We start from the raw sequence: 41547 nt of genomic DNA on the forward strand, positions 1-41547 counted from the left end.
CTAACCATATCCACCAGAGTGAGTTAATTACCTCCAGGTTTCAGCATGAAGATCGGAGGGATATTGGCGTAGGGGCTGTTTGGCTAAACAACAAAATTGAGTGTCCACTATTTCAGGACTTGACAGGTTCCCAGAAAAATATCAGCGGAGAAGAAAAGAAATTCTGACTCCAACAAATAACTTGACTAAATATTGGCCTTCGCCGAAGTGAGCTTAATAACTTCCGTTCAGATACCAGACTTCAAGTATGACAAGGAGCCGACCATGCGCGACCTACTGTTAATTGTACTTTTGTGTCTGTCCCTGCTTTCCCTGTTCGCGGAAAGCGGAACCACCCCCAGCAAAGTTTCATCCCCCCGGATCGAGCCGGCGGAGCCTCTGCCCGCTCCGGTTCCCGTGATCATCGACCGCAACGAGCCCAAGGAAGGCATTCCGGTGGTGATACCGGAACCAACAATCTACCGTCCGGTTCTGATCGACCGCAATGGGCCGAAAGTCGCTGACACTTATACAGCGCCGTTTACGGTGCCTCCGGAACTGATCCCCACCATCAAGGACCGCAACGAGCCGAAGGATAAGATCGCCAAATCCGGCGGCCAGTCTCCACTCTACGATCCTGACTCATATGAGCCGGACAATTCCTCCACCCAATACACCGCCATCAATGTCTACTCGGATATATCAACGCAAGAACATACCATTCACACCGACAGTGACCAAGACTGGTTCCGCTTTCAGGGAGTCGCGGGACGGATCTACACCTTCATGTCGACAGGCACCATAGACGTAAGGATATATCTCTACGCAGATGACGGAGTCACTCTGCTGGGAGAGGATGACGATGACGGGGGCTACCCCAATTTTTATCTGCAATTCGCCCCCGCCACCACGGCGTATTACAAGCTGAAGGTGGATGCCTTGTACATGAATCAGGGCATCTACACCTTTCATTATATCTTCGGTGCTGTGCCTGACAGCTATGAGCCGGACGATACGTCCTCCGAAACCACCACGATCGATGTTTACCCGGTGCTGTCCAGCCAGAACCATACGCTGCACAGCAATGCAGATCAAGACTGGTTCGAGTTTTATGCCTATACCGGCCGGATCTACACCTTTGAATCCACCGGCACCACCGACACCCGGATCTATCTCTATCAGTGGGATGGGACCACCCAACTTGGCTATGATGACGACGGTGGCATAGGAGCCAATTTTCTCCTCCAGTTTTCACCCCCCGCGACAGATTATTACAAGATCAAGATCGTGCCTTATCCCGGTTCGGGAGGCGTGTATGTGTTCAACTACAGCTACGGCGCCAACGCCGACAGCTATGAGCCGGATGACTCCACCACGGATTATACCGACACAAATGTCTACTACTATCATCAAGTGCAGAACCACACTCTGCACAATACCACGGACCAAGATTGGCACCGTTTCTACGCCTATGCCGGAAACATCTACAAGTTCAGTTCCAGCGGCAACACTGATGTCCGGGTTTACCTCTATAACGATGCCGCTACTACAATCCTGGCCGTGGATGATGACGGCGCCGGTTACCCAAACTTTTACCTCTCCTACGCCATTACCACAACCGGCTATTACAAACTGAAAGTTGATGGCTACGGTGGCACTGTGGGAGCCTATGATTTTCATTACTGGTGGGAACTGCCTCCGGACGCTTTCGAGCCGGACAATTCCGCCGGCGATCCCACCCCTCTCACCCCCGCCTATGCCTACCAGTACCAGGCGCACAACCTGCACAATACCACAGACCAGGACTGGTACTACTTCGTGGGCGTCCCCGGCTGCGTTTACACCTTCTACTCCACCGGAGGGATCGATAACCAGATCTACCTCTATCAGGAAGACGGGATCACTTTGATAGATTGGGATGATGACGACGGGGATGGAAACAATTTCAACCTGCAGTTCGCGCCCACAACCTACGAAATCTACATCCTGAAAGTGGTGGGTTATAACGGCGCTGTGGGGCCATACACCTTCTACTTCAACCACGCTGCCCCCCTGGACGCTTACGAGCCGGACAACTCCTCCAGCCAGTACAGCAGCATCTCTTTCTCCTCCACCGCCCAGTTTCAGTCTCACACCCTGCACACAGATACCGATCAGGACTGGTTCCGCTTTTACGCCATCAGCGGCGCGGGAAAGTACTATCAAATTTCGTCCCTGGGCTACACCAACACCCAGGTCTACCTCTATCAGGATAACGGCACAACATTGGTGGCTTGGGATGAAGACGACGGCACCGACAGCAATTTCTATATGCAGTTCGCGCCTGTCTCCACCGGCTGGTACAAACTGAAGATCACCGGCCATACCGGAAGTGTGGGCGCTTATCAATTCCGCTTCATCATGGAAGGGCTCTATGACGATTATGAACCTGACGACTCGGCCACCCAGCCCACCGTCCTGAATCCCACTCTTTCCGACCAATTCCAGTATCACGCCTTCAACAACAGCACCGACGAGGACTGGTATATCTTTGAGGGCAAAGCGGGCAAGACCTACACTTTCTACTCCACCGGATCGGTGGATGCCCAGGCCTGGCTTTACGACAGCGATGGCCCTTCATTCATCTTGTACGATGATGACGGAGCGGGCTATCCTAACTTCCAGCTGGTCTACACTCCAACCGTCACAACCTACTACCTGATCCAGGTCACCGCCCTGGGCGGAGAGGTGGGGAGTTACCAATTCCATTACCAGTACAGTGTTGCCGCGGATGCCTATGAGCCGGACGAATCGGTGGCCGATCCCACCGCCCTGACCGTATTGGCGGACCTGCAGACTCAGGCGCACTCCCTCCACACCACCACCGACCAGGACTGGTACCGCTTCCAGGGCCTGGCGGGACGGACCTACCACTTCTATTCCACCAGCGGGACAGACACTCAGATCTACCTCTACGCCGATAACGGGACCACCCAGCTGGCCTGGAACGATGACAGCGGGACCTTCCCCAATTTCCACCTGGTGTTTGCCCCGACAGCGACCGCGTATTACACCCTGAAAGTGGTTGGCTGCCTGGGCGATGTGGGAGCCTATGGCTTCAACTACTACTACAGCATCGGCCTCACCGTGCCGCAGAATGTGGCCATCAACCGCTCCGGCACCAATTTCACCCTCAACTGGACCGCGGTGCCTGGAGCGGTGTACTATCTGATCGAGTACTCTGTCAATCCCTACACCGGATACGCTCCCATAGCCGGCACAAGCAATACCTCTGTGACCGTGTCGTCAAACGAGCCCTACATATTCTTCCGGGTCAGAGCATCGGATACCCCAACGCCCTGATCCTGGCTTCTTCACTTGGGGGTGGGTGATCCCCGCCCCCTTTCATAGGTGTAGCATAAGCTTCAGCTTGTTGGGTGCCCGGAATTCATTCCGAGGCACAATGAACAGGTTTCAGGAAACCACATAAAGGACTCGAAAAAAGAAGGTAATGGTGGGCCTCGAGATAACTCCCGGCCCCCAACAAGCTGAAGCTAATGTTACATTCTTTTGGGCCTGCTATTCTCCTGCGATGATGAACACCTCCTCCACGCTTTTACTAAAGACGCGGGCGATCTTCACCGCCAAAAGCAGTGAGGGAAGGTATTTGCCGGCTTCAAGGGCGATGATGGTCTGGCGGGTGACGCCCACTTTTTGGGCCAGCTCTTCCTGAGTCATTTCGCCGCTCTCGAAACGCAGCCGGCGGATCTCGTTCGTGAAACCTGGATCATGCCTAAACATTGATCACTCCGCGTTTGTAGAGCACGAGGATGGAGGCGGTCCAGAAGAGATAGAGCGAGATCCAGCTGTAATAGGCCAGGTTCAGCACCTGCTGCAGAGGGACCGCGAGCGTGTTTCGGTGCAGGAGATAGAGCACCACCGCGTAAACGAAAACCACGGTCAGGACACCATGGATGGCGATCATGGCGGACTGGTAGCGGATGGTTTTGTCCATCTCATCGAGGGCCTTGAAGCGGAAATTCAGGAAGATGCGGATCGCCCAGAGCGAGACGTTGAAAAGGGCGAGCAACACCAGGGTGAACTCGAGGTTGAAAGCCCCCAAAGCGGGGAGGGGAATGGCTTTGAGAACGATGAAGACGATGCTGCTGAGCAGGGTGAACAGCGCTTCCTTTTGCTGGATTAGCATGATGATACTCCTGAAACAATACTGAGTCCGGCCTTTGCGGCCATGAGAATGGCGATGTCAACCGGACAGGACACAATGAATGTCAGGCCTTACATATTGTCAAGTATTATTTACATTGTTTCAATCTTGAGGCTCGTCAAAAAACCAGGCAGGTAAGCCCGCAGGGCGACAAAAGATCATCACAAACACATTCTGTCGCCTACAAGGGGCTCAGAGGATTTCTTGATCCGCTGACGAGGGGTTCCGTTCGCTGCGCTCACTGCACGCCCTCGCTATCGTTCTGTCGCCTCTGCGAGGCTGCATTGGCGATCGGTAAAGCGTTTCGAGGGGTTTTGAAACGTCTGAAGCCGTTTCTTCACACCCCCGCCATAGTCTGTCGCCCTCTGGGCTTACCAGTGATGTTCAACAAGCGTAGCGCCTCAGTCCCAGCCCTCGGCTTCGCGCAAACCGTACTGTTTGTCCACCTGGCGGATGATGGCGTCGAGGATGGGCTCGCCGGTGTCGTAGACGTCGAAAGGCTTGAAACCCAGATACTTGTCCCACTGTCCGGCCACGTAATCGTGGGAGACCACGCGGTACACCATATCCGGGATGAGCTGTTCGCCGTTCACCGTATAGCGGTTTTGCCAGGGTAGGTCTTCGTCGGAGGGCAGGCTTTTGATCACCCGCGTATCGAAGCCCAGGCCGGCCACTTCGCAGATGTCGTGCGGTTGTTCCACGGCGTGCCGGGCGTTGAGCTCATCCAGGTAGATGAGGTCGCGGCCCCAGCAGGAAAAGACGGTGACGGTGTTGTTGAAGGGCGCCAGTTCGTGCAGGTCACGCAGGGTGACAGCCCCGGCGGGGATGGTTTTACGCAGGCCGCCGTTGTTGATGATGGCCAGGTCGGGTTTGTAGATGTCCATATACTCGGCTTTCAGGGCGTTCGCGACCCAGCGCGAGAGGGCCGTGGACCGGTATTTGTCCGGCACCCATTCCTCGGGGAGGTAGCCGATGATCCTCTGCATCTGCACTTCCACCAGAGCGATCTTTTGCTTCACGTACTCCGCCAGGGGGCTGATGAACACCCGGGAGCGCGTTTCCAGCGGGACCAGCTGGTTTGAAAGCGAGACCACGCGGTCGTTTTCGACCTCCAGGTCCGCCTGGCCCAGCCAGTTCAGGTGCGAGCCGCTGTAGAGCAGGTATTTGTCGTTGATGCGGAAGGGCTCTTCGGCGCGGATGTGGTCGTGCCCGCCGATGATGAGGTCCACCCGGTCGTCGAGGCTCATGGCCAAAAGGCTGTCGGCCTCAAAACCCTGATGGGTGAGTACCACGATGAGGTCGCTCTTGAGGTCCACCTCGTCCAGATACATGTTGATGGCGTCGGCTGGGGGCAAAATGCGCACGCTGCTCACGTTCTGGGCCTTCACCTTTTCCGGCAGCAGTTCGAGGGTGATGCCCAGGACCCCGATCCGCAGTCCGTCCTTTTCGATGATGACAAAAGGCCGGCCTCCAACTGGTTGGCGGGTGCTTTTGTCCAGCAGGTTGGTGCACACGAAGGGATAGTTGGCCCGCGTGGCCAGGTCGCGGGTGTTGGAATAGGAAAAGTCGAATTCGTGGTTGCCGAAGACGCTGGCGTCGAGCTGGAGCCGGTTAAAGACCTCGATCACCGCGCCGCCGTGGACGTTGTCATCCACCAGCGAGGCGAAGATGGAGCCGGTCTGCTGGTCGCCGCTGTCCAGATAGACAGAGCGGGGATGGGCGGACCTGGCCGCGGTGAGGATCTCTTCCAAAACAAGGTAGCCGCCACGATTGAGGCCGGCAGTTTCATCCCATTTGGCTTCATAAACTCCGTGGCTGTCTCCGGTGTAAAAGATGCTCAGAGGCAGCGCGCCCAAACTGGTGGCCGCGGCCAAAGCCAGCAGCAGTAAGTAGTTTAAATGTTTCATCCCGTGTTCCTTTGCAAAATCCCCTTGGCAGCGTGTGCGGAAAAACGCGCGCAGGTGTTTCTCTATATTACCCACCCAAGCCGGATATCCCTCAGCCTGATTGTGTCAAGCGGAAAATCCGCGAAAAAGCCAAAACCGGCCGTATGGTCCGCGCTTGTACTAAACTGGGTCAAGCCGCTGCCGGTTTTTTGCCTCAAGGAAATCCAGCCACTCCCGGTCCGCGTTTGTATCTTTGATCATGGCAGGTTCCTTATGGTGACAAGATAGGCCCCGGGCGGCGCTCGCGCAAGTCGGCAGAAAACGGCACAGAATCATCGCTGAACCCCAAACCCCTTTGCCTTGAGCGCGGATGGCTGTTTTCGAAGACCGGATGGGAGATGCTGCCGTGGGAGAAACATTGACCGGAATTGGTCTGGATTTTGCATAAACGAGATGCAACAACCGTGGGAGGTTGCGGATGACAACATTTTTCCGGACCGACTCTGATGGGGCCCTGATCTACCCCGTGTTTCTGGGCATGCGGGGCTGTCCCGGCAGATGTGTGTATTGCGACCAGGACAAGCTTTCCGGCAGCGAAGGTTTCGATCCCGAGCGGGCGGTGGCGGAGGTGCGGGAATTTGTGGAGCGCCATCCGGACCGCGCCAAGCAAGTGGCTATCTACGGAGGCACTTTCACCGCTCTGGAACAAGATCTGAGGGAGGAACTGCTGCGTTCGCTGGGGGCGGTTTGTGACGGATCCACCAGTTTCCGGATCTCCACCCATCCCCTTTACGTAAGCAATGAGATCCTGGCCCACTGCAAACATTGGAACATCCGCACCATCGAACTGGGGGTGCAGGATTTCAACGCTGCCGTGCTGGCCGCTTCCTGCCGGGGCTACAGCGGCAAGGATGCCCTGGAAGCCGCTTACCGGGTGAAAGAGCAGGGATTTGAGCTGGGGGTGCAACTGATGCCCGGCCTGCCCGGATGGACGCAAGCCAGCCTGGCAGAGAACAGGAAAGTTCTGGAGGAGCTGAAGCCCGACCTGCTGCGCCTCTATCCCCTCATCGTGATCCGCGGCACCGCGTTGGAAAAACTTTTCAACTCCGGCGATTACCTGCCCCTCAGCTTGGAAGAGGCTGTGGCGCAGTGCGCGGATTATTATCCCGTGGCCGGGCGGGCTGGCACCCGCATCATCAAAGTGGGGATACCCTCGAACCTCGATCCGGCCGAGATTGCCGGCGGGCCCTGGCATCCAGCCTTTGGCGAACTGGTGAAGGCCGAACTGGTGGCCCGGAAAGTGCTGGCCATCGATCCGCAGGAAGATGCCGTCACGGTGAGCCGCGAGGAGATCCGCCTGCTGAAAGCGCACGGCGGGGCGGCCCTGGCCAAAGTTCAGGACTGGTTCGAACTGCACTCCTGACCGGGCTTGCGGACTCTGCCGCGGATCGAACGCGAAAGATTGTGCTTGCAAAAAACCGGAAAGCGGTTAAGGTATTTACAGCCTACAGACCCTACATAGAATGCCCTCCAATGCGTGGGAACACCGCCCGGTGCTTCCCACGTTTTTTTTCTCCCGGCAGCCTGTTTGTCAACGGCGGTGAGAGGATTTGCGTTTACCCGTCGGCTTTGCCGGATCAAGCTGGGATTGCTGGGCAAGCGGTTTTGCCGGGCAAATTTTTCATTGACATCCTGCCCGGCCCGGCCAATCTTGGTGGCACTTGAAGACAGGGAGAAAAAAGTGGAAGAACTGCTGAGGCTTGACATAAAAAGCCTGTTTTACGGAGACAAGACCATCCTGCGTGACCTTGAGCTGAGCGTTTCCAAGGGCGAAAGGATCCTGATCGTGGGTGCCACCGGAGCGGGGAAAAGCTCGCTGCTGAAGACGCTCAACCTGATGAACCAAAGTTACGAGGGCCGCATCCTTTTGCAGGGAGAGGACCTGCGCGGATATGAGCCAGAGGTTTTGCGCAGCCGGATCTGCCTGGTGATGCAGGAACCTTTTCTGGAGCCGGGAACGGTGCAGGAAGCCCTGGACGCTCCACTGCACTACCACGCATTGCGCCACCGCGATCTGACCGGCCGGGACCAGCGGGTGAAAAACCTCTTCAAGAGCTTCCAACTGGGCTCAGAACTGATGGACCAGAGCAGCGAAAAGCTTTCCGGCGGGGAAAAACAGCGGGTGGCCCTGATCCGCGCTTTGCAGTTGAATCCCGAGGTGCTGCTGCTGGATGAGATAAGCTCCGCCCTGGACCAGAAAACCTCCGCCATCATTTCTGACTGCGTTTTCAGCACCTATCCCGGAACGGTGATAGCGATCTCCCACGATCCGCTCTGGCAAGACCGCTGGCAGCGGATCTGGAGTCTGGAAGGCGGAACCCTCAAAGACAGGGTCCGAGGGAGGCAATAATGGATATCAGTTATCTGGGACTCGGCCTGTCGGCGCTGCTACTGGTTTTTCCCCTGCTCATCTTCTGGCATCTGAAGCTGGACCTCAGCAAACAGCTGTTCACCTCCTTCGCCCGCATGATCGTACAGCTGGCTGTGATCGGCCTGGTGCTGCAATTCATCTTTCAGCAAAAGAACCTCTGGCTCACCCTCCTGTGGATGCTGGTGATGATCACCAACGCCATCTTCACCCTGCGGGGCCGGCTCAAATTTCAGCGCCGGTTGCTGCTGCCCGTTCTGATCATGGCTTTGGGCACAGCCAGCCTGGTGGTGATGCCCTGGGTGCTGCTGCTGGTGGTAAGGCCCCAACCCTTTTTTGATCCCACCTACGCCATCCCCATCTACGGCATGGTGCTGGGCAACAGCATGAACAGCTGCGCCCTGGCCCTTGAGCGCTTTGAAAGCGGCTTCAGCGACAATTGGCCAGCCTATTACACGCGGCTGAGCTTGGGCGCCAGCCTCTGGGAAGCGATACTGCCGGCCTTTAAAAAAGCGCTGCACGCCGCGCTGCTGCCGCAATTGCTCACCATTGCCTCGATCGGCGTGGTGAGCCTGCCCGGCATGATGTCGGGCCAGATCCTTGGCGGAGCTTCGCCCTTGGTGGCCATCAAATACCAGATGATGATCATGATCTGCATCTTCAGCGGAGTGACCCTCACGGATTATCTGGCCATCCGGATCTATCTGAAACGCCGCTTCGACAAATACCACCTTCCCGTCGAAGGCTGAGCTTCACTGGCCTTTTTTACTGCCCGGAAACACCGCCAAACTGAAACCGGAAAAAGATTACGGGCATGGGCAACGAAAAACCTTGACAACAGAGCACGCTGCCTGAATGAGTTTTCGCGGTGATAAATTTCCAAGTCCGCTCTGGCGGCAAGGATCAAACAATATGAGAAGATGCCTCTATGCCATGATGGGCCTGATGCTGCTGCTCGGCGCCTGCGACATCAACCTGAAACCGCAGCTGCCGGATTGGGACGTGGACCTTACCCTGCCGCTGCTGAACGAGCGTTTTCTGGTTTCCGAGCTGGTGGACAGCGTGAACGTGGTTATCGGCGAAGACGACGTGCTAACCATCACCGCCACAGGCGAGGCCTCCACTCCCGATTTCGGCGAAGTGAATTTCACTCCCGACATCGTTTTGGAAAACCTGCCGCTGCTTTCCGGGATCGACATCCAGACCACGGTGCCGCTGGTTGACCCCACCGGCACGGTGTTCATTGCCTACGGCCATCTGGAGCAGGGACACCTGGATTTCAACATCAACCTGAACGACCCCGTCAATTCCAGCGTGACCTTGATCCTGCCGGACATCACCACTCCCACGGGCGGGCCCCTCACCATCAACAGCAATGACAACCCGAACTGGCAGTCCGTGAACCTGAAAGGCTGCCAGGTGGGCGTGGAGAATTCGGGCCAGATCCTCGACCTGCTGCAGGTGCATCTCATCATCGAGTCGAATCAGCCGGACGGCACGCCGCTGGGCACCGGGGGCATCCGCATCAACACCCAACTCGGCAGCGACTATTTCCAGGGCTATCTCTACAACTATGTGCGCGCCATCGACGGCACCTACGCCTCCATCGACATCGATTACCCCGAGAATTTTGAGGAGGCGGTGATCCTGCAGGAAGCGAAAGTGAGCCTGCAACTCACCAACGAAGTGGGTTTCGGCGCCACCTTCCACGGCCAGATCCACGCCGTGAACGCCCAGACCGGCCAGGAACGCTGGGTGGACGTTTTGGACGATGCCGGCCAGCCCTTTTTCGTTTATCCCGCGGAAACGAGCGGGCCGGTGATCACCGCGCTCAGCTTCTCCAACGGCATCAGCGAGGTGCTGCAGATCATGCCCAGCCGAGTGGAACTGGTGAACGGATATCTGCTCATCAATGGCGGCCACGACGGCACTCCCGGTTTTGTGAGGGAAACTGAGAGGATACATTGCCTGTATCAGGTTGACCTGCCCTGCCACTTTGTGCTGAACGAATACGTCTTCACCATGCCCACGCCCACCCAGATCTCCGTCTCCGCCGAAACCCAAAGCCAGATCCTGAACCGGTTGCTGGCCGCCAACCTTACCGTGGAGGCCACCAACCACATTCCGGTGGGCGCCACCGCCACCCTCTATGTGGGCAACTCCGAGCTGATCGATCCCGCCGATCCAGCCAGCTACAGCTTTGCCAAGCAGGTAACCCTGCACTCCTCGGAATATGAGGGACCGGAAGTGAACGCGGACGGAGAACAGCTGATCAACCTGGCGCTGAGTTCGGATGAGCTGGAGGTGTTCGGGCATCCCGAGGTTTACGTGCTGGCCTCGCTGAGCCTGGAGCCCAGCGTGGGTTCCGTGGTCATCCACGCCTCGCCGGCCGACTACATACAGATCCGGGGCATGCTCACGGCGAAAGTTCATGTTTCGGAGGACCTGCTGTGAAAAAGCTGATCTTCCTGGCCGCCCTGCTGGCTTGCCTCACGCTGCTTCCCGCCACCACCTTCACCTCCAAATCGCTGCTCTTTTCGGACAGCTACATGCTCCGCGCCCGCGGCTGCGACGCCAACTATTGGAACCCCGCCCTGCTTAACAAGGAAGATGGTGACATCTGGATCCCGGTGCTGAATCTGGGCATCTTTGCCGGCAACAACTCCATCGACGTGAATCTATACAACTTCGTGACCAGCGAGGAATACCTCGACGACGCGGATAAACAGCGGATCCTGGACGCCATCGACGAACGCGTGGCCCTCAGCGTGGGCGGGCAGGTGGCGCTGTTCGGCTTCACCATGGGTAACGTGGCCCTCAGCAGTTCCGTGCATGTGGGCGCCAAGGCCGCTTTCGACGAGAAGTATCTGGAACTGCTGCTCTACGGCAACGGCGATGGCAGCGAGGTCTTCGAGTTTTCCCGCGAGGACAACTACGCGGAAGCGCTGAGCTATCTGGACCTCACCGTGGGGGTGGGCGACATCCGGCTACCCCTGCCGGAATCCATCCCGGACATCGACCTCGGCTTTGCCGTGAGCGCGCTGGGCGGGCTTGGCAACACCACCACCAAAAATTTCGAGGGCCGCCTCTCCGCCAATCTGGACGGCCTCACCGTGCATCAGGACGTAACCCAACTGGCCAGCGCCGGAGGTTATGGCGCCAAGGGACTCATAGGCCTCCACAGCGAGCCGGTGACCAACCTCCACGTGGGCGTAACCTTGGACAACATCCTCGGCTTCATCAAATGGGGGCTGGTGCGCGAGGAATTCAGCTATCACTTTGCCGCAGACAGCCTTTACGCGCTGGATCTGCTGGACGGTACCGAGGGCCTCTACACCTCGTCTTACGAACAGATGAAGGCCGATCCCTTCACCACCAACATCCCCATGGAAATGCGCCTCGCCGCGATGTTCAAAACCAAACAGATATCTCTCTCAGCCGATTACATCCAGGGTTTCGGCGATTCCGCCGAGATCAGCCGCCAGGGCCGTTTCGCCCTCGGCGCTGAACTGAGGCCCATCCCCATCCTCTCTTTCTTCCTGGGTTACGGCTCGCCCAATGATTCATATCCCTGGCGCACCTCCCTCGGCATCGGACTGAACTTCAAAGTGATCGAATTCGGACTGGGGTTTCAGTCCATCGAACAGTTTTATCCCGGATTTTCCACCAAGGGGCTGGCCGTTGCCACCTATTTCAACATAAGGACCTGAACCTGACCTACGCTGTCATCATCCTGGTGGCCCTGCTGCTGGCGGGCTATTACTACTGGCGCACCCGCCCGGAGCTTTCCCGCGGCCGGCGCTGGCTGCTCTTCCTGCTCCGTTTCATCAGCCTGGCTGTGTTGCTGCTGTTGCTGCTCAGCCCCATTCTGTATTACCTCCGCTCCCTGAGCGAAAAACAGCAGGTTCTGGTGCTCACGGATGTCTCCGCCAGCATGGACCTCAGCGGCCCCGCCACGGGGGCCAAAAAGGACTGGCTGAGCGCTCCGGGCAAGGAACTGGCCGACAAATTCGCCGCCGCCGGCTACGAACTGCATCACTACGATTTTGCCACCGGACTGGAGCCTGATCGGGACAACACCCTGCTGGCCCCGGCTTTGGCGAAACTGGCCAAAGAGCACGATTTCAGCCGGGTGAAAGGAGTGGTACTGCTTTCGGACGGCTGGCTGCGCGACGCTTCCCTGCAGCAGGTGAAGCAGCTTGGCAGTCCCTTTTACGCCCTCGCCGACACCATGGCGCCCCAAACGGCGGATTTGAGCGTCACTCGCAGCATCACCAACCGCCAGGCCTACCGTAACGAGCCCACCCTCATTCGCGCCGAAGTCAATTCCGCCAACTACAACGGCCCCGCCACCGTGAAGCTCTGGCAGGGCAATTCCCTGCTCGGCAGCCAAAGCGTGCAGCTGAAAAGCGGCGTCTCCGCGAACGTGGATTTCACCCACCGCTTTGCCCAAACCGGCTTCTTCCCCTTCCGGGTGGAGGTCGTGGCCGCCGGCCTGGGCGAACGCTCCCAAAACAACAACAGCTGGCCGGGCGCCATCGAGGTCCTCAGCGACAAACAGCGCGTGGTGGTGCTCTCCGACAGCCCCGCCTGGGACAACAAGTTCACCCTGGACGCCATCGCCGCCAATCCCCGCTGGTCTGCCTCGCATTACCGGATCCAGGGCGGCCGGGCCTATGCCGGGGAAGCAGCGGCCGGAAACCTGCCCGCGCAGAATCTTGCCGCGTTGGTACTGATCAACAACGGCAGCCTCCAGCTGAGCGGAAACCTGCTCACTTACGTGACTTCCGCCCACAAACGCGGCGTGGGCATCCTCTGGCAGGGCCTGCCGCTGCCGGAACTGGCCTCGGTTTTGCCCCTGCAGAGGTCCAACATCACAGCTTCCTATCAGGGATTTCTCGCCCTCTCTCCGGCCGCGGCCAAATATCCCATGCTCAGTTTCGACGCCGCGGAACTCAGGAACGTTCCACCCCTTGATTATTACTACGTTACGGCCTCCCCGAGGGCGGAAGTGCTGGGCAGCATCGACAACGCCCAAAACTCCCCCGCCATTGCCGTAAGCACCTCAGGCGGCGCCAAAACCCTCGCCCTGGCTTTTCTCAACCTTTGGAAATGGCAGCTCCAAAGCGCCGCCGGCGGCTACCAGAAACTGCTGGCAGACGCCATCACCTGGCTGGCCAACACCTCACCGAGCGGCTACGAGGCCATCCACAACGGCAGCTATTTCCTGGGTGAGGAGATCAACCTTCGCCTCCGCGCCCAGGACGATATCCGCGCCCTGCGCCTGGACCTCAATCCCCAGCTATTGGTCTCTGACGTTTCCGGGAAAGAGGTTTTTCGCGATTACCTTACCCAAAGCGAGGGGGAATACTCCGCCCGCTTCAGCCTGGACAAGGCAGGAGCTTACAGCTTCCAGATCACGGACAAGGTGAGTGGTGAAAAAAGCGATGGACGCTTCAACGTGGCCAATTCCTCCATCGAATCCCGCGATTTCGATTTCAACCTCCCCCTGCTCTCCTGGCTGGCCTCGGACACCGGCGGGAAACTGCTAAGTCCCGCTTCCCTGAAAGAGTTCCAGCCTCTGCCTGCCCAAACCAAAACCCTCGACCAGCGCTCAGACATCCCCCTCTACCGCAAGTGGTGGGTGCTGGCCGCCTTCATCCTCTCCTTCTGCCTGGAACTCTTTTTCCGCCGCAGATGGGGATTGCTCTGACTTCGGGACTGGCGACGGATTCCATCTTTTCCCTACGCGATTTCTTCCTCCTTTTGTAACACAGAGACGGGGAGACACAGAGGCACAGAGGGGAGTGAGGTGGTTGCGGCATGCATGTCCGGCTGCCTCACGGGAGTCACGGACGTCCCGTCCGTGAAGCCCTGCAGGGGGCTTGTTGTTCTTTTCTGAAAGGACTTTCGGGCCTTGGCTTGGGGTTCTCGCGGACGAGCGCGGCTGGTTCGTGGGGTGAATGATGTGGACGTCTGTCACTCGATGTTTTGCGGTTGGCGGGGAGGTCCGCCACCCCTGCTGACTTCTGGAGTCGACGCTCCTGCGTTGCTCGATTCCAGCCGAGGTTTAACCCTTTCTCCCTTTTCCGCTAGAAAACCCTGTTTATCTGTTTATCTGTTTATCTGTAAAGCCCTTTCATCCCCTCCTGATCATCACGACATAGCCCTCGAGGTCGCTGAAGCCGCAGGAGGAGTAGAGATGGCGCGCGGCGGCGTTGGTGGTGTGAACTTCCAGTTTGGCCTGCCAGCCGTGGTCGCGGGCCACGGAAATGGCCTCCTCCAGCAAGGCGCGGCCGATGCCCCGGTTCTGAAACTCGGGCGCCACCGCCATGTGGTGGATGTAGAGCCTGCGAAAATCGTGGCTGAGCCAGGCGGTCCCGGCCAAAAAATCATCCATCCAGGCCAGAAGCATGGTGCCGCCGTGCTCGAGGTTGTGCTGCACGGCCTCGAAGCTGTCAGCCCGGGCGGGATTGCTGATCCCCGTCTCGTGCCAGATGGCGGTGATACGCTCGAACAGCTCGGGCTCAAGCTGGCGGCAGTGGCGGAGGGCAAGGCTCATAAGCCGGGCGGATCGCCCTCCACAGCCCTGAACAGCGCGGCGTTGCGGGTGAAGCGGAACACGGTGTCGAACAGCACCACAAAATAGCTGTCCGGATAGCGGTCGATCTTGAGCAGGTAGTTCCCGTCCTCCCAGGCGTGGAAGCTGATCTTCACCCGGGAATTGTCACTCAGCATCAGCTCTACTTCGCATTCCGGGGCGGGAACGGCAGAGGCCGGGGGCAGGGTGTCGCCGCTGAGCATGGTGTTTGAACCCAAGTGGGAAAGGGCGTTCAGCAGTTTCCCCATCACCAGGTTACCCGGCGGAACGTCGAAATCCTCCAGTTTGTCCTTAAAGTGCCAGATGTTGCCGTCGCGGGTGAGTTCATAGCTGTTTTGCGGGTGTTTCACCCTGATGCTGAGCAGCTGGTCGGAAAACAGGCTGAGGGCGTAGGGCGAGCGCCAGGATTCCAGCTTGGGTCCGTAGAACGAGTTCACCTTGCTTCTGATCTGGAAAACCTCGTTGTCGCCGGCAAAGCAAAAATAATCGAAGGGATTGCCCAGATCGCTGAACCAGACTTCGCGCAGCAGCTTGTTTCGGGCGTCGAACGCCTTTATCCGCAGCGCCTTGTCTTTGGTGAGGCGATATTGCTGAAGGGCCTCTTTGCCCGCGGCGAGTGGCTCGGTGGAATACTGCTTCAGGATCACGTCCCGCATGAACAGCTGGAAATGGCCTTCCTCTATGCCCCAGTTCACGGGCCGGGTGATGCGCCAGCTTCCGTTCTCACGCTTGAAGGCGATGCTGGTGTCCGGGCTGGCGATCTCGATGGCGGCCACGGCCGTGCTGTCGGCACTGAATATGGCCTTGCTGCTCTCCCGGTCGCGGCGGGTGAACAGCAGCGCGGCCACCACTGCGAGCAGCAGCAAAAAGACGGCCAGCAAATAGATCTTGCTCCTTTTCACTGCGTCCTCCGGCTCGAACGCCTGTAAGCCTGCGCGAAGCCCACCAAGGCCAGCAACAGCAGCGGGAGCAGGATGGCGGTGAGCTTGAAGCCCAGGGTGAGGCTGGAAACGGTCCTGGCCGGATCGGCCGGCCGCAGCTGGTGCCTGTCCATGTAAACATCCGCGCCCAGGCGGTTGTAGACTGTCCGGCGGGAACGCAGTTTCACCATTTCAGCTCGTCCCAGGAGGTGGTCGATGGCGTTTTGCACCATATAGGCGCCGGCGCTGAATTCCAGGTTGAACTCGCTGTCGCCAAAGAGAATGATGCGGCCTTTGGCGTTGGAGGGATGGAAGGTGCTGTCCGTGAGAGCTTGGGAGAAGAAGCTCTTGAGGGGTCCGCTGAACTCCGCGGCCACGGTGAGCGGTGGCATGCTCAGCCAGCCGGGTTCCTGGCTGCGGTTCATCGCCTCCTCGATGTTGAAAGTGGGCCCCATCAGCAGGTTCGACTTACCGGAGGTTTGCAGCACCGGCTTAAGCTTCAGCTTCGAGCCCGGCAGGGTGGCCAGTTCCGAGGCGATGTTCATCACGATGGGGTCGAACCCGAGGGCGTAAGGCACTTCAGGATTGGGCTTCAGCCGCGGGAAGAAGGGATAGGGCACCTGGGTTCCGAGGCCGCCGCCCTGGCCCAGCTCACATTCCTCATCCAGCACGATGTTCGGTTTGATCAGGATCCCGTAGTGCTCCAGCAGCGTGAAGATGTTGCTTTCCACCTCCGAGACGCCGGTGCCCTGATTGCCGTAGGTCACCAGGGCCCTGTCCTGCAGCATCACCACCTCTCCGCCCCGCATCAGGTACTGGTCCAGGTGGTAAAGTTGGAGGGTGGAAAGCGAATCCAGCACTCCCATGCAGAGCATCACCGGGGCTTGGGGCAGGCTGTCCAGCTGGGTGAATTCGAGGTTGTAGTTCTCCGTGAGTTCCAGGAAAAAGGTTGACACATTGTCCCGATAGTAAACATACTGATACTGCAAGGCTAGGGAATCCGCGAAGAAGGCCACCTTGGGCAGGGTTTCGGATTGGAGTTTGTTCACCTTTTGGAGCAGCTGGTATTCCAGCATGGTCTCCATGCCTGGGCGCAGATACAGCGAGGATGATTTGCCGCCGCCCTCAAAGCTCACCCCAAAGACGATCTCTTTGCTCACCATCTTGTCTTCTTCATAGATGGTGGCATTCAGGGGCGGGATGTTGTATTGCCGGGCCTCGTCGATCAGTTCGTCCGTGTTTTTGGCCCGCACGTACTCATATTTGAGCTTGCCGCGCGAATTGCGCTGAAATTCCTCCAGCATGTCCTTCAGGTCGCGGTTCAGGCTGCTCAGTTCCTGGGGCAGGTCCTCCGAGGCGAAAACTTTCACAACCACTTTGTCCTGAAGGGCGCGCAGGCTGGTTTTGGTGGCCCGGCTGAGAGTATGGCCGCGGGTGCGGCTGGCGTCCAGGCGCAGGTAGAGGAAGCTGGCCAGGATCAGCACCAGCACGGCGATGAGGATCTTGATGGCGTAGGTTCCGAAGATTTGGCTGCGGGTGTTCATTTAACGCTCCTGCATCAGATTGGCACCCTGGAGGCGGAATTGGGCCAGCAGGATGAAGATGAAGGTCACGGCGGCGAACCAGATGAGGTCTCGGGTGTCGATCACGCCTTTGATGAAGCTGTTCAGATGGTGGTCGAAGCCGAAGAATTCCAGGGCGGCGAACAGCCTGAGGGGGATCAGGTCGCCCAGGCGTCCCAGCAGGAACAGCGCCCCGGAGATGGCCAGGGCGATGATGAAGGCCAGCACTTGGTTGTCCGTGAGGCTGCTGGCGAAGATGCCGATGGCGATGAACGCCGCTCCGGCGCAGAGCAGGCCCAGATAGCCGGTGAAGATCGCGCCACCGTCCACGCCCACGCCAAAGATGGCGATCAGAGCTGGAAAGACGAGGCTGAAGGCCAGCACGGTGGCCAGCTGCCACCAGGCGGCCAGGAATTTTCCCCAGACAATGTGTCCCAGTTTGATGGGCAGGGTGGAGATCAGTTCCAGGGTCCCGCCGCTGCGTTCCTTGGCGATGCTGCCCATGGTGATGGCCGGGATGAAAAAGAGGAAGAAGGAGTGCATCCTGGCCAGCGTGTCGCGCATATCCGCCACGCCCAGTTTGAGCGCGGTGAGGGCGAACCAGCTGCCGGCGGCAAGCAGGAAGACGCCGAAGATGATGTAGGTGCCCAGGGAACGCAAGGCCAGCGAGTATTCCTTTTTGGCGATGGTGAGGGCGGGATTCATGGCTGCTCCTTGTCGTTGCCGTTCTCCGTCAGGTCCTGTTCGGGGCAGATCAGGTCACTGTCGATGGGATCGAGCTTCGCCACCAGCCTGCCCATCTCCTCCGGGGGAAGCTGGGGTTCCGCTGCGGTGGGGCTTTCCTCCTGGGAGGTGAGTTCGTGGAAGATCTTTTCCAGGCTCTGTTGTTCCTGGTAGATGCTCAGCAGTTGCCAACCCCGGGCGGTTACGTGGGCGGAGAGTTCCCTGCGGATGTCGGTTTCCGCCGGCGCCAGGAAATGCAGCAGGCAAATTGGTCCGTTCTGGGTCTGCGAATCCAGCTTCACCTCCGGGTTTTGCTCCAGCCAGGGGGTGAAATCTGGCTCCACCGCTTCCAGCTCCAGGATCACGCGCTGGAAACCGGAGATGTGGGCGCCCAGATTTTCCATCCTGTCGTCCACGATCACGCGGCCTTTGTTGATGATGATCACGCGCGAACACAGGGCCTGCACTTCCTGCATGATGTGGCTGGAGAGCAGCACGGTCTTGGCTTGCCCCAGGTCCCGGATCAATTCACGGATCTCCATGATCTGGTTCGGGTCCAGTCCGCCGGTGGGCTCGTCCAGGATCAGCACCTCGGGATCGTGGAGGATCGCCCCCGCCAGGCCGGTCCGCTGCCGGTAACCCTTGGAAAGCGTGGCGATGCGCTGGGTCCAGACCTCGTCCAGGGCGCAGGCTTCGCGCACGAATTCCAGCCGCTGGGAAAGGACCGGTTCCTTCATCCGGCGCAGGTCGCCGAGGTAGCGCAGAAACTCACCCACGGCCATTTCCGGGTAGAGCGGATTGTGTTCCGGCAGATAGCCGATGCGGGCGCTGGCGGCCAGGGGGTCGTCAAAAACGCTGCGGCCGTCGAGCTCGATTTTTCCGGATTGGGGCTGCAAATAGCCCACCATCATGCGCATCGTGGTGGTCTTGCCGGCGCCGTTGGGGCCCAGAAAGCCCACGATCTCACCACTTTCCACCGCGAAGCTCACCCTGTCCACGGCCTTGATCCGGCCGAAACTTCTGGATAGCTCTTTGATCTCTATCATCTGCTTACCTCATCATCATTTGCATGGAGTTTTGCTGCCCGGCGGGCTCCGTGAGCAGGATTTCGTCGCCTTCCTTCAGCCCGGAGATCAGCTCCACGTTCTGGAGGTCGTTCGCGCCCAGGGTTACCGGCGTGGGCAGGGGCTGCCTCTGCGCGGCGGGTTTTTGGGTTTTGGCGTTTTTGTCCTCCTTGGGCAGCAGGTAAACGATATCCTGGTTCTTGTCGTCGGTGAACACGGCCCGGATGGGGATCACCAAAACGTTCTGGCGCGATTCGCCGATGATCTTCACCGCCGCGGTCAAGCCGGGCCGCGCGGTTTCCCCGTTGGCGTTGATGCTGATCTCCACAGGGAAGACCTTGGCATTGTTTTCCTTGATGGCGGCGGGGGAGATCTTCACGATCGAGCCGGCAAAATCCTCGTAAGGCATCGCGTCCAGCTTGATCTTCGCCTCCTGCCCCAAGTGGAATTTGCCGATGTCCACCTCGTTGATGTTGCTCTTCACCACCATGTGAGAGAGGTCCGCGATCTTCATCACCACCGTCCCCTCGCCAAAGCTGGTGAGGCTGGACTGCACCATCTCGCCCTCGTTCACCGTGCGCTCGATCACCGTGCCGGAGGCCGGGGCGATCACGTGGACCACCTTGCCGGGCACGTCCATGTCCTGGATCGCCTCATACTGGCTCTGCGCCTGGCGATACTCGATCTCCGCCGTGCTCAGCTCGTCCCGTGCCGCGTCGTAGCTCTCCCGCGAAATGTAGCCCTTGTCCAGTAAAACCTGCTTGTCCGCCAGGCCGTCCCGCGCGTTCTTCAGGCGCAGTTCCGCCCGGCTGAGCTGGGCCTTCGTGCTGAACAGCGTGTTCGCCTGATTGTAGTCCGGCTCTATGTCCGCGATCACAGCCCCGCTCTTCACGTAATCGTTCTCATCCGCGTAGAGCTTCACGATCCGCCCAGAAACCTTGGATTTGATCGACACCACGGTTTTGGGCTGCAGTTCGCCCGTGATTTCCACCTGGGATACGATCTCGCCCCGGGCCACCTTGTGGCTGGGGGCCTTGCCCAGATCCGCGGCCTTGCTCATGGCCGCCTTGCCGCACTGACGCAGCCCCAGAAAGAGCAGCAGCAATGCCGCCACAACGATGATGACGATCTTCCATTTTTTGCGCATCGGTGTTTTTCCGTCAATAGATTTAAACATGTTCGAACATCTCATTTGGCGCCTGCCTTCGTGTCAATGAAAAAGCTTGCGGCCCTGGCCGGAAACCCCGGAATCAGAGCCGGTTATATCATTCCGGTTACGGTGATTCCCCTTGCTTAGGCCTTTCCGGTCAGCCTCCTGCCCGCCTCCCGCACACTTCCCGCTGTTCAGGCGGGAAGTGTGCGGGAGGCGAATGGGAAGTGAATGGGAGAGGGCTCAGAGCGAGGCCTGCCGGTTCCGCCAAGTTTTTCTTTATGGTCTGCAGCAAGGCCTCCGTATATAGTGGGTAACAAAAACCCCAAGTCGAAGTTGGTAGATGAACTTTGATAAATGGATGAGTTTATGGGCAGCATATTCCTCTGTTTTGAAATATAAACTCCCTTGCTGGGGCGAGTCTAAGAAACGGCCGTTTGCTTGACATCTATATTCAGCAACATGCATGCTTATGCAGAGCTATTTGGTAAAAGATTGTGTCGGGACTTCGAGCACAACCGACCAGCCTCAATAAATCATTCAACGCAATGCAATATGACAATAAACAGACACGTGTAGTGCCCATGATGATTTTAACTCAATGAAAATAGGCATGTACATATTGGAAATGGTAAAGTTGGGTTAACGGCAGCCGAAGTCCCGCTTGCGCTGTACCAGCTCGGGCTAACAGCCTCAGTGAAGTATGGGTCAAAATCCTCCTGCCACCACTCTACTCAGTGAGCAGGTATCTGGCTATCACACCTCCCTCCCGCTGCGGGAACAGGGAGTGAGCGAGAGATATGCGTAGGGACGGCGGGCCAGCTACCAGCATTGAAAGTGGAACTTGGCATTGCCAATCCTCAAACTGACTGCGGGATGGCTAGGCAGATTTCCGCCAGGCGCGGTGCTTCTTATTTATACAACGGTAAGTCGCGATAACGGTTTTTGATCTCTCTTTGCGAGTATGAAGAGCCCGTGGTGCCGATGTAGAAAGTGGCCGAGCTGACCTTTTCCAAGGGCATACTCCCGGAAACGTTATAAACCGCAGCCAAAATCCCCCTGCGGATGTCGATGACATAGACATTAGCGATCTGTTGGATGGCTGGTCCCCCGGCTGGAGTGTAGTACCCTACCTTTTTATCTGTGTGTGTGATGTAGACCATCGAAGGGATATTGTGAGTGTAGTCGGCAATCTCGGCTAAGGTCAGGCCGTCAAAGATTGCGACGCACTGCTCAAAATCCGGCCCGATCTGGTGGAATTCCTCTTCCAGCCGGTAATCGACTTTGTAGCGCCGGCCTTGATCCACGGTTTTCTTGGCCAGCTCCAGGAGCCGCTTGTGGGTTTCCACAAAGATGGGGTGTTTATCTTCCAGAAGGTATTTGGCCACAGCCAGTTCGTAGTACCGCGTTTGCGTAGCCGGCGGCTGGAAAACAGAGATTTCATTGCTACGGTCATAGGCTAGGCAATGCTCCCACAGGAGTTGATCGACCTCGGTAACATAGCGCTGCGTAAGAGCTTCACGAAAGGGCCCACCTATGAGCACGCCGGCTCCGGCGGAGATAAGGCAGGAGAGCAGCCAGAGCAGCAGAAAGCCCTTGGTGGAATCCAAGTATTCTTTAAATTTGCGTCTGTGACTCAGGTAGGCGATCAGGCTAGCGACGAGGGCGATGATTGACCCTGCAATTAGAGAGGGTATCATGAACACGGATTTAAAGCCCTCCAACTCCTCGATCGAATGCTGCAGTTCGGGGAGCATTAACGAACTGACCAGAAACGCGCAGAAGCCGGCCATAAAGGATAAGCAGAAGATCATTAAACTGACCAAGAGACCCAGCGGGGTAGAATCGCATTTCGGGCACTTATCCGTATTCGGCGGCAGAGGGGAATGACATCTAGGACAGCTACGGGACGCTTGGTCCATATTTCTTTCTCATTCCAGGGTGTGTTCTGATACTTGAAGTTAAGCGCTTTGCCTGGCAAGTTGAGTCCCAAATGTTGGCGTAAAATCCAACTCTTTGATTCACCGATTGTATGAGGGCATTTGCCATCCCTCGTTACCCACTATCTATTTAAGGCCAAGCGACCAAATCGCATTTTTTTCAGCTATCTTTTCCAAGTCAAGTTTTTTTCCTCCATACTGATGTCAGAACCCTTGTTGATATGGTTAAAGCTTTTACTGATCAACACCAGACCAGAGACACACCCTGTCTACATAACGAAGGTTTTTTGGACACATGCGGAGGGATATGTCCAGCTATGCTCTGTTTACTCGGCAGGGGGGATTTGGCAAACCCAAAACAAAGCTTTACAGGAAACGGGGTTGGCGGAAATAGGCTCCGGAATATGGGGGCAAGCTGTGGCAGAGGTTGAAGATCGAGACCAGAAAGGAGCCGGGGATTTGCCTGTGAGCGAGAGGACCAGCAAAGAGCGCAAGGCGCAGCAGAAAAGTTTCACTGTGGCCCGGGCTTACCGGATCTCGGTGATCGAGGGCATTTTTGCGCAAATTTACGGCAATCTGGCCAACATCGGCAGCAACTTCATCACCAAGTTCATGGTGCTGTTGGGCGCCACACCTCTGCAATTCAGCATCCTGAGCGCTCTGGGGCAGGTGGCGGCGGTGTTCCAGCCACTGGGCGTGGCGCTGATGCAGCGCTTGAAGCGGCGCAAGCGGGTCTGCGTGGCGGTTACGGCCGCGGGACGGTTCCTGAGTTTCTTCATCGGGGCGGCGCTGCTCTTTTCCTCGCCGCAAGCCGGGATCATTTTCGTGCTGGCCCTGCTGTTCGTGAGCGCCGGATTGCAGGCCGTGGGGAGCAACATCTGGATCGCCTGGGTTAGCGACCTCATCCCGATCGGCATCCGGGGCCGCTTTTTCGCGCGGCGCAACCAGATCCTGGTGTTTTCAGGACTGGTGGCGGGTTACATCCTGAGCTATGGCACGGACCTGTTTGAAAAGGGCGGCGGGGCATTGCGGGGCTGCTTTGGCCGCTGGCTCGATCCGGACGTGTTTTTCAACCCGCGCAACCAGGCTTGGTGGCTGGCCGGGATCTTCGTGCTGGCCGGCATCCTGGGCTTTATCGGACTGGCTATCCTGGCGCGGCAGCCGGACCGGAAGCGTTCGCTGCAGGAGCGGATGAGCCTGAAACGCAAATTCAGCGAGCCGCTGCGGGACCGCAATTTCCGCCTGCTGCTGGTGTTTGGGGTCTGGTGGATGCTGGCGATCGGCGTGGGCAGCGCCTTCTGGGGGCCCTTCATGCTGAAAAAGCTGAACATGAGCCTCTTTCAGATGCAACTCTATGGCAGCCTGCACATGGCTTCCTCGCTGCTCTCATACTCCTTTTGGGGACGCTTCATCGACCGCTGGGGCAACAAGCGCGCGATGTTCATCTGCGTGCTGCTGGGCGGGCTGAACCCCATGTTCTGGCTGTTCATGACACCGGCCAATTACAGCATCCTGTGGTTCGAGGGCCTGCTATCCGGTTTCATGTGGGCCGGGAACGGCGTGGTGACCACCAATTTCGTGCTGGCCATCGCCGGCAAAGGCCGCGAACAGACTTACAGCGCGCTCTACGGGGCCGTGGGCGGCGTGGCGATGATGGCTTCCACTTTGCTCACGGGGGCTTTTTTCCCCCAGGCGCTGCGGCTGGGGGCGCGGCTGCTGGAGCCGGAGCAGGTGATCTTCGGCATCGGCGGCGTCCTGCGCTGGCTGAGCCTGGTCCCGCTACTGGCGGTGAGGGAAAAACGCGGCCTGGGCCGGGGGCGGATAGGGGCCTGATCAGCATGAGCGCGATTCAGGCCATATCTGACTGCGCGCCTTTGGTTTGGCGATTTTGATTGACAAAATATCGGCGCTGGCGGAAGTTGCCCAAATTGCATAATTTTGCTTAAGCCTGTCTTTGTCCGAGACCGCCCCAGGTAGTCCGGAGGCCGGCCGAAGCGTGAATAAGACACATCCACAAAGGAGTACCGATGGCAGTCCCCAAACGAAAAACCTCGAAGACACGCAGAGATAAACGCAGAACGCACGACGCGCTCACGCCCCCGGCTGTGAGCACCTGCTCCAAATGCGGAGAGCCCGCCCGGCCGCACCACGTGTGCGACAATTGCGGAACCTACTCCGGCAGGCAGATCAAGGCCGCGGCCGAGAAGGAGTGATGTGCGCGTAGCCCTGGACGCTTTTGGAAGCGACAAAGCGCCGTTTCCGGAGATAGAGGGCGCCATCCAGGCCATCAAGGAAGACATCTGCGACGAGATCATCCTGGTCGGCGATGAAGCTGTGCTCAGGCGCGAGCTGGAGAAGTATTTCTTCGCCAGGGACAGGATCAGCATCGAGCCCGCCAGCGAACGCATCACCATGCAAGACCACGCCGCGGAGGCCGTGCGCGCCAAAAAAGATTCCTCAATGGTCCGCACCGTGCAGCTGCACAGATCTGGAGCGGCGGACGCGGCAGTGAGCGCCGGCAATTCCGGAGCCTTCATGACCGCCTCACTCTTCGCCTACGGCCGCATCAGAGGTGTTTCCCGCCCGGCGATCGCGGTCACCCTGCCCACCATGAAACATCCCGAGATCCTGCTGGATATGGGCGCCAACGTTGATTGCGACGCCGAGAACCTGCTGCAGTTCGCCCAGCTGGGCAAGATCTATTTCAGCTACATCTACAATGTGGCCGAGCCTCGCATCGCCCTGCTGAACATCGGCGAGGAAAGCGCCAAGGGCAATTCGATGTCGCGTGAGGCCTGGGGATTGCTATCCCAGGCGTCGGACCTCAATTTCGTTGGCAACATCGAAGGCAAGGACGTGCTGAAGGGCAACTGCGACGTGATCGTCTGCGACGGTTTTGTGGGCAACGTGGTGCTGAAGACGATCGAAGGCGCCGTGATGTCCGTTTTTCAGCTCTTGAAAGAGCAGCTTAACAAGGACTGGATCGCCAAATTCGGGGCCATCCTCTCCTATCCGGTTTACAGCTATCTGAAGCGCAAGCTCGACCATACTGAGATCGGCGGGGCGCTACTGGTGGGGCTGAACGGCTGCAGCATCGTTTGCCACGGCAGCAGCAACGCCAACGCCATCAAAAACGGGATCCGTTTCGCCGCGCGCACCGCGCATTCGGGATTTGTGGGCCACACCAAGGAATATTTCGAGAGGATCAGCTGATGCCTTTGCACAATGCCAAATTCGCCGCCTTCGGCAGCCACGCCCCGGCAAAAATAGTAAACAACTTTGATCTGGAAAAGATCGTGGAGACCTCGGATGAATGGATCCGCACCCGCACCGGGATGTTCGAACGCCATTACTGCAGTCCTGAGGAAGCCGCCAGCGACATCGCCATCATCGCCGCCACCAACGCCATCGAAGCCTCCCGGGTGAAATATCGGGAGATCGATCTGATCATTGCCGGCACCGTTACAGGCGACCATCCCTTTCCCTCCACAGCCTGCGTGGTGCAGAAAAAGCTGGGGCTGAAAAACATCCCGGCCTTCGACATCTCCGCCGGCTGCACCGGCTTCGTTTACGCCCTCGACATGGCCAAAACCTACGTTCAGAACGGCAGCGCTCAGAACGTGCTGGTGATCGGCGTGGACGTGCTGACCAAGATCACCAACTGGACCGACCGCAACACCTGCGTGCTCTTTGGTGATGGTGCCGGCGCCGCGATCGTTTCCCGGGCCAGAAAGAACGACATATCCCAGATCATTGATTCCTTGATCTTTGCCGACGGCAGCCAGGGCGAGCTTCTGTATCAGGCCGCCGGAGGCTCCAGAATGCCGGCCAGCCATGAGACCGTGGACCAAAACCTCCACACCGTTTACATGGAGGGCAACCGCATCTACAAAAACGCCATCCGCTCAATGTTCGCCTCCACCGATGAACTGCTCAAGCGCAACAAGCTGGAAGCCGTGGACGTCGACTGGGTGATCCCCCACCAGGCCAACCTGCGCATCATCGAGGGCCTGGCCGACAAACTCCACGTGCCGATGAGCAAGGTGATCGTGAACATTGAAAAATACGGCAACACCTCCTCGGCCACCATCCCCCTGGCCATGGACGAAGCCATCCGTGCCAAAAAGATCCGCCGCGGCGACATCATTTTGCTCACTTCCTTCGGCGCCGGACTCACCTGGGGCAGCCTGCTGGCCAGGTATTGAGGTTCACGCATGAAAACAGCTTTCGTTTTTCCCGGACAGGGAGCCCAGTATGTGGGCATGGCCCAGGATTTCTGCGCCAGCGAGCCTGAGTTTGCCGCCGTGCTCTCGGCCTTTGAACGCCGCCACGACACCGACCTGGGACGGATCATGTTCGAAGGGCCGGAAGAGCTTTTAAAGGAAACCCGCCACACCCAGCCGGCCATCCTCTTCCACAGCATCTGCGCTCTGAAGGTTTTTGAGCGCCACACGAACCTCCGGCCGGATTTCGTGGCCGGTCACTCCCTGGGCGAGTTCAGCGCCCTGGTGGCCAACGGCACGCTGGACTGGCAGGACGCCTTGCACCTGGTGCGCAAACGCGGGGAATTCATGATCGAGGCCAACGCCGGCACACCCTTTGCCATGGCCGCCGTGATCGGCCTGGAAGCCCAGGCCGTGATCGAGGCCTGCGCCGAAGCCGAAGCGGAAGGCTTGGTGCGCGCCGTGAATTTCAACACCCCCACCCAGACCGTGATCTCCGGCACCGAAACCGGAGTTGCCAAAGCCCGGGAACTCCTCACCGCCAAAGGCGCCAAGAGAGTTTTACCGCTCAGCGTGGGCGGTCCCTTCCACACTTCGCTGATCGAACGGGCCAGCCTCTGGCTCGCGGAGGAAATGCAGCAGGTGGAGTTTCAAAACGCGGCCACGCCTGTGATCTCGAACGTGGACGCCGCCCCGGCCAGCCAGGGCCAGGCCAGCCGTGACAAGCTGGTGCGCCAGGTGGTTTCGCCGGTGCTCTGGGTGGACAGCGTGAAGACCATGCTGGCCGCCGGAGTGACCCGTTTCATCGAGTTCGGGCCGCAAAAAGTGCTAAGCGGCATGATCAAGAACATTGACAAAGAAGCGGTGGTTTTAAACTTTGGCCGGGTTGAGGAACTGGACGGGTTGCTCAGCGTCCTTTAACAACTATATTAAGAAGAAGATATGGATACTGCAAAATACAACCTTCAGAACAAGACGGTGGTGATCACTGGCGCCGCCCGCGGGATCGGCTTCGCGATCGCGGAGGCCTTTGCCGCCCAGGGCAGCCACGTGGTGATCATCGACCTGGCCCGAGAAAGCGTGGACAAAGCCGTGCAAAGCCTCGCTGAGAAAGGATGGTCCGCCTCCGGCGAGGTGGGCGACGTCACCCAGGGCGAGGCCATGGAAGCCATTTTTGCCTCCATCGCCGCCGCCCGCGGCGGGATCGACTGTCTGGTGAACAACGCCGGCGTCACCCGCGACAACCTGCTGCTGCGCATGAAGCAGGAAGAGTGGGACCTGGTGCTGAAGATCAACCTCACCGGCAGTTTCGTGTGCACCCAGAAAGTATTCAAACACATGATGAAAGCGCGCGCCGGCTCCATCATCAACATCGCCAGCGTGATCGGCATCATGGGCAACGCCGGCCAGGCCAACTACGCGGCCTCCAAAGGCGGCATCATCGCCTTCACCAAAAGCTGTGCCAAAGAATTTGCCTCCCGGGGGGTGCGTGTGAACGCCATCGCCCCTGGATTCATAGAAACCGAAATGACCGCCACCCTCCCCGCTGAGGTCGTGGCGTCCTATGCCAAAGCCATTCCACTGCAGAAAATGGGCACCCCGGCCGATGTGGCCAGACTTTGCCTCTTCCTCGCCGCGGATGACAGCGGCTACCTCACCGGCCAGACCATTGCCGTGGATGGCGGTCTGACCATGCACTAACGCGTTGAACGGGAAACCATTCAATATAGAGAACACAGCTCTTCAATAATCATAGGAGGAAAAATGGATATTGAAGCCAAAGTCAAACAGATCGTGATGGACAAACTCGGCGTGGAGGAAACGCAAGTAGTTCCCGCCGCCAACTTCATCGAAGACCTGCGTGCCGATTCCCTGGACACAGTGGAACTGGTCATGGCATTTGAGGAAGAATTCTCGATCAACATCCCTGATGAAGATCAGGACAAGCTCCGCACAGTCGGACAAGCCATCGATTACCTGAAGGAAAAGCTGGCTTAATTCCCCCAAACCGCGAATCAATCCTGATAGCTTATGTTATCAGGATTGATTCCACCTTTTTCCCAAACATAAATCTTTGCCGGCCAAAACCCGGACCCCGCTGGCAGGCAAATTCAAGATGAGGATCCAGATATGAAAAGAAGAGTGGTAATCACGGGCATGGGTGCCCTCACCCCGGTGGGGCACAACGTGGCAGAAACCTGGGACAGCCTGGTGAAGGGTGTTTCCGGAGTGGATACGATCACCAGTTTTGACACCTCCGCCCTCTCCGCCAAGATCGCCGCCCAGATCAAGAATTTTCATCCCGAAGAGCATTTTGACCCCAAGGAAGCCCGCAAGATGGACTCCTACACCCACTTCGCCCTGGTGGCGGCCCGGGAGGCGGTGAAAGACGCCGGCATAGATCCCCAAACCCAGGACGGACGCCGCGTGGGCGTGATCACTGGAGTGGGCATAGGCGGCATCTACACCTTTGACGAAGAAACGATCAAAAACTACGTGCATGGACCCCGCCGCATCAGCCCCTTTTTCATTCCCAAAATGATCTCCAACATCGCGGCCGCCCACATCGCCATCGAGCACGGCTTCAAAGGCCCCAATTTCAGCATCACCAGCGCCTGCGCCAGCGCCAATCATGCCATCGGCACAGCTTTCCGCGCCATCCAGTATGGCGATGCCGACATCATCATCAGCGGCGGAGCCGAGGCCGGCGTTACTTTTTTGGGCATGGGCGGTTTTTGCGCGTTGCGGGCGCTTTCCACCCGCAACGATGATCCCAAAGGCGCTTCCCGGCCTTTCGATGCCGGGCGCGACGGCTTTGTGATGAGCGAAGGCGCCGCCTTCCTCGTGCTGGAGGAACTGGAACACGCCAAAGCCCGCGGCGCCAGGATCTATGCTGAACTGGCAGGCTATGCCGCCACCGACGACGCCTATCACATCACCGCGCCCCTGGAAGACGGTTCCGGCAGCGCGGATGCCATGCTGGGCGCCATTGCCGACGCCGGGCTGCAGCCTGCCGACATCCAGTACGTGAACGCTCACGGCACCTCCACCCAGCTCAACGACAAGGGCGAAACCGTTGCCCTGAAAAGCTGTTTCGCGGAACACGCCTACAAGCTTAAAGTGAATTCCACCAAATCCATGGTGGGCCACATGCTGGGCGCCGCCGCCGGGATCGAGGCCATCGTCTGCGTGAAGACCATCGAGACCGGGATCCTGCATCCCACCATCAACCTCACCAATCCGGACCCGGATTGCGATCTGGATTACGTGCCCAACACCACCCAAAAACTTGAGGTCACGAACGCCCTTTCCAATTCCCTGGGCTTTGGGGGACACAACTCCTCCATCGTGATCCGCAGATACATTTGAACCCTGCAGTCCCGGGAGGGCAGGCTGTGAGGGATGCTGTTTGAATGAACTGAGGCAAGATTGAACAAGATCATACACAAGATCGTTGAATACTTCAACGGCAAGAAGATAGCGGAGCACTATCCCAAGTGGGAAAAGAGCCTGGCTCAGCTGCAAAAGAAGATCGAATACAACTTTCACGACACCACTTTGCTGCGGGCCGCCCTCACCCACAAATCCTATCTGCGCCGCAATTTTGGCGACCACAAGACTCCCTCGCCCTTCGAAAGGATGGAGTTTTTGGGCGATTCCATCCTCGGCTTCATCGTTTCCAAAGAGCTCTTCATCCGCCATCCCGACGAGCAGGAGGGAAAACTCAGCAAACTCAAGTCCAAGATAGTCTCCGAAACCTACCTCACCCTAAAGGCCAACGCCCTGGACCTGGGCAAATACCTGCTGCTCAGCCCTGAGGAACAGCAGTCCGGCGGCGCTAAAAAACCCTCCATCCTCAGCGACACCGTGGAAGCCCTCATCTGCGCGATCTATCTGGACAGCGGCATCGCCTCCGCCACCCGCTTCATCAAAAACCAGATCCTCACTGACTATGAGACCACGGTGAACCGCAACGAACTGGTGAACTATAAAAGCATCCTCCAGGAACACCTGCAATCACGCAGTGAAGAGCCGCCGCGCTACGTGACCATCGCCGAGGAAGGCCCGGAACACAACAAGACCTTCATCGTGGAAGCCCGCCAGGGCAACGAACTGCTGGGCCGCGGCAAAGGCAACACCAAAAAAACCGCCCAGCAGGAAGCCGCCCGCGCCGCCTGCCAGAAACTGGGTATCTGACCCAGCTTACCCGCTCTGCTGGCAAGGTGCGATGCTGGAGCATTGAGCGCGGCAGAATGAGCTGGATTCCGGATCTTGGGACCGGGGCAAAGAAATTGGTTGACAGCTACCCCCCCCCGGAAAAATGGTTTTCATGATATTATTGAACAGCGAAAAGACATCTGGATGTGAGGAACGAATGAAGAAAACCGCTTTGATCACCATCTTGTTTCTTCTTACGGGCTCTGTTTGGTGCCTGTCACTGCCCGATTCGTCGGAACCCGTGCTCACCGACGCCAATCTGCTTACAGGATTTGTGAGGGTGGACCCCGACGACAAAAAGCCGGAGACGCTGCCCACCCAGGCCTGGCTCTGGCAGGACGGGAGCGATTTGGTGGTGCGCTTCGCGGCCCAGATCGATTCCAGTTTCACCCAGGGTTCCATCTCCGTGAAGGATGAAGGCACAAGTGCCGATTACCTGCGGGTGCAGCTCATCACCATTCCGGATGCTTACTACGCCTATTACTACGTCGCCTTTCCCAGGGGCAATTTGCTGGACGGGGTGCGGGACGAAAACATGAACGTGGACTATGCCTGGAACAGCCACTACAGCTATGAAAGCGGCTTCACTGCCGACATCTGGACCGTGACCATGCGCATTCCCCTGAACGAATTGCGCTTCAAACAAGAGCAGCCCTACCGCTGGAAGATCATCCTCGGGCGTTACCATTATCAGAGCGACGAGTTCCACTCCCTGCCCTATGCCGTCACCAACATGGACAAGGAATACTTCCTGAAAGCGCAGGACATTGAATTGAGCACTCCGGTGCGGCATAAGCTGGATATCACCTTCAAGCCATATTTTGTGAAAAGCTACGACCTCATCGCCCAGACCTCCAGCTGGGACCCGGAGCACGTGGGGCTGGACGTCGCCTTCAACCCGGGCCAGCGCACCAGGATCAAACTCTCGCTGAACCCCGATTTTTCGGACGTTCCCATGGACAGGGCCCAAGACGATTACAACAGCAAAAACCCTCCCTATTATGATGAGAACCGTTTCTTTTTCACCGAGGACATCGACGCCTTCGGGCTGGACTACGATGTGCTCAATACCCGCAACATCGTGCAGCCGCGCCTGGCCTTCAAAGCCACCGGCAACACCAAAGCCCTGAACTGGGGCGCGCTGGGGGCCTTTGACAAGGAGATCCGCGACGGTGTGGACCTGATCAATCCCGGCGATTATTTCCAGGCCCTGGCCATAAATCCCAACTGGCGCAGGTTTCAGATGTACAACGGTGTCGTCAGCCGGGTGAACAAAGGTTATTACAATCACGTCTACAGCGGGTCCCTGAAATGGGAATATCTGCCCCATTTCTATGTGACCTCGGTTTTGGGACTGTCGATCCGGAACAGCGAAGCTGAAGAATTGGCGGAGCCTCAGCAGGGCTACAAGATCGGTTTCGGGTTGCGGGCCGATCCGGGGGATTTCGATCTTTCGATGGGATACATGCGCAGGTCCAGGGATCTGACCCATGACGCCGGCTATCTGTATGAAAAGGACCATGAATATGTGGGCGGAAACATCAGCTGGAGCAAAGGTTACGCGGAAAATAAGATCCGCTACGCCTCCTTCAGTGCCTGGGCTTACGGCTATCACAGCGATTTGAGTCTGGATCCCTACTACGCCTATGAATCAGGGTTTACCTCCAACCTCAACCTGGCTTCCCGCTTCAATTTCCTGGCCAACGGAACTTTAGCCCGGGTCCCGGACCTCACGAACGGCCTGCACGACGTTTACAACGGCATTCTGGGCTGCACCTGGGCCAGGCTGAGCAAGTTCAGGATCTATGCGGGCTATATGTATGGAAACAACCTGGTGTACTTGCTCAGCGACACCTATCCCCAGCACCGGGTGAACATCAATGCCTGGGCCAACCCCCTGAAAAACCTGACCCTGAGCCTGGCGGGAAGCTGGAACCTGTACGGTTACGACAAACAGACCGATCTGGAAACAGGGGTGGTGCTGCTGGACGATGAGTATTACATCGCCAATGCAACCCTGGAATACACGCCCAGCCAGGTGTTCAAGCTCACCCTGGGCAGCGGGCTCAGCACCTATGAACAGGCCGGCAAGAGCGCGTCTCTGAACTACTACGGCAATCTGCGCTACGAATTCCGGCCGGAGTGGTTCGCCTTTGTGGGCATCAAATCCGCCCAAACGCAGACACAAGCTTCCACCTGGGGCGATCCGCTGGGGGAATTCCGCCAGGACCTTAACACCGCCTACGCCAAGCTGAGCGTGGCTTTCTGAGGGCTCGGCCTATTCGCCCGGAGCGGTTGGCTGCCGTTTGCGCAGCCAGACCAACAGTGCCACCGTGTCTGAGTAGTTGACTCCAGGAATGCGGGTGGCCTGGCCCAGGCTGCGGGGCTTCACCCGCTGCAGCTTTTCGCGGGCCTCCCAGGCGATGGTTTCAATGGCATGGTAGTCGATGTCCTCGGCCAAAGCCAGGTCCTCCGAGTCCTGAAAACGCCGCATCTCCTCCTCCGCCCGCTTCAGATAGCCCTCGTATTTGATCTCCAGCTCGCAGCGGCGCAGGATCTCCGGCGTTACCTCCGGCGACGGCTGAAATCCGTATGCCGCCAGCTTTTGCCAGGACAGGTCCGGCCGCTTGAGCAGGGCGGCGAATTTCTGGGGCTCGCGCAGATCCGGATGGGTTGAGGATTTCTCCCCCCTCAAACGCTCCAACTCCCGCTCCTTGAGCTCCAGCGTCCTCTGAAAGCGCTGCCAGCGCCGGTTGGAAACCAGGCCCAGTTTGTAGCCCAGCGGCATCAGGCGCTCGTCGCAGTTGTCCTGGCGCAGCAGCAGCCGGTATTCCGCCCGGGAGGTGAACATCCGGTAGGGCTCGTTGGTGCCGCAGGTCACCAGGTCGTCGATCAGCACGCCGATGTAGGCTTCGCCTCGGCTGAGCGCGAGCGGCGGCTCGCCTTCCAAGGCCAGGCTGGCGTTGATGCCAGCCATGATGCCCTGCGCGGCGGCCTCCTCATATCCCGAGGTGCCGTTGATCTGTCCGGCCAGCCAGAGTCCTTTCACGCGCCTGCTTTCCAGGCTGGGGATGAGTTCGGAGGGGTCGATATAGTCGTATTCGATGGCATAGGCGTAGCGCATGATCCGGGCCTGTTCCAGTCCCGGGATGCTGTGCACGATCCGCTCCTGCACCTCCGGCGGCAGCGAGGTGGAAATGCCGTTCACATATCCCTCAAAGGTGTGCAGGCCCTCGGGTTCTATGAAGATCTGGTGGCTTTCGCGCTGGGGAAATTTGACGATCTTGTCCTCGATGGAGGGGCAGTAGCGGGGCCCGATGCCCTGGATGATCCCTCCGTAAAGCGAGGATCGCTGCAGGTTTTCCTGGATGATCCGCTGCGTCTCGGAGGTGGTGCGGGTCAGGTAGCAGCTCACCTGATTGGCCAGGGCCACGTCGCGATACCAGGAAAAGCCCTCAGGTTCGGGATCCCCGGGTTGTTCCTCCAGGCTGGCATAGTCCAGGCTGCGCATGTCCACCCGGGGTGGTGTGCCGGTCTTGAAACGCGCCAGTTTGAAACCCAGCTCGTGCAAAGATTCGGAAAGCGCTTGGGCAGAAGGTTCGCCGCTGCGTCCGCCGGGCACGGCCACTTTGCCCACGTGGATGAGTCCGCGCAAAAAGGTGCCGGTGGCCAGGATGATCTGCGGAGCGTGATATTCGGTGCCGATGAGGGTCCTGATCCCCCGCGCCTGGCCATTCTCCACCAGGATCTCCGCCACGTCCGCCTCCACCAGCAGCAGGCCGTCCTGCGCCTCCGCGTGCTGGCGCATCAGCTGGGAATAGAGCTGGCGGTCGTTCTGGCAGCGCGGCGCCCAAACCGCGGGCCCTTTGCTGCGGTTGAGCATGCGGAAATGGATACCGGAAAGGTCGGCGACATATCCCATTTCGCCGCCCAAAGCGTCTATCTCCCTGGCCAGATGGCCTTTGGCGGGGCCGCCGAGGGAGGGGTTGCAGCTCATGCGGGCCAGGGATTCCAGTTTGAGCACGAAGAGAGCTGTGTTCGCGCCGCGCCGCGCGGCGGCCAGGGCTGCCTCGACCCCGGCGTGGCCTCCGCCGACCACGATCACATCGAAGCGGGAGGGCATGGGCTTAGCTCAGGTGCTGGCTGAACCAGGCGTAGAGAGGCTCCAGCCCGGTGTTCTTCAGGGCCGAGACCGGGATCAGCGGAATATCTTTCAGGCCAAGCTCTTTAGACAATTGTTGCAGGGTTTTGGCCACTTTGGTCTTGGGCAGTTTGTCCGCCTTGGTGGCCACCACGCAGTGGTCGATCTTGCGCAGGCGCAGCAGTTCCAGCATCTGCATGTCCTTGGGGTCGGCCGCGTGGCGGATGTCCACCAGCACGATGATCCCGCGCAGTTGCTGGCGCTCGTCGAGATAGTGGCTGATCATCTTGCGCCATTTCTCTTGCTCCGCCTGGCTTACTTCCGCGAAGCCGTAGCCGGGCAGGTCGGTGAGCTGCAGGCGCCCTTCGCTGGCGGCGGCATCGTCTTTCCAGCGGATGAGGAAAAAGTTCAGCAGCCGCGTTTTGCCGGGATGGTTGCTGGTTTTGGCCAGCTTGCGCCGCTCCGTGAGCAGGTTGATCAGGGTGGATTTGCCCACGTTGCTGCGTCCCGCGATGGCAAATTCCGGATAGGCGCTGGCGGGATAATCCTTGGGCTCCACCGCGCTCTTGACGAAGAAGGATTCCACAAATCTAAGCATGGGAGTAGGTCACGCTTGAACGTTCGGATTCACAAACCTCCACCTCAGCCACCCGAACCGGCTCTGCGGCCAGGGACTCCATCATCCTCTCATAGATGAAACGGGCAAGGTTTTCCGAGGTGGGGTTTTGCTCGGTGAAGGCTGTCAGTTCATTCAGATAGGCATGGTCCAGTTCGTCGGTGATCTCCCCCAGCAGGGCTTTGATGCGGCCAATATCCATGGCCATGCCGATCTTGTCGAGCTGGTCTGCTTCCAAGGCCACCCGCACGGTCCAGTTGTGTCCGTGCAGATTGCTGCACGCGCCTTCGTAGCCACAGAGGCGGTGGGCGGCGCTGAAGGAATCGGTTACGCTAAGTTTATACATATCAGTCTCTTAAAAGTATTTTTTGCGAATGAAGACAAAAACCAGCAGCAGCGAGGCCAGCACGGAGATCCCGATCACCACCGCGAAAGCGTGGGGATGCTGGGCCAGGGGCAGTTTCAGGTTCATGCCGTAGATGCTGGCGATAAGGGTGGGCACGGAGAGCACGATCGTCACGGAGGTGAGGAACTTCATCACCACGTTCAGGTTGTTGGAGATGATCGAGGCGAAGGCGTCCATCATCCCGCTCAGGATGCTGCTGTGGATGTTCGCCATTTCGATGGCCTGCGTATTGTCGATGATCACGTCCTCCACCAGGTCCTCGGATTCGGGGTCCTGATTCAGCCAGCGCGAACGCTGCAGCCGCTCCAGGATGATCTCGTTGGACCTCAGCGAAGTGGAAAAATAGACCAGGCTCTTTTCCAGCCGCAGCAGCCGGAACAGCTCCTGGTTGCGCAGGCTCTGGCTGAGTTCGTTCTCGATCTTGTTCGTGCGGCGGTTGATCTCTTTGAGAAAGCGCAGAAAGTACAGCGAAGTGCGCAGCGCGATCTGCAGCAGGAAGCTCTGCTGGGTGATCCGGAAGGGCTTGTGTTTGCAGTCCAAAAAGACGTTGAGCACTTCGTTGTCGAAAAAGGACACCGTGATCAGCTTGTCCTGCACCGCGATCACTCCCAAAGGCGCCGTGGTGAAGGACAAACTGGCCGAGCGGTGCTTGTAATAGAGCGGCACGCGCATGATCACCAGCACGGCGTTTTCCTCATATTCCATGCGGCTGTTCTCGTCCGCGTCCTGGAGGTCTGTGATGAAATCTTCCGGCAGCCCGAACTCGTCGATCAGGGCCTTGATCTCATCCGCCGTGGGGCTTTCCAGATGTATCCAAAAAGCCTCGCTGTGCGCCAAAGCCGGCTCAAAACGCTGCTCTCTGACCTTGAAATACTGGATCATGGCAACCTCCTTTTGCTTGAATTTTAACTGAAACCACAATTTTCAAACGCGGGTTTATGGCAACAGAAATCTGATCCGCCTGGCACCATACGCAGCTCACCCAAAAACGCAATTACGTAATCAAGCCCTTGCGGAAACGGCCATCCCGTTCTGCCCCGTGGCGCGGCCTGCCAAAGCCGCGAATCCATGGCTGTGTGCAAGCCATGCCAAATCCGCTGGCTCATGATCATGCGCCACACCCAAGCCCTGGCTGGCAGGAAAGACGGATTCCTGTCCCTCGTCTTGGTCCGGATCCTCTTTCCCTGTTTCCGTGCTTATCAGTTGCCTTCTTCAGGCTTGGATCCTGCTTCTCAGTACGCGTTGTCCGGCGAAAACTTTCCCTTGTGCCGCTGTTCTTACGGTTGTGATATTTTAGGCAAACAATTATAATACTTGACAAGAAAACTGGATGCAACCAGCATCGTATCCGTAACAACTGCTTGCTGCGCAGCACACAGCAACAATTTGTCAAACGCTTGTTCATGTCTTGGGAGCGTGTGCATGAAAGTCATTTCGCGGCACCCGGTGGATTTATTTCCACAACCGGACGGTGTGATTTGCAATTCTAAGCCCGGGAGGTCGGGGAGCGTATTGAACGGCCAATTATCCCAGACCTGTCAAATCCAAACCATCTAAGGGGAGACATCATGAAAAACCTTGTCCTGGTTGCAGTTATCCTATTGCTCGCGGCTTCCTTGGGAGCCCTTACTTGGTGGACCGGAGCGGTTTCCACCGACTGGCACAACGCCTCCAACTGGACCGCCGGGGTACCCACGAACACCAAGCACGCCATGATCCCGGTCGTGACCAATGGCCGCTATCCCGACACCACCCCCAACATCGCTGTCTGCCAGCGGCTTTCGCTGCAGGCGGGGGCCAGTGTGACCGTTGGAACAGGAGGTCTCTGGGTTGCCGAATACGCCCTGATCTGGGGCCAGGTGAACCTGAGCGCCGCCTCCGATTTTAAAACAGGCCAATCCATGTCTTGGCTGGAAGGGGCGACGGTCAACGTAACCGATGTAAACGCGCAGATCTTCTGCGGCGGCGGAATGGAATTCGCGACCGGCTCCAACGTCCAGTTCGCCATGGGCTACATTGAGTTCAGCAACACGTCAGGCACCGACAATTATCTTAAAAACAACAGCGCCAATACCATCCTGCCCAATGTCCGTTCCCGCAATTCCTCCGGCGGGATTTTCTACATCCACGGAGACACCACCGAGGACATCGTGATCGACGGCAATTTTTGGAACTACCAAGACTGCAGGTTGGAATGCGAGCCCGAAGTTAGCCTGATCGTGAAAGGCAACTTCAAGGATTACAACACCGTCGCCGGCAAAGGAGTCTGGCTTACCCACGGCACTTTAGTGATGGATGGGACGATACAATCGATCGAACTGACAAGCCAGAGCATGCTCAACAACCTCACCTGCAGCGCCACCGACACCGTTAATCTGACCACAGACCTCTTCCTGCGGGGCACCCTCACCATTGCCAGTGGCGTGTTCGACCCCGGCGGCTGGGGCATCAGGATCCGCGGCGACTGGGTCAACCTGGTGGGACCGGCAGCTTTCGATGAAACGGGCACCACCGTCACCTTCGAGGCGGACTGGGACCAGTATTGCAATTACGATGAGGATTTCGACGCCCTGGTGGTGAACAAGGTGGCCGGATACTTCATCGTGGACAGCAGCATCGCCGACGTCAATTGCTTTTCCTACGAATGGATCGATGGCGGGATCAAGGTTTTGGCCGGCTCCTTCTCGGCCCTGTCCCTGGTGAACAACTACATCGCCGGAGAATGGTTCCTCCAGACCGGCGGCACCATAGAACTCAGCAATTACGGCACCGGTTTCATCGACCTGGGCGGCTCGCTGAACATCAGCGGCGGGATCTTCAACATCTACGGCGGCATTGACAATTCCTGGTGGCCCTATCCAGCGGACGCGTCCATCACCATGAGCGGTGGCACCCTCGACTTCAAAACCCAGGGTGTGCTGATTACCAACGCAACCTACTCCCTTACCGCGAACATCACCGGCGGCACCATCCGCGTGGCCGGAGGCTTCACCGTGAACCGCGCCGGCTTCCTTCCCGGCGGCGGTACGATCGTGCTGGCGGGCAGCGCGGATTGCCAGGTCAGCCACGTGGCCGGCTCCAGCTTCTTCTCGCTGGACATCAACAAATATCTGGAAACCGAGACGGGAAACCTGCCCCGCTTCGAAACAAACCGGGAGGGCAAGGTCCGCGAACTCACCCGTTCGCAGATAGTAACGGCAGCATCGAACCTGGATATCAACGGCAGTTTCTTTCAGCGCGCGGGTTACTTCATTGCCCCGGCCCAAATGAACGTGCGTGGCAGCTGGTACAAGTACACCGGTCACGATTCCTTCACCGAGGGCACGGGCAAAGTGGTATTCGACGGCGCCACCAACAGCACCGTTTACGGCGAGGAGGACTTCAACGACCTCGAACTGGCCAAAACTTCCCTGGCTTGGGAATTCCGGGTGCCTCTCAACAGCGCAGCGGACTGCGATTCCTACGATTGGACCCAGGGCACCCTGGAGGTTTCCGGCGGCTTTTTCTACGCCCATGAAATGGTGGACGACGTGATCCAGGGCGAGGTCAACCTCTCAGCAGGCAGCATCATCTTCGTTCAGGACACCGCCACCACCCTGGGCCTGAGGGGGCAGCTGAACATCAGCGGCGGTGAACTGCACATCTGGGGCGGCGCGACCGATCTGGTGACCGCCATGCCCAGCGGCGGTGATGCCGGCCTTACCATGTCCAACGGGCTGCTCTACCGCCATGGCTGGGGCATCGGCATCTACAACAACGCCTACGCCTTCAACGCGAACATCAGCGGCGGCGTCATCCGCACCGACGGCAATTTCTACTGCGACCGCGCTGATTTCAACCCCTCCGGCGGAGAACTCGAGCTGGCCGGCACAGCAAATTCCTATCTTACGGTAACCGGGCCCGGCCTGCAGCAACTGAGGATCAACAAAGGAAGCGACGCCTCCGTTATGCTGATGTCGGATCTGGACCTCAACGGGCTGCTGACCGTGGATTCCGGCAGTTTCGTTCTCAACTCCAACCACATCCACACCACTGGGAGCATTATCGTGCACGGCACCATGATAGTGAATGGGAATTCTTGGCTGTACCTGAACAACCTGTGCTACCTGAACGTGGAATCCGGCGGACGGTTGGAGGCCATTAGCTATCCTGGCAGTCTGGTCGCGATCAACACCGATGCCGGCTATTTTTACTTCAACGTCCGCAGCGGAGCCACCATCGCCGCCAGTTATTGCCTCTTTGCCCAGATGTCCCAATACGGCGTATATGTGCATCCAGGGGCCAGCATCGATCCCGACCACTCCTTCGATCACTGCCGTTTCTCTTGGGGCGTTGAGGGCGGGGCTTTGCTTACGATCGACAATTCCGACCATGTGGGCATCGTCAGCCCGCAGTTTCTCACCGACGCTGGCGTCGGTGCCTCCAACGTGCGCAAAACAATTGACGCGGGGATCGTGAACATTGTCAACTCCACCGGATACTTCAGCGGGGAGGAATATGATGACGATTTTTACGGCCGCGTACTATGGAACGCCGGCAACGATCTTCCAGATTTGCAGATTGTTACTGCCGAATGGGTCCCCGCCACTCCGGACCCCTGGCTGGGCGACTCCCGCGACCTGAAGGTGACCCTTGTGAACAACAGCCTCAATGCGCTTGAAGGTATCTTTTACCTCGATCTCTACTACGATCGCGACACCCCGCCCACCCTCACCCAGGTCGGAGATATGTACCTCAACCTGAGCGAGATGCCGGCCGGACTGCCGGTGGAGATGATCTTCGCAGGCATAGCCAATTATAATGAAGACCTGGCCGGGGAATGGAACTCCTGGCTGCAGCTCGATTCAGATGGCTTCATCGCCGAATCCAATGAAAACAACAACGTTTACGGCCCCTTCCACATCACCTGGCAGGATCTGCCCGCTATCATCGATCTGGACATCTCCTACGATCCGGATACCGGCCTGGCCACCCTGGATTGGGATTACCCCCTCAGCGTCACCAAGTTCAATGTCTATAGCGATACAGACCCCTTCGGCGATTTCAGCACCGCAGCCGGCTGGTCCACCACCCACAGTTATAGCTTCTCACCCGGCCCAAACCTCTTCTTTCGGGTGACCGCGGTACGCCTGCCACCTTCAAAATCCACACCGGAACTGCCCCGCACCCGCGACTGAACAAGCCAAAATCCTGTTCTTCACTGTCCCGCCTTCCCCCGGCGGGACTTTTTTGGCTCAGCTGTCGTGGTAAAACTTGATCGTTGCCTCTCCGCCATTCCATCCCAAAATTCCTTGACTTCACGTTTCGCTCCCAATATCAATACGGTATCAATACGGAATCATTACGGATGAAATCCGTATTGATTCCGTATTGATACCGTATTGATACCGTATTGATACCGTATTGATACCGTATTGATACCGTATTGATACCGTATTGATACCGTATTGATACCGTATTGATACCGTATTGATACCGTATTGATA

General features: G+C 58.1%; 32 protein-coding genes. 18 read left to right on the forward strand and 14 right to left on the reverse strand.

Features of this window, described 5'->3' with window-relative positions; all coding sequences use genetic code 11:
* The first annotated feature begins 264 nt into the window (after window positions 1–264).
* On the forward strand, window positions 265–3321 hold the full coding sequence (locus LHW45_07435) for a hypothetical protein (GenBank protein ID MCB5285403.1): 3057 nt from the start codon (window positions 265–267) through the stop codon (window positions 3319–3321).
* A gap of 216 nt (window positions 3322–3537) precedes the next feature.
* Here the strand turns inward: LHW45_07435 and LHW45_07440 are convergent, their stop codons facing one another.
* The 3 genes from LHW45_07440 to LHW45_07450 form a co-directional block, all read right to left on the reverse strand.
* Window positions 3538–3759 (reverse strand): helix-turn-helix transcriptional regulator, encoded by a 222-nt coding sequence (locus LHW45_07440; protein MCB5285404.1) that lies wholly within the window; start codon window positions 3757–3759, stop codon window positions 3538–3540.
* Window positions 3752–4165, reverse strand: coding sequence for a hypothetical protein (locus LHW45_07445; protein ID MCB5285405.1), 414 nt, complete (start codon window positions 4163–4165; stop codon window positions 3752–3754). The genes LHW45_07440 and LHW45_07445 overlap by 8 nt, the downstream gene beginning before the upstream one ends.
* Before the next feature lie 419 nt (window positions 4166–4584).
* Complete coding sequence (locus LHW45_07450) at window positions 4585–6090, reverse strand: bifunctional metallophosphatase/5'-nucleotidase (protein MCB5285406.1); 1506 nt, start codon at window positions 6088–6090, stop codon at window positions 4585–4587.
* A gap of 457 nt (window positions 6091–6547) precedes the next feature.
* On the opposite strand from LHW45_07450, the gene LHW45_07455 reads away from it, so the two are divergent.
* From LHW45_07455 to LHW45_07480, 6 genes are all read left to right on the forward strand, one after another.
* Window positions 6548–7492 carry a radical SAM protein gene (locus LHW45_07455; GenBank protein MCB5285407.1) on the forward strand — a complete coding sequence of 315 codons (945 nt, stop codon included), beginning with the start codon at window positions 6548–6550 and terminating at the stop codon, window positions 7490–7492.
* A 318-nt stretch (window positions 7493–7810) separates the two neighbouring features.
* The gene (locus LHW45_07460) at window positions 7811–8479 is read left to right on the forward strand and encodes an ATP-binding cassette domain-containing protein (GenBank protein MCB5285408.1); all 669 of its coding nucleotides are present in this window, start codon (window positions 7811–7813) and stop codon (window positions 8477–8479) included.
* Complete coding sequence (gene fetB / locus LHW45_07465; GenBank protein MCB5285409.1) at window positions 8479–9246, forward strand: iron export ABC transporter permease subunit FetB; 768 nt, start codon at window positions 8479–8481, stop codon at window positions 9244–9246. Before LHW45_07460 ends, fetB begins: the two co-directional genes overlap by 1 nt.
* Before the next feature lie 163 nt (window positions 9247–9409).
* Window positions 9410–10951, forward strand: a complete 1542-nt coding sequence (locus LHW45_07470; protein MCB5285410.1) for a hypothetical protein — start codon at window positions 9410–9412, stop codon at window positions 10949–10951.
* The gene (locus LHW45_07475) at window positions 10948–12207 is read left to right on the forward strand and encodes a DUF5723 family protein (protein MCB5285411.1); all 1260 of its coding nucleotides are present in this window, start codon (window positions 10948–10950) and stop codon (window positions 12205–12207) included. The genes LHW45_07470 and LHW45_07475 overlap by 4 nt, the downstream gene beginning before the upstream one ends.
* A gap of 26 nt (window positions 12208–12233) precedes the next feature.
* Entirely contained in the window at window positions 12234–14210 is a 1977-nt protein-coding gene (locus LHW45_07480; protein ID MCB5285412.1) for a hypothetical protein, read from the forward strand.
* A gap of 426 nt (window positions 14211–14636) precedes the next feature.
* Here the strand turns inward: LHW45_07480 and LHW45_07485 are convergent, their stop codons facing one another.
* The 7 genes from LHW45_07485 to LHW45_07515 form a co-directional block, all read right to left on the reverse strand.
* Complete coding sequence (locus tag LHW45_07485) at window positions 14637–15059, reverse strand: GNAT family N-acetyltransferase (protein ID MCB5285413.1); 423 nt, start codon at window positions 15057–15059, stop codon at window positions 14637–14639.
* Window positions 15056–16000 (reverse strand): DUF4340 domain-containing protein, encoded by a 945-nt coding sequence (locus tag LHW45_07490; GenBank protein ID MCB5285414.1) that lies wholly within the window; start codon window positions 15998–16000, stop codon window positions 15056–15058. The genes LHW45_07485 and LHW45_07490 overlap by 4 nt, the downstream gene beginning before the upstream one ends.
* Entirely contained in the window at window positions 15997–17562 is a 1566-nt protein-coding gene (locus tag LHW45_07495; GenBank protein ID MCB5285415.1) for a Gldg family protein, read from the reverse strand. The genes LHW45_07490 and LHW45_07495 overlap by 4 nt, the downstream gene beginning before the upstream one ends.
* A complete protein-coding gene (locus tag LHW45_07500; protein MCB5285416.1) occupies window positions 17563–18285 on the reverse strand; it encodes an ABC transporter permease subunit in 723 nt (240 codons plus the stop codon).
* Entirely contained in the window at window positions 18282–19349 is a 1068-nt protein-coding gene (locus tag LHW45_07505) for an ATP-binding cassette domain-containing protein (protein ID MCB5285417.1), read from the reverse strand. Before LHW45_07505 ends, LHW45_07500 begins: the two co-directional genes overlap by 4 nt.
* A gap of 4 nt (window positions 19350–19353) precedes the next feature.
* Window positions 19354–20514: an efflux RND transporter periplasmic adaptor subunit gene (locus LHW45_07510; protein ID MCB5285418.1), complete on the reverse strand. Its 1161-nt coding sequence runs from the start codon at window positions 20512–20514 to the stop codon at window positions 19354–19356.
* Between the two features lie 914 nt (window positions 20515–21428).
* On the reverse strand, window positions 21429–22331 hold the full coding sequence (locus LHW45_07515) for a hypothetical protein (protein ID MCB5285419.1): 903 nt from the start codon (window positions 22329–22331) through the stop codon (window positions 21429–21431).
* A 591-nt stretch (window positions 22332–22922) separates the two neighbouring features.
* Here LHW45_07515 and LHW45_07520 point away from each other — a divergent pair.
* The 10 genes from LHW45_07520 (at window position 22923) to LHW45_07565 (ending at window position 33167) form a co-directional block, all read left to right on the forward strand.
* A complete protein-coding gene (locus tag LHW45_07520) occupies window positions 22923–24290 on the forward strand; it encodes an MFS transporter (GenBank protein MCB5285420.1) in 1368 nt (455 codons plus the stop codon).
* A gap of 194 nt (window positions 24291–24484) precedes the next feature.
* Complete coding sequence (rpmF, locus tag LHW45_07525) at window positions 24485–24670, forward strand: 50S ribosomal protein L32 (protein ID MCB5285421.1); 186 nt, start codon at window positions 24485–24487, stop codon at window positions 24668–24670.
* Window position 24671: 1 nt separating this feature from the next.
* Window positions 24672–25670 carry a phosphate acyltransferase PlsX gene (plsX, locus tag LHW45_07530; GenBank protein ID MCB5285422.1) on the forward strand — a complete coding sequence of 333 codons (999 nt, stop codon included), beginning with the start codon at window positions 24672–24674 and terminating at the stop codon, window positions 25668–25670.
* Window positions 25670–26662 carry a ketoacyl-ACP synthase III gene (locus LHW45_07535; GenBank protein MCB5285423.1) on the forward strand — a complete coding sequence of 331 codons (993 nt, stop codon included), beginning with the start codon at window positions 25670–25672 and terminating at the stop codon, window positions 26660–26662. Before plsX ends, LHW45_07535 begins: the two co-directional genes overlap by 1 nt.
* A gap of 9 nt (window positions 26663–26671) precedes the next feature.
* On the forward strand, window positions 26672–27601 hold the full coding sequence (gene fabD / locus LHW45_07540) for an ACP S-malonyltransferase (GenBank protein MCB5285424.1): 930 nt from the start codon (window positions 26672–26674) through the stop codon (window positions 27599–27601).
* Window positions 27602–27622: 21 nt separating this feature from the next.
* Window positions 27623–28381 (forward strand): 3-oxoacyl-[acyl-carrier-protein] reductase, encoded by a 759-nt coding sequence (gene fabG, locus LHW45_07545; GenBank protein ID MCB5285425.1) that lies wholly within the window; start codon window positions 27623–27625, stop codon window positions 28379–28381.
* A 63-nt stretch (window positions 28382–28444) separates the two neighbouring features.
* A complete protein-coding gene (locus LHW45_07550; protein ID MCB5285426.1) occupies window positions 28445–28678 on the forward strand; it encodes an acyl carrier protein in 234 nt (77 codons plus the stop codon).
* A 132-nt stretch (window positions 28679–28810) separates the two neighbouring features.
* Window positions 28811–30049, forward strand: coding sequence for a beta-ketoacyl-ACP synthase II (gene fabF / locus LHW45_07555; GenBank protein ID MCB5285427.1), 1239 nt, complete (start codon window positions 28811–28813; stop codon window positions 30047–30049).
* 60 nt (window positions 30050–30109) lie between these two features.
* The gene (gene rnc / locus LHW45_07560) at window positions 30110–30877 is read left to right on the forward strand and encodes a ribonuclease III (GenBank protein MCB5285428.1); all 768 of its coding nucleotides are present in this window, start codon (window positions 30110–30112) and stop codon (window positions 30875–30877) included.
* A gap of 178 nt (window positions 30878–31055) precedes the next feature.
* Window positions 31056–33167, forward strand: coding sequence for a hypothetical protein (locus LHW45_07565; GenBank protein MCB5285429.1), 2112 nt, complete (start codon window positions 31056–31058; stop codon window positions 33165–33167).
* Between the two features lie 9 nt (window positions 33168–33176).
* Here the strand turns inward: LHW45_07565 and mnmG are convergent, their stop codons facing one another.
* Genes mnmG through LHW45_07585 form a run of 4 tightly spaced genes read right to left on the reverse strand, consistent with a single transcriptional unit; the run spans window position 33177 to window position 36943 of the window.
* On the reverse strand, window positions 33177–35021 hold the full coding sequence (gene mnmG, locus LHW45_07570; protein ID MCB5285430.1) for a tRNA uridine-5-carboxymethylaminomethyl(34) synthesis enzyme MnmG: 1845 nt from the start codon (window positions 35019–35021) through the stop codon (window positions 33177–33179).
* 4 nt (window positions 35022–35025) lie between these two features.
* On the reverse strand, window positions 35026–35637 hold the full coding sequence (yihA, locus tag LHW45_07575; GenBank protein ID MCB5285431.1) for a ribosome biogenesis GTP-binding protein YihA/YsxC: 612 nt from the start codon (window positions 35635–35637) through the stop codon (window positions 35026–35028).
* On the reverse strand, window positions 35630–36001 hold the full coding sequence (gene queD, locus LHW45_07580; GenBank protein MCB5285432.1) for a 6-carboxytetrahydropterin synthase QueD: 372 nt from the start codon (window positions 35999–36001) through the stop codon (window positions 35630–35632). Before queD ends, yihA begins: the two co-directional genes overlap by 8 nt.
* A 9-nt stretch (window positions 36002–36010) precedes the next feature.
* Window positions 36011–36943 carry a magnesium transporter CorA family protein gene (locus tag LHW45_07585; protein ID MCB5285433.1) on the reverse strand — a complete coding sequence of 311 codons (933 nt, stop codon included), beginning with the start codon at window positions 36941–36943 and terminating at the stop codon, window positions 36011–36013.
* A gap of 686 nt (window positions 36944–37629) precedes the next feature.
* Between LHW45_07585 and LHW45_07590 the strand changes: the two genes are divergently transcribed.
* Window positions 37630–41238 (forward strand): hypothetical protein, encoded by a 3609-nt coding sequence (locus LHW45_07590; GenBank protein MCB5285434.1) that lies wholly within the window; start codon window positions 37630–37632, stop codon window positions 41236–41238.
* Window positions 41239–41547: the final 309 nt, after the last annotated feature.

Source organism: Candidatus Cloacimonadota bacterium (genome assembly GCA_020532085.1).
In the GTDB taxonomy this organism is placed as follows: Bacteria; Cloacimonadota; Cloacimonadia; order Cloacimonadales; family Cloacimonadaceae; genus Syntrophosphaera.

Excerpts from the sequence above, each read along its gene's own strand:
- LHW45_07445 (MCB5285405.1), bottom strand. The coding sequence starts at position 4,165 with ATGCTAATCCAGCAAAAGGAAGCGCTGTTCACCCTGCTCAGCAGCATC.
- LHW45_07495 (MCB5285415.1), bottom strand. The coding sequence starts at position 17,562 with ATGAACACCCGCAGCCAAATCTTCGGAACCTACGCCATCAAGATCCTC.
- LHW45_07450 (MCB5285406.1), bottom strand. The coding sequence starts at position 6,090 with ATGAAACATTTAAACTACTTACTGCTGCTGGCTTTGGCCGCGGCCACC.
- LHW45_07440 (MCB5285404.1), bottom strand. The coding sequence starts at position 3,759 with ATGTTTAGGCATGATCCAGGTTTCACGAACGAGATCCGCCGGCTGCGT.
- LHW45_07515 (MCB5285419.1), bottom strand. The coding sequence starts at position 22,331 with ATGATCTTCTGCTTATCCTTTATGGCCGGCTTCTGCGCGTTTCTGGTC.
- LHW45_07535 (MCB5285423.1), top strand. The coding sequence starts at position 25,670 with ATGCCTTTGCACAATGCCAAATTCGCCGCCTTCGGCAGCCACGCCCCG.
- LHW45_07590 (MCB5285434.1), top strand. The coding sequence starts at position 37,630 with ATGAAAAACCTTGTCCTGGTTGCAGTTATCCTATTGCTCGCGGCTTCC.
- LHW45_07485 (MCB5285413.1), bottom strand. The coding sequence starts at position 15,059 with ATGAGCCTTGCCCTCCGCCACTGCCGCCAGCTTGAGCCCGAGCTGTTC.
- LHW45_07550 (MCB5285426.1), top strand. The coding sequence starts at position 28,445 with ATGGATATTGAAGCCAAAGTCAAACAGATCGTGATGGACAAACTCGGC.
- LHW45_07500 (MCB5285416.1), bottom strand. The coding sequence starts at position 18,285 with ATGAATCCCGCCCTCACCATCGCCAAAAAGGAATACTCGCTGGCCTTG.
- mnmG (MCB5285430.1), bottom strand. The coding sequence starts at position 35,021 with ATGCCCTCCCGCTTCGATGTGATCGTGGTCGGCGGAGGCCACGCCGGG.
- fabF (MCB5285427.1), top strand. The coding sequence starts at position 28,811 with ATGAAAAGAAGAGTGGTAATCACGGGCATGGGTGCCCTCACCCCGGTG.
- LHW45_07510 (MCB5285418.1), bottom strand. The coding sequence starts at position 20,514 with ATGCGCAAAAAATGGAAGATCGTCATCATCGTTGTGGCGGCATTGCTG.
- yihA (MCB5285431.1), bottom strand. The coding sequence starts at position 35,637 with ATGCTTAGATTTGTGGAATCCTTCTTCGTCAAGAGCGCGGTGGAGCCC.
- fabD (MCB5285424.1), top strand. The coding sequence starts at position 26,672 with ATGAAAACAGCTTTCGTTTTTCCCGGACAGGGAGCCCAGTATGTGGGC.
- LHW45_07435 (MCB5285403.1), top strand. The coding sequence starts at position 265 with ATGCGCGACCTACTGTTAATTGTACTTTTGTGTCTGTCCCTGCTTTCC.
- queD (MCB5285432.1), bottom strand. The coding sequence starts at position 36,001 with ATGTATAAACTTAGCGTAACCGATTCCTTCAGCGCCGCCCACCGCCTC.
- LHW45_07565 (MCB5285429.1), top strand. The coding sequence starts at position 31,056 with ATGAAGAAAACCGCTTTGATCACCATCTTGTTTCTTCTTACGGGCTCT.
- LHW45_07470 (MCB5285410.1), top strand. The coding sequence starts at position 9,410 with ATGAGAAGATGCCTCTATGCCATGATGGGCCTGATGCTGCTGCTCGGC.
- rpmF (MCB5285421.1), top strand. The coding sequence starts at position 24,485 with ATGGCAGTCCCCAAACGAAAAACCTCGAAGACACGCAGAGATAAACGC.
- fabG (MCB5285425.1), top strand. The coding sequence starts at position 27,623 with ATGGATACTGCAAAATACAACCTTCAGAACAAGACGGTGGTGATCACT.
- fetB (MCB5285409.1), top strand. The coding sequence starts at position 8,479 with ATGGATATCAGTTATCTGGGACTCGGCCTGTCGGCGCTGCTACTGGTT.
- LHW45_07585 (MCB5285433.1), bottom strand. The coding sequence starts at position 36,943 with ATGATCCAGTATTTCAAGGTCAGAGAGCAGCGTTTTGAGCCGGCTTTG.
- LHW45_07455 (MCB5285407.1), top strand. The coding sequence starts at position 6,548 with ATGACAACATTTTTCCGGACCGACTCTGATGGGGCCCTGATCTACCCC.
- LHW45_07505 (MCB5285417.1), bottom strand. The coding sequence starts at position 19,349 with ATGATAGAGATCAAAGAGCTATCCAGAAGTTTCGGCCGGATCAAGGCC.